General features: G+C 60.1%; 60 protein-coding genes and 1 pseudogene (2 of these 61 cut by a window edge). 39 read left to right on the forward strand and 22 right to left on the reverse strand.

All coding sequences use genetic code 11. The annotated features are described in order from the left end of the window. On the forward strand, positions 1-1,391 hold the 3' portion of the coding sequence (locus AGR1_RS08125; protein ID WP_080791006.1) for a replicative DNA helicase. The gene continues 106 nt to the left of window position 1, outside the view; only the last 1,391 of its 1,497 coding nucleotides appear in the window; its start codon lies beyond the left edge, outside the window; the stop codon is at positions 1,389-1,391. Between the two features lie 99 nt (positions 1,392-1,490). Here the strand turns inward: AGR1_RS08125 and AGR1_RS08130 are convergent, their stop codons facing one another. The 3 genes from AGR1_RS08130 to AGR1_RS08140 form a co-directional block, all read right to left on the reverse strand. After that, on the reverse strand, positions 1,491-1,793 hold the full coding sequence (locus AGR1_RS08130; RefSeq protein ID WP_080791007.1) for an AzlD family protein: 303 nt from the start codon (positions 1,791-1,793) through the stop codon (positions 1,491-1,493). Then, positions 1,790-2,494: an AzlC family ABC transporter permease gene (locus AGR1_RS08135; protein ID WP_149146652.1), complete on the reverse strand. Its 705-nt coding sequence runs from the start codon at positions 2,492-2,494 to the stop codon at positions 1,790-1,792. Before AGR1_RS08135 ends, AGR1_RS08130 begins: the two co-directional genes overlap by 4 nt. A 139-nt stretch (positions 2,495-2,633) precedes the next feature. Further along, positions 2,634-3,491: an AraC family transcriptional regulator gene (locus AGR1_RS08140; protein ID WP_162927385.1), complete on the reverse strand. Its 858-nt coding sequence runs from the start codon at positions 3,489-3,491 to the stop codon at positions 2,634-2,636. A gap of 85 nt (positions 3,492-3,576) precedes the next feature. Between AGR1_RS08140 and alr the strand changes: the two genes are divergently transcribed. The 15 genes and pseudogenes from alr (at position 3,577) to rarD (ending at position 15,582) form a co-directional block, all read left to right on the forward strand. After that, entirely contained in the window at positions 3,577-4,752 is a 1,176-nt protein-coding gene (alr, locus tag AGR1_RS08145) for an alanine racemase (RefSeq protein WP_149146653.1), read from the forward strand. A gap of 65 nt (positions 4,753-4,817) precedes the next feature. Further along, on the forward strand, positions 4,818-5,129 hold the full coding sequence (locus tag AGR1_RS08150; protein ID WP_149146654.1) for a type II toxin-antitoxin system ParD family antitoxin: 312 nt from the start codon (positions 4,818-4,820) through the stop codon (positions 5,127-5,129). Next, a complete protein-coding gene (locus tag AGR1_RS08155; RefSeq protein WP_149146655.1) occupies positions 5,086-5,376 on the forward strand; it encodes a type II toxin-antitoxin system RelE/ParE family toxin in 291 nt (96 codons plus the stop codon). The genes AGR1_RS08150 and AGR1_RS08155 overlap by 44 nt, the downstream gene beginning before the upstream one ends. A gap of 6 nt (positions 5,377-5,382) precedes the next feature. Beyond that, a complete protein-coding gene (radA, locus tag AGR1_RS08160) occupies positions 5,383-6,789 on the forward strand; it encodes a DNA repair protein RadA (protein WP_149146656.1) in 1,407 nt (468 codons plus the stop codon). Between the two features lie 89 nt (positions 6,790-6,878). Next, entirely contained in the window at positions 6,879-7,466 is a 588-nt protein-coding gene (locus AGR1_RS08165; RefSeq protein ID WP_080791012.1) for a CvpA family protein, read from the forward strand. A gap of 138 nt (positions 7,467-7,604) precedes the next feature. Next, positions 7,605-9,113, forward strand: coding sequence for an amidophosphoribosyltransferase (gene purF / locus AGR1_RS08170; protein WP_080791013.1), 1,509 nt, complete (start codon positions 7,605-7,607; stop codon positions 9,111-9,113). 145 nt (positions 9,114-9,258) lie between these two features. After that, a complete protein-coding gene (locus tag AGR1_RS08175) occupies positions 9,259-9,999 on the forward strand; it encodes an SDR family NAD(P)-dependent oxidoreductase (protein ID WP_080793053.1) in 741 nt (246 codons plus the stop codon). A gap of 33 nt (positions 10,000-10,032) precedes the next feature. Further along, entirely contained in the window at positions 10,033-10,194 is a 162-nt protein-coding gene (locus AGR1_RS29535; RefSeq protein WP_187772082.1) for a hypothetical protein, read from the forward strand. Between the two features lie 21 nt (positions 10,195-10,215). Next, the gene (cysS, locus tag AGR1_RS08180) at positions 10,216-11,601 is read left to right on the forward strand and encodes a cysteine--tRNA ligase (RefSeq protein ID WP_149146657.1); all 1,386 of its coding nucleotides are present in this window, start codon (positions 10,216-10,218) and stop codon (positions 11,599-11,601) included. Positions 11,602-11,779: 178 nt separating this feature from the next. Next, on the forward strand, positions 11,780-12,088 hold the full coding sequence (locus tag AGR1_RS08185; RefSeq protein WP_246669633.1) for an endonuclease domain-containing protein: 309 nt from the start codon (positions 11,780-11,782) through the stop codon (positions 12,086-12,088). Beyond that, a complete protein-coding gene (locus AGR1_RS08190) occupies positions 12,085-12,561 on the forward strand; it encodes a GFA family protein (RefSeq protein WP_149146659.1) in 477 nt (158 codons plus the stop codon). The genes AGR1_RS08185 and AGR1_RS08190 overlap by 4 nt, the downstream gene beginning before the upstream one ends. Beyond that, on the forward strand, positions 12,558-13,022 hold the full coding sequence (locus AGR1_RS08195; RefSeq protein ID WP_149146660.1) for a GFA family protein: 465 nt from the start codon (positions 12,558-12,560) through the stop codon (positions 13,020-13,022). Before AGR1_RS08190 ends, AGR1_RS08195 begins: the two co-directional genes overlap by 4 nt. Beyond that, positions 13,019-13,503: pseudogene (locus AGR1_RS08200) on the forward strand (GFA family protein). The gene AGR1_RS08195 and the pseudogene AGR1_RS08200 overlap by 4 nt, the downstream one beginning before the upstream one ends. Then, on the forward strand, positions 13,500-14,456 hold the full coding sequence (pip, locus tag AGR1_RS08205; RefSeq protein WP_149146661.1) for a prolyl aminopeptidase: 957 nt from the start codon (positions 13,500-13,502) through the stop codon (positions 14,454-14,456). The pseudogene AGR1_RS08200 and the gene pip overlap by 4 nt, the downstream one beginning before the upstream one ends. Before the next feature lie 217 nt (positions 14,457-14,673). Beyond that, a complete protein-coding gene (gene rarD / locus AGR1_RS08210; protein ID WP_149146662.1) occupies positions 14,674-15,582 on the forward strand; it encodes an EamA family transporter RarD in 909 nt (302 codons plus the stop codon). Between the two features lie 49 nt (positions 15,583-15,631). Here the strand turns inward: rarD and AGR1_RS08215 are convergent, their stop codons facing one another. Beyond that, a complete protein-coding gene (locus AGR1_RS08215) occupies positions 15,632-17,392 on the reverse strand; it encodes a penicillin-binding protein 2 (protein WP_149146663.1) in 1,761 nt (586 codons plus the stop codon). Between the two features lie 189 nt (positions 17,393-17,581). Beyond that, on the reverse strand, positions 17,582-18,202 hold the full coding sequence (locus AGR1_RS08220; RefSeq protein WP_149146664.1) for a TIGR00730 family Rossman fold protein: 621 nt from the start codon (positions 18,200-18,202) through the stop codon (positions 17,582-17,584). Positions 18,203-18,358: 156 nt separating this feature from the next. On the opposite strand from AGR1_RS08220, the gene AGR1_RS08225 reads away from it, so the two are divergent. The 6 genes from AGR1_RS08225 to AGR1_RS08245 all read left to right on the forward strand — a co-directional run bounded on the left by AGR1_RS08225 (position 18,359) and on the right by AGR1_RS08245 (position 26,101). Then, positions 18,359-20,365, forward strand: a complete 2,007-nt coding sequence (locus AGR1_RS08225) for a LysM peptidoglycan-binding domain-containing protein (protein WP_137410034.1) — start codon at positions 18,359-18,361, stop codon at positions 20,363-20,365. A 110-nt stretch (positions 20,366-20,475) separates the two neighbouring features. Further along, positions 20,476-22,362: an ABC transporter ATP-binding protein/permease gene (locus AGR1_RS08230; protein WP_149146665.1), complete on the forward strand. Its 1,887-nt coding sequence runs from the start codon at positions 20,476-20,478 to the stop codon at positions 22,360-22,362. A 163-nt stretch (positions 22,363-22,525) separates the two neighbouring features. Further along, entirely contained in the window at positions 22,526-23,224 is a 699-nt protein-coding gene (locus AGR1_RS08235; RefSeq protein ID WP_149146666.1) for a phosphatidylserine decarboxylase, read from the forward strand. Between the two features lie 22 nt (positions 23,225-23,246). After that, positions 23,247-24,116 (forward strand): CDP-diacylglycerol--serine O-phosphatidyltransferase, encoded by an 870-nt coding sequence (gene pssA / locus AGR1_RS08240; RefSeq protein WP_077982591.1) that lies wholly within the window; start codon positions 23,247-23,249, stop codon positions 24,114-24,116. Between the two features lie 172 nt (positions 24,117-24,288). Further along, positions 24,289-24,420 carry a hypothetical protein gene (locus AGR1_RS30095; RefSeq protein WP_281406427.1) on the forward strand — a complete coding sequence of 44 codons (132 nt, stop codon included), beginning with the start codon at positions 24,289-24,291 and terminating at the stop codon, positions 24,418-24,420. A 388-nt stretch (positions 24,421-24,808) separates the two neighbouring features. After that, the gene (locus AGR1_RS08245; RefSeq protein ID WP_149146667.1) at positions 24,809-26,101 is read left to right on the forward strand and encodes a PleD family two-component system response regulator; all 1,293 of its coding nucleotides are present in this window, start codon (positions 24,809-24,811) and stop codon (positions 26,099-26,101) included. Between the two features lie 227 nt (positions 26,102-26,328). Here the strand turns inward: AGR1_RS08245 and AGR1_RS08250 are convergent, their stop codons facing one another. Together AGR1_RS08250 and AGR1_RS08255 are read right to left on the reverse strand one after the other, a co-directional pair. Further along, positions 26,329-27,090, reverse strand: a complete 762-nt coding sequence (locus AGR1_RS08250; protein ID WP_149146668.1) for an SOS response-associated peptidase — start codon at positions 27,088-27,090, stop codon at positions 26,329-26,331. A 10-nt stretch (positions 27,091-27,100) separates the two neighbouring features. Then, a complete protein-coding gene (locus tag AGR1_RS08255) occupies positions 27,101-27,424 on the reverse strand; it encodes a YnfA family protein (protein WP_149146669.1) in 324 nt (107 codons plus the stop codon). 133 nt (positions 27,425-27,557) lie between these two features. Here AGR1_RS08255 and AGR1_RS08260 point away from each other — a divergent pair, with 133 nt between their 5' ends. From AGR1_RS08260 to AGR1_RS08300, 9 genes are all read left to right on the forward strand, one after another. After that, on the forward strand, positions 27,558-27,974 hold the full coding sequence (locus AGR1_RS08260) for an NUDIX hydrolase (RefSeq protein ID WP_080791026.1): 417 nt from the start codon (positions 27,558-27,560) through the stop codon (positions 27,972-27,974). A gap of 98 nt (positions 27,975-28,072) precedes the next feature. Then, complete coding sequence (locus tag AGR1_RS08265) at positions 28,073-28,507, forward strand: TIGR02301 family protein (protein ID WP_149146670.1); 435 nt, start codon at positions 28,073-28,075, stop codon at positions 28,505-28,507. 105 nt (positions 28,508-28,612) lie between these two features. Further along, positions 28,613-28,870 carry a hypothetical protein gene (locus AGR1_RS08270; protein WP_003501987.1) on the forward strand — a complete coding sequence of 86 codons (258 nt, stop codon included), beginning with the start codon at positions 28,613-28,615 and terminating at the stop codon, positions 28,868-28,870. 14 nt (positions 28,871-28,884) lie between these two features. Beyond that, positions 28,885-29,652: a hypothetical protein gene (locus AGR1_RS08275; RefSeq protein WP_080791028.1), complete on the forward strand. Its 768-nt coding sequence runs from the start codon at positions 28,885-28,887 to the stop codon at positions 29,650-29,652. A 122-nt stretch (positions 29,653-29,774) separates the two neighbouring features. Next, complete coding sequence (locus AGR1_RS08280) at positions 29,775-30,623, forward strand: folate-binding protein YgfZ (protein WP_149147303.1); 849 nt, start codon at positions 29,775-29,777, stop codon at positions 30,621-30,623. Between the two features lie 2 nt (positions 30,624-30,625). Beyond that, positions 30,626-31,249, forward strand: a complete 624-nt coding sequence (locus tag AGR1_RS08285) for an HD family hydrolase (RefSeq protein WP_187772084.1) — start codon at positions 30,626-30,628, stop codon at positions 31,247-31,249. Further along, entirely contained in the window at positions 31,246-31,764 is a 519-nt protein-coding gene (locus AGR1_RS08290) for a tyrosine phosphatase family protein (protein ID WP_080791029.1), read from the forward strand. Before AGR1_RS08285 ends, AGR1_RS08290 begins: the two co-directional genes overlap by 4 nt. A 78-nt stretch (positions 31,765-31,842) precedes the next feature. Then, positions 31,843-32,664: a mechanosensitive ion channel family protein gene (locus tag AGR1_RS08295; protein WP_149146671.1), complete on the forward strand. Its 822-nt coding sequence runs from the start codon at positions 31,843-31,845 to the stop codon at positions 32,662-32,664. 168 nt (positions 32,665-32,832) lie between these two features. Continuing rightward, the gene (locus AGR1_RS08300) at positions 32,833-33,519 is read left to right on the forward strand and encodes a metal-binding protein ZinT (RefSeq protein WP_149146672.1); all 687 of its coding nucleotides are present in this window, start codon (positions 32,833-32,835) and stop codon (positions 33,517-33,519) included. Between the two features lie 52 nt (positions 33,520-33,571). Here AGR1_RS08300 and AGR1_RS08305 read toward each other — a convergent pair whose 3' ends face one another. The 3 genes from AGR1_RS08305 to AGR1_RS08315 form a co-directional block, all read right to left on the reverse strand. Continuing rightward, positions 33,572-34,390 carry an ABC transporter permease gene (locus AGR1_RS08305; RefSeq protein WP_080791032.1) on the reverse strand — a complete coding sequence of 273 codons (819 nt, stop codon included), beginning with the start codon at positions 34,388-34,390 and terminating at the stop codon, positions 33,572-33,574. Beyond that, entirely contained in the window at positions 34,387-35,175 is a 789-nt protein-coding gene (locus tag AGR1_RS08310) for an ABC transporter ATP-binding protein (RefSeq protein ID WP_162927388.1), read from the reverse strand. Before AGR1_RS08310 ends, AGR1_RS08305 begins: the two co-directional genes overlap by 4 nt. 207 nt (positions 35,176-35,382) lie before the next feature. Next, entirely contained in the window at positions 35,383-36,426 is a 1,044-nt protein-coding gene (locus AGR1_RS08315) for an ABC transporter substrate-binding protein (protein WP_149146673.1), read from the reverse strand. Positions 36,427-36,716: 290 nt separating this feature from the next. On the opposite strand from AGR1_RS08315, the gene AGR1_RS08320 reads away from it, so the two are divergent. The 5 genes from AGR1_RS08320 to AGR1_RS08340 all read left to right on the forward strand — a co-directional run bounded on the left by AGR1_RS08320 (position 36,717) and on the right by AGR1_RS08340 (position 43,238). Continuing rightward, entirely contained in the window at positions 36,717-38,276 is a 1,560-nt protein-coding gene (locus tag AGR1_RS08320; protein ID WP_149146674.1) for a VOC family protein, read from the forward strand. A 111-nt stretch (positions 38,277-38,387) separates the two neighbouring features. Then, entirely contained in the window at positions 38,388-41,159 is a 2,772-nt protein-coding gene (locus tag AGR1_RS08325) for a DUF2339 domain-containing protein (RefSeq protein WP_187772085.1), read from the forward strand. Then, complete coding sequence (locus tag AGR1_RS08330) at positions 41,156-41,800, forward strand: HD domain-containing protein (RefSeq protein WP_149146675.1); 645 nt, start codon at positions 41,156-41,158, stop codon at positions 41,798-41,800. Before AGR1_RS08325 ends, AGR1_RS08330 begins: the two co-directional genes overlap by 4 nt. Positions 41,801-41,812: 12 nt before the next feature. Further along, positions 41,813-42,658, forward strand: a complete 846-nt coding sequence (locus tag AGR1_RS08335) for an MOSC domain-containing protein (protein WP_149146676.1) — start codon at positions 41,813-41,815, stop codon at positions 42,656-42,658. 73 nt (positions 42,659-42,731) lie between these two features. Then, a complete protein-coding gene (locus AGR1_RS08340) occupies positions 42,732-43,238 on the forward strand; it encodes a hypothetical protein (protein WP_149146677.1) in 507 nt (168 codons plus the stop codon). Between the two features lie 119 nt (positions 43,239-43,357). On the opposite strand, the gene AGR1_RS08345 is transcribed toward AGR1_RS08340, so the two are convergent. Then, complete coding sequence (locus AGR1_RS08345) at positions 43,358-43,813, reverse strand: GNAT family N-acetyltransferase (protein WP_149146678.1); 456 nt, start codon at positions 43,811-43,813, stop codon at positions 43,358-43,360. Positions 43,814-43,985: 172 nt separating this feature from the next. Here AGR1_RS08345 and AGR1_RS08350 point away from each other — a divergent pair, with 172 nt between their 5' ends. Continuing rightward, positions 43,986-45,200, forward strand: a complete 1,215-nt coding sequence (locus AGR1_RS08350) for an MFS transporter (protein WP_149146679.1) — start codon at positions 43,986-43,988, stop codon at positions 45,198-45,200. A gap of 1 nt (position 45,201) precedes the next feature. On the opposite strand, the gene recO is transcribed toward AGR1_RS08350, so the two are convergent. From recO to rpoZ, 11 genes are all read right to left on the reverse strand, one after another. After that, positions 45,202-45,972: a DNA repair protein RecO gene (gene recO, locus AGR1_RS08355; protein ID WP_149146680.1), complete on the reverse strand. Its 771-nt coding sequence runs from the start codon at positions 45,970-45,972 to the stop codon at positions 45,202-45,204. A gap of 56 nt (positions 45,973-46,028) precedes the next feature. Beyond that, the gene (locus AGR1_RS08360) at positions 46,029-46,406 is read right to left on the reverse strand and encodes a response regulator (RefSeq protein WP_149146681.1); all 378 of its coding nucleotides are present in this window, start codon (positions 46,404-46,406) and stop codon (positions 46,029-46,031) included. A gap of 136 nt (positions 46,407-46,542) precedes the next feature. Beyond that, complete coding sequence (locus tag AGR1_RS08365; RefSeq protein ID WP_080791040.1) at positions 46,543-47,295, reverse strand: Crp/Fnr family transcriptional regulator; 753 nt, start codon at positions 47,293-47,295, stop codon at positions 46,543-46,545. Positions 47,296-47,453: 158 nt separating this feature from the next. Continuing rightward, complete coding sequence (gene era / locus AGR1_RS08370) at positions 47,454-48,395, reverse strand: GTPase Era (protein WP_149146682.1); 942 nt, start codon at positions 48,393-48,395, stop codon at positions 47,454-47,456. 88 nt (positions 48,396-48,483) lie between these two features. Next, positions 48,484-49,197: a ribonuclease III gene (gene rnc, locus AGR1_RS08375; RefSeq protein WP_080791041.1), complete on the reverse strand. Its 714-nt coding sequence runs from the start codon at positions 49,195-49,197 to the stop codon at positions 48,484-48,486. Further along, a complete protein-coding gene (gene lepB / locus AGR1_RS08380; RefSeq protein WP_080791042.1) occupies positions 49,194-49,940 on the reverse strand; it encodes a signal peptidase I in 747 nt (248 codons plus the stop codon). Before lepB ends, rnc begins: the two co-directional genes overlap by 4 nt. A 198-nt stretch (positions 49,941-50,138) precedes the next feature. Then, positions 50,139-50,543 (reverse strand): holo-ACP synthase, encoded by a 405-nt coding sequence (gene acpS / locus AGR1_RS08385; protein ID WP_080791043.1) that lies wholly within the window; start codon positions 50,541-50,543, stop codon positions 50,139-50,141. Further along, on the reverse strand, positions 50,540-51,118 hold the full coding sequence (locus tag AGR1_RS08390; protein ID WP_080791044.1) for a DUF2062 domain-containing protein: 579 nt from the start codon (positions 51,116-51,118) through the stop codon (positions 50,540-50,542). Before AGR1_RS08390 ends, acpS begins: the two co-directional genes overlap by 4 nt. 242 nt (positions 51,119-51,360) lie before the next feature. Next, a complete protein-coding gene (locus tag AGR1_RS08395; RefSeq protein ID WP_003496944.1) occupies positions 51,361-51,507 on the reverse strand; it encodes a hypothetical protein in 147 nt (48 codons plus the stop codon). 197 nt (positions 51,508-51,704) lie between these two features. Beyond that, positions 51,705-53,939, reverse strand: a complete 2,235-nt coding sequence (locus AGR1_RS08405; protein ID WP_080793072.1) for a bifunctional (p)ppGpp synthetase/guanosine-3',5'-bis(diphosphate) 3'-pyrophosphohydrolase — start codon at positions 53,937-53,939, stop codon at positions 51,705-51,707. 132 nt (positions 53,940-54,071) lie between these two features. Continuing rightward, the gene (gene rpoZ, locus AGR1_RS08410; RefSeq protein ID WP_035262680.1) at positions 54,072-54,464 is read right to left on the reverse strand and encodes a DNA-directed RNA polymerase subunit omega; all 393 of its coding nucleotides are present in this window, start codon (positions 54,462-54,464) and stop codon (positions 54,072-54,074) included. A gap of 392 nt (positions 54,465-54,856) precedes the next feature. Between rpoZ and AGR1_RS08415 the strand changes: the two genes are divergently transcribed. Together AGR1_RS08415 and AGR1_RS08420 are read left to right on the forward strand one after the other, a co-directional pair. Further along, positions 54,857-55,426 carry an NYN domain-containing protein gene (locus tag AGR1_RS08415; protein WP_004440903.1) on the forward strand — a complete coding sequence of 190 codons (570 nt, stop codon included), beginning with the start codon at positions 54,857-54,859 and terminating at the stop codon, positions 55,424-55,426. Between the two features lie 214 nt (positions 55,427-55,640). Continuing rightward, positions 55,641-55,843, forward strand: the start of a protein-coding gene (locus AGR1_RS08420) for a globin-coupled sensor protein (protein WP_137410016.1). 1,297 nt of this gene lie beyond the right edge of the window; the window shows 203 of its 1,500 coding nt (coding positions 1-203); its start codon is at positions 55,641-55,643; the stop codon falls past the right edge of the window.

The following is a 55,843-nucleotide window of genomic DNA, read 5'->3' on the forward strand; positions in this document are numbered from 1 at the left end:
TCGTCAATAACGACGCCTATTATCGCGTGTCGGACTTCTTGAAGCCCGTGCATCTTTACGAACCGCTGCACCGCAAGATTTTCGAGGTGGCGGGCGATATCATCCGCATGGGCAAGACCGCCAATCCGGTAACGATCAAGACCTTCCTGCCCGCCGACGACAAGATCGGCGATCTGACGGTGGCGCAGTATCTCGCGCGTCTGGCGGCAGAAGCCGTATCGATCATCAACGCCGAAGATTACGGCCGGGCGATCTATGATCTGGCGCTGCGCCGCGCGCTGATCCAGATCGGCGAGGATGTCGTCAACATCGCCTATGACGCGCCGCTCGACATGCCGCCGCAGGCGCAGATTGAAGACACCGAACGCCGCCTGTTCGAACTGGCGGAAACCGGCCGTTACGACGGCGGCTTCCAGTCGTTTAACGACGCCGTGGCGCTGGCGATCGACATGGCCGGCGCCGCTTTCGAACGCGACGGCAATCTCTCCGGTATTTCCACCGGTATTCATTCGCTCGACGCCCGCATGGGCGGGTTGCAACGGTCCGACCTTATCGTGCTTGCCGGCCGCCCGGGTATGGGCAAGACCTCGCTTGCGACCAACATCGCCTACAACATCGCCGCATCTTACGAGCAGGAAGTTCAACCCGATGGCTCGTATAAGGCGAAAAACGGCGGCGTCGTCGGCTTCTACTCGCTCGAAATGTCGTCCGAACAGCTCGCTACCCGTATCATTTCCGAGCAGACGGAAGTGTCTTCCTCGAAAATCCGCCGTGGTGACATTACCGAGGCCGATTTTGAAAAGCTCGTCGCCTGCTCCCAGATGATGCAGAAGGTGCCGCTTTACATCGACCAGACCGGCGGTATCTCGATCGCCCAGCTTTCCGCCCGCGCCCGCCGCCTGAAGCGCCAGCGCGGCCTCGATGTTCTGGTGGTCGACTACGTTCAGCTGATGACCGGCTCCGGCAAGAGCGGCGAAAACCGCGTGCAGGAAATCACCCAGATCACCACGGGTCTGAAAGCGCTCGGCAAGGAACTCAACGTTCCGATCATCGCGCTGTCACAGCTCTCCCGTGCGGTGGAAAGCCGCGAAGACAAGCGTCCGCAGCTTTCCGACCTGCGTGAATCCGGCTCCATCGAGCAGGACGCGGACGTGGTGCTGTTCGTGTTCCGCGAGGAATATTACGTCAAGAACATGGAGCCGCGCGATATATCCGATCCCAAATATGCCGAGTGGGAAGCCCTGTTCGACAAGGTGAAAGGCACGGCTGACGTCATCATCGCCAAGCAGCGTCACGGACCGACCGGCACGGTAAAGCTTGCCTTCCAGTCCGAGTTCACCCGCTTTACGGATCTGGCCGATCCGAGTTTCAGCCAGTACGAAGAGCATTGATCCGGCAATAATGGCAAAGAGGGTATGTTTACCGTCTCGGCCATGTCTCACACTGCGTAAACAAGACTGGAATCTTTTCAGGGTCTTGGCGGAATTTTCTCACAATCCGATTCCGCGCAGCAGCGCCACGGCCGCAACACCGAGCGTTGCGGCCGGCAGAAGGCTGAAGCGCAGCGCCGCAACCGCGGTGATTGCGCAGGCGATGGTTTCCGCCAGGCCACTGGCGAGCGCCGTCGGCGTCACCACGGCCATGAGGACGGCGGGCGGCACCACGCCGAGCGCTTTCTTCAGGCGCGGTGTCAGCGAAAAATGAGTGACCAGCAACAGGCCGCCAAGGCGGGTGGCGACGGTTGCCGCCATCATGGCAAGGATTGTCAGCAGCGTATTCGGATCGAGCGTCATGCCGGCTGCTCCGCCTGTTCCTCATGGCCGAAGGCGGCAACGGCCAGACCCGCCAGCGCGCCGGCGGCGATATACCACGCGCCTGGAACCAGCGTGTGGGTGAGACAGGCGGCGGATGCGCTTGCCAGCAGCACGAAGCCGGTTTCCCTGCCCTTCCAGAACCCCATGAGCAGCACGATGAAGACGGCGGGAAAGGCGAAGTCCAGACCGATGACCGACATGTCCCCCGCCACCGAACCGAGCAGCGCGCCGGCAAGCGTTGCAAGGTTCCAGACGAGATAGATCGAGAGCGCAGCGCCGGTGAAGAAGGCCGCCGTCAGCCTGTCGGCGATGACGCGGAATTCGGACAATGCCCAGGATTCATCCGTCAGCACCAGCATGGCGGCATATTTCCGCCACCCCGTGAAATCCTCCAGCTTGCCCGCGATGGAGGCACTCATCAACACATGGCGCAGATTGACGAGAAGCGCCGCAAAACCGAGCGCTGTCCAGCTTGCGGGATGCGTCCATAGATCCATGGCAACGAATTGTGAGCCGCCAGCAAAGACCAGCAGCGACATCAGCGAGGCCTCGAGCGGCGACAGGCCTTTGCCGATGGCGACAGCACCGAAGACAATGCCAATCGGCACCATGGCGACCAGCAATGGTGCCGCGGCCCGCAATCCCGCGCTGAATTCCAGGCCTTTTCCCGATATCGACATCGCATTCTCCCTTTCAAAAGAGAGGGATTACGCTTGCGACATTCTTCGGTCTTGAACGAAAGTGATGTCAGGCGTTTTTCTGCTGGAGCGTCGTTTTTTCTTTTGTCGCATTTCCGAAACAGGAATGCGGGCTTTGAACTCAGGCCGCCCGGAACTGCCCCGGCGTGACACCGGTGCGGGCCTTAAAATGCCGGCTGAAATGCGCTTGGTCAGCAAAACCGCACATTGCCGCCACCTCGGCCGGCGTCTCGCCGGCACGCAGAAGCCGACGCGCCCTGCGGATGCGTACATCCGTCAGATAGGCATGCGGGGTGATGTGAAACTCTTTCCTGAAAGCGCGGATAAGATGCGCGCGGCTGAGACCGGCGATGGAGGCCAGTTCCTCAAGGCCGATATCGGTTTCGTAATTGTCGGAAAGATAGTCGCGCGCGGAATAAACCGCCGTTTTTTCTCGCGTTTCGACAGGCAGGATAATGGCGCTGCCGTGCCTGCTGAACAGGGCGGCGAGAACCGAGAACATGCCCTCATCCGCCTCCAGCGCGCCGGATTTCGTCTCCAGCCGCCGGTGGGCCATCTGAAAGACGGCCGCCATCTGCGGATCGTGCGGCAGGAATTTGGGAAAGCACGGCGTGCCGTGAAACGCCCTGCCCGTAACGTCCTCGATGATCTCGCGAAGCAGTTCCGTATCGGGATAGATCATCCGGTAACGATATCCGCCGCCGCCCGGCGCACCATCGTGAATCTCATCCGGGTTGATGAGATAAAGATGCCCCGGCCCCGTCTGTTCGGTGGCGCCCTGAATGGTGGAAATCTGCGAACCGCTTTCGATAGCGCCTATGGAAAAAGTGTCATGTGCATGCGGTGAATACTCATGGGTGAGAAACGTCGCGCTGAGGCACTCCATGCCGCCAAAACGCCGGTCACGCCAGAAACGCGTGGTTTCCGTCGTGGCAACGGGCATAAAATCAAGGGCCTGTTCCTGCGAAACATTGTGCATGAGCGAAGTTTAGAACATTCCGTCCTTACCGTCTTGAACAAAAGTGCTAGGGTCTGGCCGGTTCCAAATCAACCGGACGCATGGCATGACTGACGACTTCGAAGACAGCTTTCCCGAAAACGAAACCGACGCTTTCGAGCACGCGCCGCTGCGGCTGACCGTCGATCTCGGCGCCCTCGCCGACAATTGGCGCGACATGAAAAAGCGGTCCGGAAGCGCCCGGACGGCGGCTGTCGTCAAGGCCGATGCCTATGGTCTCGGTATCGAGGATTGCGGAGCGACGCTCTACCATGCCGGCGCGCGGGACTTCTTCGTGGCCACGGTGGCCGAGGGTGCGACATTGCGGTCCTATGCCCCGGAAGCGCGCATCTTCGTGCTCTCCGGCATCTGGCAGGGGCAGGAACGGCAGGTCTTCGACAATGATCTGGTGCCGGTGCTGGCATCCGAAGAACAGCTGTCCTTCTGGATGGCAACTGTTGCCGAACGGGGCGACCACCCCTGCGCACTGCATGTGGATACCGGTTTCAATCGCCTCGGCCTGCCCCTCGACGACGCGCTGTTCCTTGCCGACGACGTCACACGTCCGGCGAGTTTCGACCCGGTTCTGGTACTGTCGCATCTCGCCTGCGCCGACACGCCCTCCTCACCGATGAACAGGGCGCAGCTCGAATCATTCCGGAAGGTTAGCGCCGCTTTCGAAGGTATCGAATCAAGCCTGTCGGCTTCTGCGGGGATTTTCCTCGGCTCGGATTATCATTTCGACCTCACCCGCCCCGGCATCGCCCTTTATGGCGGCGAGGCGGTCAACGGTGTGGCCAACCCGATGCGGCCTGTGGCGAAGGCCGAGGCGCGGGTCATCCAGATACGCGAGGCGAGTGAAGGCCAGACCGTCAGCTATGGCGGCAGTTTCCTGCTGAAGCGCGCCAGCCGGCTTGCCATTGCTTCCGTCGGTTATGCGGATGGATATCAGCGTTCGCTTTCAGGTTCGGGCATTCCGCTGCGTGAAATGGGGCACGGCGGCGCCTACGGTGTCGTTAACGGCCATAAGGTGCCCGTGGCCGGCCGCGTGACCATGGATCTCACCATTTTCGACGTCACGGATGTACCGGCCAACGCCATCCGCGCCGGCGACTACATCGAGCTTTTCGGCCCCAACGTGCCCGTCGACGAGACCGCACGCGCGGCGGGAACGATCGGCTATGAGATGCTGACAGGGCTTGGTCTGCGATATGAGCGGCAATATCTGATGGCAGATGATTAACGGCCGCCTTTAGCGCTTGGAAAGGCCACGCGACCTGTGCTAAAAGAGAACAAAAGGAGATCGAAATGCCCGAAATCCATTTGAGCGAGCAGGACGAGAAGTTCATCGAGGAGCAGGTGGCGGCTGGCATCTTTAAGGACGCGGATTCGGTCGTCTCAGCTGGTTTGCGTTTGCTGGGCAGCAGGGAAGGCAAGCTTGTAGAGCTTCAACGACTGATTCAGGAAGGGCTGGACGATGTGGAAGCCGGCCGGGTGATGGAGTTCTCCAGTGCGGATGATTTTACCGCGCACATAATGAAGCTGGCGGGGGAACAGGATGAAGCGAAGGCGCCTGGTGGTCACCGCACGGGTACTGGACGATCTTCTCGCCGATCATAATTATATCGCGCAATTCAATCCCGTTGCTGCCAGGCGCTTTCTGGACGACATCAACGTCAAAATGATCTCGCTGGCGCGATACGGGATAACAGGTGTGCCTCGCAGCTTCGCGCCGAACTTGCGGGCTTTCCCCTATCGTGATCGATGCATCTATTTCATCGTCGATGACAAAAAGATGTATGTGCTGCGTGTGCTGCATGGCCATCAGGACATTTCCGCCGAAGATTTCAAACAAGAAGAAAACTGACATAAGATGGCCAAAGCCAAGACCCAATTCGTGTGCCAGAACTGCGGCACGGTTCATACCCGCTGGGCGGGAAAATGCGAAGGCTGCGGCGAGTGGAATACCATCGTCGAAGAGGATCCGATGGGCGGCATCGGCTCCGGGCCGGGCAAGGCGCCGAAGAAGGGCAGACCCGTCACGCTCACCTCGCTTTCCGGCGAGATCGAGGAGGCGCCGCGCATTCCGACCGGCATCAGCGAACTCGACCGGGCGACTGGCGGCGGTTTCGTGCGCGGTTCGGCCGTTCTGATCGGCGGCGACCCGGGTATCGGCAAATCGACGCTGCTGATGCAGGCGGCGGCTGCCCTGTCGCGGCGAGGCCATCGAATCGTCTATGTCTCGGGCGAAGAAGCGGTGGCGCAGGTGCGTCTGCGGGCGCAACGTCTCGGCGCTGCGGATACCGACGTGCTCTTGGCGGCGGAAACCAATGTCGAGGATATTCTGGCGACGATCTCCGAGGGCAAGCGGCCCGATCTCGTCATCATCGATTCCATTCAGACCCTGTGGAGCGACACGGCCGATTCCGCCCCCGGCACGGTGACGCAGGTGCGCACTGGCGTGCAGGCGATGATCCGTTTCGCCAAGCAGACAGGCGCGACCATGGTGCTGGTGGGCCATGTGACAAAGGAAGGCCAGATCGCCGGTCCGCGCGTGGTGGAGCACATGGTCGATGCCGTGCTCTATTTTGAAGGGGATCGAGGTCACCATTACCGCATTCTACGTACGGTCAAGAACCGCTTCGGGCCGACCGATGAAATCGGCGTTTTCGAAATGTCGGATCGTGGCCTCAGGGAAGTGTCCAATCCGTCGGAGCTGTTTCTGGGCGAGCGCAACGAAAAATCGCCGGGTGCAGCGGTTTTCGCCGGCATCGAAGGCACACGTCCCATACTTGTCGAGGTGCAGGCGCTGGTCGCTGCCACGTCGCTCGGCACGCCGCGCCGCGCGGTCGTCGGCTGGGACAGTTCGCGACTCGCCATGATTCTCGCCGTGCTGGAGGCCCATTGCGGCGTGAAGCTTGGCCAGCATGATGTTTATCTGAACGTCGCCGGCGGCTACCGTATTTCCGAACCGGCCGCCGATATGGCGATTGCGTCTGCGCTTGTTTCCTCGCTTGCCGGTCTTGCCCTGCCCGCCGATTGCGTCTATTTCGGCGAAATCAGCCTGTCGGGTGCGGTGCGCCCGGTTTCGCATACGGGCCAACGGTTGAAAGAAGCTGAAAAACTCGGCTTTTCCGCCGCACTTCTGCCGTCTGGTTCGGCTGAATTGCCGAAAGCGGGCAAGGGTCGGTGGGCGGAAATTGAAAGCCTTCCGGACCTCGTGGCCCGCATCGCCGGCTCCGGCAACCGGTTCAAACAGGTTGAGGACGACGAATATTGATCCTTTCGCCAAGGGAAACAGTGGTGTAAGAGGATCGCAAAATTGGCAAGGCAGCGTCTGACAAGGCGTCGCACCTCCGGAGTTGGTATATGCCCATTACAATTTTCGACGGCATCGTCATCGCCGTTGTTCTTTTCTCTGCCCTTCTTGCAATGGTGCGCGGTTTCTCACGCGAGATTTTGTCGATTGCGAGCTGGGGCGGCTCTGTCGCCGCCGCCTATTATCTTTATCCGGTCCTGCTGCCCTATGCGCGCAACTATACCGATGACGACAAGATCGCGATCGCCGGTTCCGCCGGTGTGGTCTTCCTCGTCTCGCTGATCGTGATTTCCTTCATCACCTCGCGTATTGCCGATTTCATCATCGACAGCCGCATCGGCGCACTGGACCGTACGCTCGGCTTCCTGTTCGGCGCAGCGCGCGGCATTTTGCTTCTGGTCGTCGCAGTCGCTTTCTGGAACTGGCTGGTGGATGTGAAGACGCAGCCGGAATGGGTGACGCAGGCTAAGTCCAAACCTTTCCTCGATGGGCTGGTGGGCAAGCTGGAGGCGGTTCTGCCTGACGATATCGAGCCGCAGATCCGCGCCCGTATTCTTGGAAAACCACAGGAACCGGCAGCCGCGCAGGCGCCTGCCGAAGATGTGCCGGCAACAAATCAACCGGCAACGAATAATTGACACAGTGTCGCGCCTTGCAATGCATGCAAGGCGCGCTATTTGTGCTAAATATCAAGCACGACACAGATGGGCCGACCGGGAGAGATACTCACCGGAGAGGTCTTTCTTTTTTCTCGGTAGAGAGCAAGGGCAAGCCGGATGATTGAGCCGCTTTCGCATTCCACATTCCATGGGACCACTTTCAAGGAAGAGATCGACGGCGATACGCTGCATGAAGAATGCGGCGTGTTCGGCATTCTCGGCCATGCCGACGCCTCGGCGCTGACCGCGCTCGGCCTGCATGCGCTTCAGCATCGCGGCCAGGAAGCAGCCGGCATCGTCTCCTTCGACGGCAAGCGTTTCCATCAGGAACGCCATATGGGCCTCGTTGGCGATCATTATACCGATCCCGCAACCCTTGCCCGCCTGCCCGGCTCCATCGCCATTGGCCACACCCGTTATTCCACCACTGGCGAAGTGGCGATGCGCAACGTGCAGCCGCTGTTTGCCGAGCTGGAAGAAGGCGGCATTTCCATTGCCCATAACGGCAACTTCACCAATGGGCTGACGCTTCGCCGCCAGATCATCGCGACAGGCGCCATCTGTCAGTCGACATCGGATACCGAAGTCGTGCTGCACCTCATCGCCCGCTCCCGCCACTCCTCCACGGCCGATCGTTTCATCGATGCTATCCGCCAGATGGAAGGCGGTTATTCGATGCTGGCGATGACCCGCACCAAGCTGATTGCCGCACGCGACCCGATCGGCATTCGCCCGCTGGTCATGGGCGAGCTGGATGGCAAGCCGATCTTCTGCTCGGAAACCTGTGCTCTCGATATCATCGGCGCGAAATTCGTCCGCGACGTTGAAAACGGCGAAGTCATCATCTGCGAAATCCAACCTGACGGTTCGATCACCATCGATGCGCGCAAGCCGTCGAAGCCGCAGCCGGAGCGTCTCTGCCTGTTCGAATATGTCTATTTCGCCCGCCCCGATTCCGTCGTTGGCGGCCGCAACGTCTACACGACGCGCAAGAACATGGGCATGAACCTGGCCAAGGAAGCCCCCCTCGAAGCCGACGTCGTTGTCCCGGTTCCCGACGGCGGCACGCCGGCAGCGCTTGGTTTTGCGCAGGAAAGCGGCATTCCCTTCGAATACGGCATCATCCGCAACCATTATGTCGGCCGCACCTTCATCGAGCCGACCCAGCAGATCCGCGCTTTCGGCGTCAAGCTCAAGCATTCCGCCAACCGGGCGATGATCGAAGGCAAACGCGTGGTGCTGGTGGATGATTCCATCGTGCGCGGCACGACCTCGGTCAAGATCGTGCAGATGATCCGCGAGGCCGGCGCCAAGGAAGTTCATATCCGCGTCGCCAGCCCGATGATCTTCCACCCGGATTTCTATGGTATCGACACGCCTGACGCCGACAAGCTGCTGGCCAACCAGTATGCCGATGTCGAGGCGATGGCGAAGTATATCGGCGCCGATTCCCTGGCTTTCCTGTCGATCGACGGACTTTACCGCGCCGTTGGCGGTGAGAACCGCAACCATGCGCGGCCGCAGTTCACCGACCATTATTTCACCGGCGATTATCCGACCCGCCTTCTCGACAAGAATGGCGAGGCCATGGGCAGCAAGATTTCCATGCTGGCCAGCAACGGCTGATAAGCGAGACAGAACAAGCGGCCACCGGTCTCCGGCGGCCGCTTTTTTCTTGCTTTTATTCCGCACGCCAGCTGCGACAATTTAATTGCTTGCAGCGGGCGGCTGCGGCTTCGTAGAAGAAGGCGCAATCATTTCGGGGGAGACCATGACTATCGATCTCAAGGGGCGCATCGCTCTCGTTACCGGCGCATCGCGCGGCATCGGCTATTTCACCGCGCTGGAGCTGGCCAAGGCGGGCGCGCATGTCATCGCCTGCGCCCGCACGGTCGGCGGTCTTGAGGAGCTGGACGACGCCATCAAGGCCGTCGGCGGCACGGCGACGCTGGTTCCCTTCGATCTCTCCGACATGAAGGCCATCGATGCGCTGGGCGCCAATATCTACGAGCGCTGGGGCAAGCTCGATATTCTCGTCGCCAATGCCGGTGTTCTCGGCGTTATCTCACCGGTCGGTCATATCGAAGCGAAAGTCTTCGAGCGGGTCATGAACATCAATGTCACCGCCACCTGGCGGCTGATCCGCTCGGTCGAACCGCTGCTTCTGAAATCGGATGCGGGCCGCGCACTGATCCTGTCTTCGGGTGCCGCCCATAGCTGTCGCCCCTTCTGGGGCGTCTACTCCGCCTCCAAGGCCGCCGTGGAAGCACTGGCCCGCACCTGGGCTGCGGAAACGCAGAAGAGCGCGCTTCGTGTCAACAGCATCAATCCGGGCGCCACGCGCACGGCGATGCGCGCCCAGGCCATGCCGGGCGAAGACCCGGCCACCCTGCCGCATCCGTCAGAGGTTGCTGCCGCCATCCTTCCCCTCGCCTCGCCGGCATTGACCGAGACCGGCAAGCTCTTCGTCGTGCGCGATGGAAAATTCGTGGACTACCGCCAGCCGGAATGAGGATTTTCCGCTCTGTGGACCGGCAGGGTCTCCATGGTTGCCCTTGACCGGGAGACCCTGCCGCGCCATAACGCAAGTCATGAAAACGACGATCTGCACCTGCTGCTGAAATTATTTTTGCTGGTTCGCCACCGGCCGGATCGTTTTCGTCTCCCGCAAGGCCCAACAGACAAACGGTCCGGTCAGGACAATTGACTACCTTTAGGGAATTGCCGCATGTCCTTGCGCCTGAAACTTCACAATACCCTGACACGCGAAAAGGCGGAATTTGCGCCGATCGATCCTGACAATGTGCGCATGTATGTCTGCGGCCCGACGGTCTATGATTTTGCCCATATCGGCAATGCGCGCCCGGTCATCGTGTTCGATGTTCTCTACCGATTGCTGCGTCACGTCTATGGCGAGACCCACGTGACCTATGCCCGCAACATCACCGATCTCGATGACAAGATCAATGCGCGGGCGCTGCGCGACTATCCGCATCTGCCGCTCAACGACGCCATCCATGCGGTGACGAAAAAGACCGCTGACCAGTTCCACGAGGATGTGGCCATGCTGGGCTGCCTTCCGCCGGCTGTCGAACCCCGCGCCACCGACTATATCGCGGAAATGATCGACCTCATCGAAAAGCTGATCGCCCGCGGCCACGCCTATACGGCAGGCGGCGAGGTGCTGTTCGACACCCGCTCGATGGCCGATTACGGCCAGCTTTCGAAGCGGCCTCTGGACGAACAGCAGGCGGGCGCACGCGTGGCTGTGGAGGCCCACAAGAAGACACCCGGCGATTTCGTCCTGTGGAAGCTTTCGTCCAATAATGAGCCGGGCTGGGAGAGCCCATGGGGCCGTGGCCGTCCCGGCTGGCACATCGAATGCTCGGCCATGGCAGGTCGTTACCTCGGCGAGGTGTTCGACATTCACGGTGGCGGGCTCGATCTCATCTTCCCGCATCACGAAAACGAGATCGCGCAATCGCGCTGCGCCCATGGCACGCATGTCATGGCCAATGTGTGGATGCATAACGGATTCGTGCAGGTGGAAGGCCGCAAGATGTCGAAGTCCGAGGGCAACTTCGTGACCATCTACGAATTGCTGCACACGGAGAAGTTCGGCGGTCGCCAATGGCCGGGCGAGGTTCTGCGCCTTGCCATGCTGATGACGCATTATCGCGAGCCGATCGATTTTTCGGTGAAGCGTCTGGAAGAGGCCGAACGCCTGCTTGCCAAGTGGCCGGCGGCCGATGCCTCCGATGCGGCACCGGATGAAACCGTGCTTGAGGCGCTTGCCGACGATCTCAACACAGTTGCCGCCGTGCAGGCGCTGCATGCGCTGGCCCACGCCGCCAATGCGGACCCATCCCGGCTGCCGGCCTTTGCGGCAAGTGCTGCCCTCCTCGGCGTCTTGCCAAAGAAGACGGAAATGGACGAGGCCATCGTTTCGGCCGTGGATGCGCTGGTGGAATTGCGCCTTGAAATGCTGAAGGCGAAGAACTTTGCGGAGGCGGATCGTTTGCGTGATGAGCTTTCCGAGAAGGGTATTCAGTTGAAGGATGGGAAGGACAAGGAGACCGGGGAGCGGACGACGACGTGGGAGTTGAAGCGGTAATTTGCTGCTGCGGCTTGCGGTTTACCCCCCTCTGCCCTGCCGGACATCTCCCCCTCAAGGGGGGAGATCAGCCAGAAGCACTATCTCAACTTCACTCTTAAGCGTTGAGATGGGCAAGGCCGAGCCACAGATCGATCTCCCCCCCTTGGGGGGAGATGCCCGGCAGATGCGAAAGGCCATGACCGACGCAGAACTGAAGTTCTGGAACGCCGTCCGCGCTCACCGCCTTGACGGCATGTCTTTCAGACGCCAGCTGCCGGTCGCCGGATATATCGTTGATTTCGCTTGCCCCTCGCATAAGATCATTGTCGAACTGGACGGGTTTCAGCACGCGGACGACGCTGCGGCAGCCTATGACCGAGAGAGAACACGCACGTTTGAGGAACTTGGCTGGACAGTCCTTCGTTTCTGGAACGAGGATATCCTCAGAGACATCGACAATGTCTGTCTCCACATTATCCGAACGGTGAAGGAGGACCGACCATGAAGACATATACCGGCGGATGCCAGTGCGGCGCGATCCGTTTTCGCGCCTCCGGTGAACTGAAAGACAGTTCCATCTGCCATTGCCGCATGTGCCAGAAGGCCTTCGGCGCCTATTACGCGCCGCTGGTTTCGGTGCGCAACGTGGAATTCGAATGGACGCGCGGCGAGCCGAAACGGTTTCAATCCTCCAGCGTCGTCAAGCGCGGTTTCTGCCCTGAATGCGGAACGCCGCTGACCTATGAAGCGCCGGACGGCGTGGCTGTGGCGGCCGGGGCTTTTGACGATCCCGCCGCGCTGCCGCCAACCATTCAGTGGGGCGTGGAGCGCAAAATCGATTTCGTCGATAGCCTTCACACGCTGCCCGCCGTTCCGACGGAAGACGACCTGACCTCGGTGGACTATCTCACCAATCTCGTCTCCTATCAGCACCCCGACCATGATACGGCACAATGGCCGCCGGAGAACAGACAATGAGCGAAAGTGGTTTTTCCGGCGGTTGCCAGTGTGGCGCGGTGCGTTTCCATGCGGGCAAGCTTGGCCGGGCCTCCATCTGCCATTGCCGCATGTGCCAGAAACATTTCGGCAACTTCTTCGGCGCGCTGGTCACAGCCGATCAGGCGCATCTGACCTGGACGCGCGGCCAGCCAGCCCTCTTTCGCTCGTCGCAGAAAATCCATCGCGGTTTCTGCAACAAATGCGGTACGCCGCTGACCTATCATTATCCCGGCGGCGTGGAGATCGCCATCGGCGCTTTCGATGAGCCCGAGCGGATCGAGCCGCAGGTGCAGGTCAATGTCCACAAGCGCATGCCGTGGATCGAGCAGCTCTTCGGCAAGCCGGCCGTGGAACAGGGCGTGGACGAGGCGGAGATCACCTCCTATCAGCACCCGGATCACGACACGCAGGTCTGGCCGCCGGAAGACGAGCGCGCATGAGCGGAGCCGAGGGTTTCAGCGGTGGATGCCAGTGCGGCGCGGTGCGTTATCGGATAGAGGGCGGTCTTCGTTATCCGCATCTGTGCCATTGCCGCATGTGCCAGAAGGCATCGGGCAATTATTTCATGCCGCTTGCCGCAAGTGCGCTTACGCAGTTTGAAATCACCCGCGGCGAAGCAGCGTGGTTCCGGTCCTCCGATCACGCGCGTCGCGGCTTCTGCGGCCGGTGCGGCACGCCGCTGTTCTACGACATGCCGGGCGCCGATTTCATCAATATCACCCTCGGTTCGCTGGACGAACCCCAGCGGATCAAACCCGAGGCGCAATCCAATCTCGCCGCCAAAATGCACTGGTTAGGCGAACTCGACGGCTTGCCGGTCGAGCCGGAACCTGCAACGGATAGCCCTTCCCTCGGGTGAACAATTGCCAGCACCCGGACCATGATACGGCCGAATGGCCAGCGAAGGATGATGACCCATGACCGAAGAATTGCGCGGCTTTTACCCCGAGATCGAACCGTTCGAGACCGGCATGCTCGATGTCGGCGACGGCCACACGATCTACTGGGAACGGGTTGGCACGCGCGGTGGAAAACCGGCGGTTTTCCTGCATGGCGGTCCCGGCGGCGGGGTGAATCCCACGCATCGCCGCGTCTTCGATCCCGCCCTTTACGACGTCATCCTGTTCGACCAGCGCGGCTGCGGCCGCTCAACGCCGCATGCGGAACTGGAAGCCAACACCACATGGCATCTCGTTGCCGATATCGAAAGGCTGCGCGTGCTTTGCGGCTTCGAGAAATGGCTGGTTTTCGGCGGCTCCTGGGGCTCGACGCTGGCGCTCGCCTATGCCGAGACCCATCCCGACCGCGTCAGTGAGCTGGTTCTGCGCGGCATTTACACCGTCACCAGGCCGGAACTCGACTGGTATTACCAGTTCGGCGTTTCCGAAATGTATCCGGATCAGTGGGAAAAATTCATCGCACCCATCCCACAAGCCGAACGCGGCGAGATGATGCAGGCCTATAACCGCTATCTCACCGGCGCTGACGAGGCAAAGAAGCTTGAATGCGCCAAGGCGTGGAGCCAGTGGGAAGGGGCCACCATCTCACTCGTCAGCGATCCCGACCGGGTCGAGGATTTCGGCGAGGATAAATACGCCATCGCTTTCGCCCGCATCGAAAACCACTTCTTCGTCAATGGCGGCTGGCTGGAGGAAGGCCAATTGCTGCGCGACGCCGGCAAACTGAAAGATATCCCCGGCGTCATCGTGCATGGGCGTTATGACATGCCCTGCCCGCTGAAATATGCCTGGCAGCTGGCCAAGGCCTGGCCGAAGGCGGATTTCCACATCATCGAGGCGGCGGGACATGCAATGAGCGAACCGGGCATTCTTGACCAACTGATCCGCGCCAACGACCGTTTCGCCGGGAAATAACCCAGTTCTTTCAAAGCCTTACAACGGCCGGATAAGAGAATGATTCACGCAGGGCTTCCTGCGCGGATCATTTCCTCCCGTCGCGGGGCAGCCCTTTTCAAGGGCAGTGCGCCTTTTATCCATGCAGTTTTTCTCATGAATCCTTCACGGAAATGAATTGGCCGCCGCTGTGGCAATCCGTTATAAAACGGCATCCGAACAATTGGCTGTACTCCCCATGGCACTCGACAAATCGCTCCCGGCCCAGGAGGGCGGCGACAGCGCGCGCGGTTTTGCTTTCGCGCTTTCCGCTTATCTGCTATGGGGGTTTCTTCCCTTCTACATGAAAGCGGTTGCGCATATTTCGCCGATCGAGGTCATCGTCCATCGCGTCGTCTGGTCGGTGCCGATTGCGGCGGTCGTGCTGATTGCGCTCGGGCGCACGGCGGAAATCAGAACAGCGCTTAGAACCCCGAAGATGCTGGCTATGGCGAGCCTGACGGCCATCCTCATCAGCATCAACTGGGGCGTCTATATCTGGGCGATCGGCGCAGGCCGCGCGCTTGATGCCGCGCTTGGCTATTTCATCAATCCGCTGTTCAGCATTTTTCTCGGCGCGGTGCTTCTCAAGGAAAAGCTTTATCCGGCGCAGATCGCCGCCATCGGCCTCGTGGCGCTGGCGGTGGCGATCCTCACCTGGCATGCGGGCAGCCTGCCCTGGGTGTCCATCGCGCTCACGGTGTCCTGGGGTTTTTACGCCTTTTTCCGCAAGACTTTGCCGATTGGCGCAACGCAGGGTTTCCTGCTGGAAGTCATGCTTTTATCCATCCCCGCCGTGCTGGTGATGATCTGGCTTGCCTTCAGCGGACAGGCGCATTTCATGGGCGGCAACTCCGCCGATACCTGGCTTCTGGCGGCAAGCGGGCTCATCACCGCTGTTCCGCTCATCCTTTATGGCAATGGCGCGAAACTGCTGCGGCTGTCGACCATCGGCATCATGCAATATATTGCACCGACGATGATCTTCCTCATCGCCATCTTCATCTTCAAGGAGCCGTTCGACATGGTGCGCATGGCCGCCTTTGCGATGATCTGGGTGGCGCTGGCGATCTATACCGGCTCCAGCCTGCTGCGGCTCAAGCGGTAATCCGGGCGGCATCCCTCATTCCTTTGCTCATCACGGGAACGAGGAGGCGTCAATAGTCCACCAGCAATTGCGGGTTGGCGTCGTAACCGAAACGCGGTTTGACGCCGAGAAGGCCTGCCGTCTGGGTAATTATCTCGCGGGTCATCGGGGCCGCGGTGGAGGCCGCCGTGCGCCCGCCGTTCACGCCGGTCTTCGGGGCGTCGATCATCGTCAGCACGACATATTTCGGCTTGTGCATGGGAAAACCGGCCACGAAGGCGTTGAAATTGATATCCTTGGCGTAACGGCCATTGATCACCTTGTCGGCGGTTCCAGTCTTGCCGCCCACATGAAATCCTTCCACCTGCGCGCCACGGCCGGAACCCTTGATGCCGTTCCAGTTGAACAGGTAGCGCATATCGGCGCTCGTCCTGTCGTCGATGACGGTGCGCGCCAGCGATGCGGCAGCTTCTTTCGAACGCGGCAGGAAGGTCGGCGAAATCAGGTTGCCGCCATTGATCAGCGCGGCAGCGGCCACCGCCGTCTGCAACGGGGTGGTGGCGACGCCGTGGCCGAAGGAGATGGTGACGGAATTGATCTTCTTCCAGTTCCTCGGCTGGGTGGGCGTGGCAACGCCTGGCATTTCCGTGTCCATCCGGGTGAGAAGCCCGAGCTTCGTCAGGAACTGCTGATGACCTTCGACGCCGACCTTGTCGGCCACCGCCGCCGTGCCGATATTCGATGAATATTGAAACACTTCCGGAATGGAGAGCGGCCGGTTCCTGCCCCTGAAATCCTTGATGGTGAAGCCGCCCATGCGGATCGGCCGCGACGCATCCACCACCGAACCCAGCGTGATCGCCCCGGCATCCAGGCCCATGGCGAGCGTGAAGCTCTTGAATGTGGAGCCCATCTCAAAGGTGGCGTTGCTCATCCGGTTGAACCAGCCCTTTTCATACTCCCTGTCGATGCTGCCATCGGCGAGGGTGCGGGACGGTTCGTTCGGATCGTAGTCAGGCACCGAGGCCATGGCCAGCACTTCGCCCGTCTCCACATCAAGGATCACCGAACCGGCGGCTTCGGCCTGATAGGCGCTTTTCGCCTTCACGACCACGTCGCGGACGATGTTCTGGACCCTCAGATCGATGGAGAGCCGCACCGGCTCCAGCGGCGCGCCGCTGACAAGACCCACGGCGCGCAGATCGGCCAGCCCCTGCTGGTCGAGGTAACGCTCCATGCCGGCAAGCCCCTGATTGTCGACATTGACGTGGCCGATAATATGCGAAGCGGTGGGGCCGCCCGGATAAAACCTTCGCTTTTCCGGCCGGAAGCCGATGCCCGGTATGCCGAGGTTGAGAATATCCGCCTGCTGCCGGGGCGTCAGCTGGCGTCGCAGCCATTGAAAGCCGGTATCCGAGCGCAACCGGCGGTGTGTTTCACGCCAGTCGAGATTGGGAATGACGGTCGCGAGTTTCTCCACCACCTCGTCCGGATCGACGATCCGGCGCGGATCCGCATAGAGCGAGACCATGTTGAGATCGGTTGCCAGAAGCGTGCCGTTGCGATCGACAATATCCGGCCGGGAGGCGACGGCGTTGGCGCCGGTATTGATCCATGCGGTCGCCACCGGTTCGGCAAGACCATATTGGACGAGGCGCGCGGCGACCACAGCATAGATGACAGCGAAGGCGGCGATCAGGATGCCGAGCCTCATGCGCGCATCGACCCTGCGGCGGGCTGCGGAACCGAGGAGCGCCTCCCTGCCCTGCGCGGAACTTCTCTGAATAATAAAATGCGCCCGGCTTTTGAGCCGCACCACAAAAGCAATCATTTCCCGATGACACCCACTCTCATGGCGGCGAAACGAATTCCGCGACAGCCGACGCCCTATTGAGGCTGGCACAAGATAAGCCGCGGGGCCATGAAAAGAGTGGGCGGAGAGATGCCGCCGTTAAATCTGTATTAATATACATTTAAAATTGTAACGAGCCGCCCAGGCGGCCGTTAACAAAGGGCAGAGCTAGAGACGGGAAATCACCGAAGGGTCGCCTTCCGGGTTCTGCTGCGCCAGCGCCCGGTCGATGATGGCGGGCACGATGTCCTTCACCTCGTCGATAACGAGCGGGTTGAGAAGATGCGCGCGGTGAATGAAGCCCTGGTCGCGCATGTGTTGCACCAACTCCAGCATCGGGTTCCAGAAGCCGTTGATATTGGCAAAGACCATCGGTTTGGAATGGCGGCCAAGCTGCGCCCAGGTCATGATCTCGACGATCTCCTCCAGCGTGCCGACACCGCCCGGCAATGTCACGAAGGCATCGGACCGCTCGAACATCATATGTTTGCGCTCGTGCATGTCCTTGGTGATGACAAGCTCGTTCAATTGTCCGAGAGAATGGCGCGTCGCCTCCATATCGACGAGAAATTCCGGTATGATGCCGGTTACTTCGCCGCCATTGGAAAGAACGCCGCTGGCAACCGCGCCCATGATGCCCTTGGTGCCGCCGCCATAAATGAGGCGAATGCCGTTTTCGGCAAAGCATTTCCCAAGCGCGCGGCCTGCTTCCATATAAGCCGGATCACGTCCGGGCTGGGAGCCGCAATAAACGCAGATGGATCGAATCGATGTATTTTTGTCCGTCATGAAGGGAAGGAACTATGTGCGATGCGGCACGTCAAGAAAATTTGGGAAATCCCTTGCAAATATGGCCTTTTAGCCACTCGCCGCTTGTCTGGCGCAAGGTAAGGCGCTAGCAATCTCAACTTGTGTGAAAAGCTTGAAATACCCGGAGATTCCAGGATGAAAAATAATAAAGCCGGTTTGCTGGCGCTGGTCGTGCTGGGGATTGCGTCCCTGCTCATGATCTTTTTCGTCCTGCCGCGGATTTCAAACGACGGCAAACCGATCGGCGACGCCATCAACGAGGCCGGCGACGCCGTGAAGAACAGCGTTGAAATGGGAGCCGACAAGGCGGGCGACATCCTGTCCGACGCGGCCGAGGAAACCGCCAACATCGCCGACAAGGTCGGGCGGCGGGCGGCTTCCGCCACCCAGTCGATCAAGGATCTGACGACGCTTTTCGCCGACAGCAAGGTTCCCTCCGACGCCGATTTCGCAGCGGCGCGCAAGAAGGTCGAGACCTCGCTCAAGGAACTGACGAATATCGAAATTCCCGAGTCGCTGGACGAAACGACGTCGCGTCTCATCACTACGGCGCGCGCTGCCGCCGAGCGCACCACGGCGTTCCTGCGCGGCCTGCCTGACAATGCGGCGGCGGCGGCGGCCCAGGTGCGTCGTCTGGCTGGCGTCTTCGCCGGCACCGATGATGGTGCGCCGGAACCGGCAAAACCGGCCGCAGCACCCGCCGATGCTGCGCAATCATCATCCGCCACACCGACTTTCGACGTGCTGCGCGTCGAGCCGGACGGTTCGGCCGTGATTGCAGGCAAGGCACAGCCCGGTGCGAAGCTCGAAATCTTGAGCAACGGCAAAGTGGTCGCCCAGACGACGATCAACGGCGCCGGCGATTTTGCCGCCGTTTTCGACAATCCGCTGCCCCCGGGCGATCACGAGCTGGTGCTGCGTTCGACCGATGCCAACGGCAAGGCGACGCAATCCGAAGAAGTCGCCACGGTTTCCGTGCCTGACGGCAAGACGGGCGAGCTTCTGGCCATGGTTTCCAAACCCGGCAAGGCAAGCCGCGTGCTGGCCATGCCGGAGGCGGCCCCTTCGGCGCTTCAGCCGCAAGCCGCGCCCTCGCAACAGCCTGCGGCAACATCCGAAACCCGCGCCAACACCGCCTCCGCACCGCCCGCCGGCACTGCGGCTCCGTCCGCCGCGGCCCCGCTGACGTCGAGCGTTCAGGTCACTGCCGTCGAGTTCGAGGGATCCAAGATTTTCGTCGCCGGTTCCGCGCCCGCCGGTTCGACGGTGCGTGCGCTGGTGGATGACAGGGAAATCGGCAAGACCACAACGGAAGCCTCCGGTCATTTCGTCGTCGAAGGCGATATCGAGCTTAGCGTCGGCAGCCATATCATCACCGTCGAGGAACTGAACGCCGACGGCACCGCGAAACTGCGCGTGCGCGTTCCCTTCGAGCGGCCGCAGACCGACCAGGCAACCGTCGCCATGCAGTCGCCGTCCGCTCCCTCGTCAGCCACGACGACTGCGGCACCGGCTGAAAACCAGAGCACGGCAAGTGATCGCGCCACTTTTGAAAAGCTGCGCGACGATGTCGCCAAGGCCTTCGGCATTCTTTCCAATCTCTACAAGGATCAGGCCACGCCGGCGCTCGATCAGGCCATTGCCGGCCGCTCCGCCGTCGTCATCGGCCTCAAGTCGCTTTCGGAATTCCGCACCGCCGCCGCGACAGATCCGGCCTTCACCGCTTTTGCCGGCGACATCACCGCCAAGGCGCGCCAGCTGCTGACATCGGTCGAAGCATGGCCTAACGATGTGGCGGCAATCGGCAAGGGTATCGCCTCGCTGGCAAGCCGCCTTGCCGAGCTCCACATCACGGCGCCCGCCGCTCCCGCTCCACAGGCGCCCGCCGGTCCGCAGACCTTCGAGCAGGCACCGCTGGCAGAGAGCCAGAACAGCGTCATCATCCGACGCGGTGATACGCTGTGGCAGATTTCCCGTCGTGTTTATGGTCAGGGCGTGCGTTATACGACGATCTACCTCGCCAACGAAGACCAGATCAAAAACCCCGACCTGATCGAGCCCGGCCAGATTTTCGGCGTGCCGAAAGAGGCGTTGCCGAATGCCGAGGAACTCCACCGCAAGCGACTGAAGGGCGGCTCCTGAGCATTTCTAGCGTTGCGGTGAACGCGCAACAACCCTATCTGTGACACGCGCGGCGGCTTGACCAAAGCCGCCGCCCTGCTGTCGGCTTCCGGCAGTCACCGGAGCGAATGATGGCCACGAAGAAAAAAACCATTTCTGCGGATTCCAGCAATCCCATCCAGACGCTGATCAATCTCTGGCCCTATATGTGGCCGGAGGGGCGTTGGGATCTGAAGATGCGGGTGGTCTGGGCCACCGTGTACCTGGTCGTCGCCAAGCTGGTGCTGATCTCAGTTCCCTATTTCTTCAAATGGGCGACCGATGCGCTGAACGGCCGGCTGGATATGGCCGGGCTTGTTCCAGTCTTCCTGCTCGGCGCCGTCGCGCTGGTGATCGCCTATAATCTGACGCGGCTGATACAGGTGGGACTCAACCAGCTACGCGATTCGCTCTTCGCAAGCGTCGGCCAACATGCCGTGCGTCAGCTCGCCTACAGGACCTTCGTGCACATGCACCGGCTTTCATTGCGGTTCCATCTGGAGCGCAAGACCGGCGGGTTGTCGCGTGTCATCGAGCGTGGCACCAAGGGCATTGAAACCATTGTCCGCTTCACCATTCTCAACACCGCGCCGACCCTCATCGAATTCCTGCTGACGGCGATCATCTTCTGGGCCTCCTACGGTTTTTCCTATGTGCTCGTCACGGTCATCACGGTCTGGGCCTATATCTGGTTCACCGTGCGGGCCAGCAACTGGCGTATCGGCATCCGCCGCGCCATGAATGACAGCGACACCGACGCCAACACCAAGGCGATCGATTCGCTCCTAAATTTCGAGACCGTCAAATATTTCGGCAATGAAGAGATGGAGGCGCGGCGTTTCGATGTCGCCATGGAGCGTTACGAAAAATCGGCGATCTCCATCTGGACATCGCTCGGCTGGCTGAACTTCGGCCAGGGCGTGATCTTCGGTATCGGCTCCACCGTGATGATGGTGATGTCGGCGCTTGCCGTGCAGCGCGGCGAACAGACCATCGGCGATTTCGTTTTCGTCAATGCGCTGCTGCTGCAGCTTTCGGTGCCGCTGAATTTCATCGGCTTCGTTTATCGCGAAATCCGCCAGGGCCTGACCGACATCGAACAGATGTTCGATCTTCTGGAAGTAGAGGCCGAAGTTACCGACAGGCCGGATGCAAAACCGCTCGCAGCCGGACCGGGCGCTATCTCCTTCCGCGACGTGCATTTCGCCTATGATGCCGACAGACCGATCCTGAAGGGGGTTTCCTTCGACGTGCCGGCGGGCAAGACGGTGGCCATTGTCGGCCCTTCGGGCGCGGGGAAATCGACGATATCGCGGCTGCTTTACCGTTTCTACGATATTCAGGAAGGCTCCGTGACCGTTGACGGGCAGGATATTCGCGATGTGACGCAGAAGAGCCTGCGCTCGGTGATCGGCATGGTGCCGCAGGATACCGTGCTTTTCAACGACACGCTCGCCTATAACATCCGTTATGGCCGCCCCTCCGCCACCGACGAGGAACTGAAGGCTGCAGCGGATGCGGCGCAGATCAGCGCCTTCATCGGCAAGCTGCCGGAGGGTTACGCCACCATGGTGGGTGAACGCGGCCTGAAGCTTTCCGGCGGGGAAAAACAGCGTGTGGCGATTGCCCGCACGATCCTCAAAGGGCCGCCGATCCTCATTCTCGACGAGGCGACCTCGGCGCTCGATACCCATACGGAACAGGAAATCCAGAGTGCGCTCGACATCGTCTCGAAGAACCGCACCACGCTGGTCATCGCCCACCGCCTTTCCACCGTCATCGGCGCGGACGAGATCATCGTGCTGAAGGACGGGCAGATCGCCGAACGCGGCACGCACAGCTCGTTGATGGGGCAGAACGGCCTCTACGCCTCGATGTGGAGCCGCCAGCGCGAGGCGATCCGGGCTGAAGAAATGTTGCGCCAGGTCCGCGAAACCGATGATCTGGGCGTCATCGATCGCGGCGAACCCGCGCATTGAGAGGTATAGCTGGGGTAACAGGGCCGACAGACGAACCCCGCCATTGCCGCGCGGGGCGTTTGGCTGTAACCAGCTAGGCAAAATTTGTCGCATTGCCGTGTGGATCGTGTCGTATCACGACCACATATAGACGCGACAGACGGAAACCGGAGCAAGGAATCTCATGAATCTGTTCGACACCATTCGCAACACCATCGTACCGATCCATAAGGAAGGTTATGTCTTCGTGGCGGCCTTCTTCGTCGCATCGCTGGTGCTCGGCTGGATCGCCGAACCGCTGTTCTGGGTCGGTCTCGTGCTGACGGCCTGGTGCGCCTATTTCTTCCGTGATCCCGAGCGCGTGACGCCGCAGGATGACGACCTCATCATCAGCCCGGCCGATGGCAAGGTTTCCGCCGTGCAGAGCGTCGTTCCGCCGCTGGAGCTGGAACTCGGCAAGGAACCGCTGGTGCGCATCTCCGTGTTCATGAACGTGTTCAACTGCCATGTGAACCGTTCGCCGGTGCGCGGCCGCATCGTCAATGTCGCCTACCGTCCCGGCCTCTTCCTCAATGCCGAAGTGGACAAGGCTTCCGAAGATAATGAGCGCAACGGCCTCGTCATCGAGACGTCGCATGGCAAGGTCGGCGTGGTGCAGATCGCCGGCATGGTGGCGCGGCGCATCGTCTGCTGGGTTAAGCCGAATGAACCAGTCGACGCCGGCGAACGTTTCGGTCTTATCCGTTTCGGCTCGCGCCTCGATATATTCCTTCCCGCAGGTTTCGAGCCGCGTGTATCGGTCGGCCAGACGGCGATTGCCGGTGAGACCGTGCTTGCCGAAATTGGCTCCGCCAAGGGTCCGGTCGTCAGCCGCCGCGGCTGACGGAAACAGGAAGGGCATGCGCATGGAAACGCCGATCGCCGAACCGCAACAGAACGGCAAACCCGAAAGCCGCAGCGACAGCGGCCGTGGACCGCGGCTGAGGGAAATTCCCTTCCGCCTCGTCGTTCCCAATCTCATCACCGTTCTGGCCATCTGTGCGGGCCTGAGCGGCGTGCGTCTCGCCATCGAGGGCCGCTTCGAGCTGGCCGTCGGCATGGTGCTGCTTGCCGCCTTCCTCGACGGCATAGACGGGCGCATCGCCCGCATGATGAAAGCGACCTCCAAATTCGGCGAGCAGATGGATTCGCTGGCCGATATCGTCAATTTCGGTGTCGCCCCTGCGCTGGTGGTCTATGCCTACCTTCTCGACCAGGCGCGCTCCATCGGCTGGATCGCCGCGCTCATCTATGTCATCGCCGCCGGCCTGCGTCTGGCGCGCTTCAACGTGATGATCGAGCGGCCGGTGAAAGCACCCTGGCAGAATGAGTTCTTCGTGGGCGTTCCCGCCCCGATGGGCGCCATGCTGGTGCTGCTGCCGGTTTATCTCGGCTTCCTCGGCGTCGAGCCGGACAAGCCCTTCGCCTATGTGGCCGCCGCCTATACCGTGCTGATCGGTTATCTCCTCATCAGCCGCCTGCCGGTCTGGTCGGGAAAATCCGGCACCAGCCGCATCCGTCGCGATCTGGTGCTGCCGATGATCCTCGTCGTCGTGCTCTATGTGGCAATGCTGATGAGCTTCACCTGGGAAGTGCTGGTTCTGACGGTTGCCGCCTATCTCGTCTTCATTCCCATCAGCGCCCGCCTCTGGCACCGCCGCTACGGCACGCTGACCATCGAGGAAGACGCACATGACGACGCCAATGGCGGCAACGGCCTCGACCGCGGTATTTAAAACCGCAGGTTTATTTTTTCTCATACAGGCCGGCGCAGGATGTGACGCAAAATGTCGCAGTCTGGAAAGCCGGCTTCGTTTTTCTTCGCCTCGAATCCGTCAAGATTGGCCGCGAAAGAAGTGGCTCACACGCATCGCAACGGCGATTGACGTGAATTGTGGAGAGAGAGAAATGACGAACGAGACGAAGGCGCAGCCGCCGGCGAAGCCCGACCTCAACAGCCACTACCGCCCGCTCGGGCTGAAGGCCGTTGCGGCCGCAGCCCTGATGCTGAAGCGCAAGCCCGCTGCCAAAACCGCCTGAAAATATTAGCTTTTTCGATTTTTCGGGTTTTGCGAACCTTCCAGAAAACGGAACATTTCCGATCAAAAATCGACAATCACGCGGCGCCTTTTCCGGGCGCCGTTTTTTGTTCTAGACACCGCTGCGATACTGCAGAGCGTCAATCAATCACAAAATCGGCAGCCTTCTGTAACGAAGCTGCAACGAAAGTGTAGTAAAAGGCTTCCCTTCCATAAGAAGGCTATACGAACACCGACGTATAGATTAGTGAATACAAAAGAACTTTTCTATTCCGCACTTTTTCCACAACAATGCATAAGCCGGCTCTCGAATCCGCAGACACGCGGATGGCGGATATTCGGCGTTGAGGGAAGATTGTGAAGACAGGCCAGGGGGGCTTGGGACGGCCATGCAGGATAAAATCCTTCTGATTGAAGATTCCGTTGCTCTTTCCATGCTGCTGAAGACGCGGCTTTCGGAGGAAACGGAAGCCGAAGTCGTCCATTGCGACAGCATGGCCGCGGCCGATACCCTCATGCAGGCCCATGATTTCACGCTGGCGCTGACGGGCCTCAACCTGCCCGATGCGCCGAAGGGCGAGATTCTCGCACTTTTATCCGAGCGCAAGGTGCCGGCGATCGTTTTCACCGCCACGGTGGATGACGAGGCGCGCAAGCGCTACGCCGAAAAGAAGATCATCGACTATATCGTCAAGGACGGCCATCGAACCGTCGATGCGGTCGTCAGAACGGTCCAGCGGATTTTGAGCAACAAGCTCTTCTCCGTTCTCGTCGTTGATGATGTGCGCACAGCCCGTTCCGGCCTGGTGGAAATTCTGGAGCGGCAGAATTTCAGGGTCAGTGAGGCCCATTCGGGCAAGCAGGCGCTGGAGATACTGTCGCAAGACCCGACGATCCAGCTTGTCATCACCGATTATCATATGCCCGACATGGACGGCTACGAGCTCACACGCCGTATCCGCGACAGCCGGTCCTCCGAAGATTTGCGGGTCATCGGCATCTCCTCTTCAACGGATCGTCTCCTTTCTGCAAGTTTTCTCAAGGCCGGCGCGTCGGATTTCGTCTACCGCCCCTTCGTGCCGGAAGAATTGCAATGCCGCATCGACAACAATATCGAGACGTTGAAACAGCTCAAACGCCTGCGCGAGCTGGCAGAGCGAGATCACCTCACCGGCCTGCCCAATCGTCGCTCCTTCTTCGAGCGCACGCGGGCGCTGATGGATGTCATCAACGGCAATGACGAGAGCGGCGCCGTCGCCATTCTCGACATCGACCATTTCAAGAAGATCAACGACACGCTGGGGCACGATGCCGGCGACAGGGCGCTGAAAAAGCTGGCCGAACTGCTGCATGGCATGTGCGACGAACAACGCCATATTCCCGCGCGCCTCGGCGGCGAGGAATTTGCCGTGTTCCTGCGCGGACTGGATGCACGGGCGGCCTATCAGTTCTGCGAAGAGCTGCGCGGACAGGTGGAAAAGAACGGCCGGCAGCTCAGCGGCAGCAGCCTGGCGCTGACGATTTCGCTCGGCGTCGTGGAGATCGAAAAGGGCGAACCCTTCGACAACCAGTTGAATGCGGCGGATCAGTTGCTCTATCTCGCCAAGGCGAATGGCCGCAACCGCGTCTATTCCGACATCATGATCCAGGAAGGCCTGCAAAAGATCGGGCTGAACGGCTGAGCTTTTCTGCACAAGATAGTCTCTTGTGGGACCGAGCGCGTGCCGCTTAGTTCTTCTCCCCGCCGGGGAGAAGGTCGCGGCAGCGGGATGAGGGGAGTAAGCTCTCCGAAATCCGGCAACCTTGCCCCCTCATCCGACCCTTCGGGCCACCTTCTCCCCGGCGGGGAGAAGAAATATGCGGCAACGTCCAGCGGCAAATAACTAGCCTCTCACGCCACGCAAAGACGTCAAAACAACGACATCTGCCCCTCGTCCTTCGGCGGTTTGATCTTTGCCAGCGGCGCGCTTTCCGGCACCGGCTCGATGAGATCGGCGCCGACATTGGCGACCTTGTTGACCTTGTCCGAAACGGGAATCATCTCGAAAAAATCATCCTGAACGGGCCGCATCAGATCGGCGACCTCGCGCGGCTCCTGGGTCTTGCAGTCCAGCCAGCGACTGAAATCCTCGGGCGCAATGACCACCGGCATACGGTCGTGAATACGGCCAATCGCGGCATTGGCGGCCGTGGTGAGGATTGCGCCGGTATCGACCTCCGAACCATCCGCGGAAGACCAGGTTTCCATGAGGCCGGCAAAGGCGACGATGCCGCCGTTTTTCGGGCGGATGAAATAAGGCTGCGGTTTGCCGCCCTCCTCCTTGGGCGGGCGTCGCCATTCGTAAAAGCCGGTGGCAGGCACCAGCACGCGGCGATGGCGCATCGCGGCGCGGAAGGAGGCCTTGCCGATCGCCGTTTCCGAACGGGCGTTGATAAGCAGCGGAAAATCCTTGGGGTCCTTTACCCATCCGGGCAGGAACCCCCAGCGTACCAGGACGGCGCGGCGGTTCGGCAGGTTGCTGCCACGCTCCTGCCGCTCGCCCTCCATGACAATCAATATGGGCTGGGTTGGGGCTATGTTGAAACGGGCCGGAAAATCCTCGAGGCCGATCAGATCGAGATAATCGGCGATCTCTTCCGGCGTCGCCTTCAGCACGAAACGTCCGCACATGGACTTCTCCTCAACCCCTTGGCCCAAACAGAATGATGGCGGTGCCGGCAAGGCAGACGATGCCGCCGGCGATATCCCACCTGTCGGGCGCGTGCCCTTCCACGCCCCAGAGCCAGAAGAGCGAAGCGGCAATATAAATCCCGCCATAGGCGGCATAGGCTCTGCCCGCCGCCTCTGTCGGCACCAGTGTCAGAAGCCACGCGAAAGCGGCCAGCGCCACCATGCCGGGCAGCAATATCCAACCGGTCTTGCCGAGTTTCAGCCAGGCCCAGAAGGAAAAACAGCCAGCGATTTCGGCGAGGGCTGCCAGGACATAAATAAGATAGACCTTCATTCCACCGTCTTTAGCATGCACAACCGCGCCCGTTCCGGACTATAAACATCGGCGAGGAAACCGGAATCGATTTTTCCAAACCATGATACCAGTATAGACAGGCCGGCAACGGCCGAAACAAGCGAAACCATTCATGACCCTTCGTATCAAGCCCCGCCCCGCCTCCTCCGCCATTGTCAGGAACGGCGACCGGCTGCTTCTCGTGCGCCGCATCAACCCGCCCTCCAAGGACATGTTCGCCTTTCCGGGCGGTCGCGGCGAAGACGGCGAAACACCGGGCGAGACGGCCCTGCGCGAATTGCAGGAGGAAACCGGCATCGTGGCGCGCAGGCCGCAGCTTTTCGCGACATACGATCTTCCCTCCCGTGACGCCGAAGGAGTGCTGACGAGCCACTATTTCCTGTCGGTTTTCATCGTGGAAACCGATGCCGATCCCCTCGTGACTGTCGGCGACGATGCGGCGGATGCAGGTTGGTACACATTGGCGGAAATTCGCCTGCTGCCGGCGCCCGAAAGCGTCGTCGAATGCGCCGAACGCCTGCTTGCATGATTGCCAGCCAGCCAGAATCGCTATTATCTAGGACCGATCCGCCCGCCGGATGGTCACGAGCCAACAGTTCACGCGTATGTGTGGGGCAGAATAGAATTTTGATACGGCCAACCATTTTCCTGTCCCTTTTTGTGACCATGCTGACCCTCGGGCAGGGAGGCACCGCACATGCGCAGCCTTCAAAGACCGTTTCCCAGCCACCGGCGGTGGAAGCGGCGCCGCCCAAGCCCGCCCCTTATGACGACAAGCTCGCGCGGCTCTCGGAAATACTGGGCGCGGTGCAATATCTGAGAACCCTGTGCCCCTCTTCCGGACCGGAGGACTGGCGCAAATCGATGAGCGATCTTCTGGCTGCGGATACGGCCAGCGAACCCGAACGACGCCAGCGCATGACGGCTGCATTCAACCGTGGATACCGCTCCTTTGCGGCCATCCACACCAGTTGCACACGCGCCGCCATCATGGCAGAAGAGAACTACCGTAACGAAGGGGCAACACTCGCGCAGGAAATCGCGTCCAGGTTCGGAAATTAAAGGTTTATTAACCTCTTTTCGCCGCAGCCCGTGCCGTTTTGATAAAAGGCTGCTAGTGTTGTTAACAGGGTGGTAAGGACTTGCCCGCCCTGTCGAGGATGAAAAATGCAGACAAGCCGTAACGAAATCGACGATATGATCGTGCATGAAAAGATGCAGGTCGCTCTGGAACACCAGAACGAGGCATGGGCTGACGGCATGGCCGACGGCATCGAGCCGGAGATCATCGCCGATGCCGCCATCGCTCTGGCCATGCGCGAAACCATCCGTATCCATGGCGAGGCCGGCGCTGAAGCAATGCTGGAATCGCTGCGCCAGCGCATGCTTCAGGGCGAATTTTCGCCGCAGCGGGTAATACAGTAAAGCCGGGGTCTATCATGTCTTGCCTGAGCAAGGGGCTTTTGCGCTCTTCCGCCCTGCTGTCCATCCTGCTTGCCCTGACCGCCGGTCCGATTGGCATGCCAGGCCGCGCTTTTGCCCTTTCCGAGCTGAAACCGGCACAGAACACCGAAAGCGAGCCGAAGGCTGAGAATGGCGGTGAGCCGCAGCAGGCCCAGCCCGCAGAGCCGGACGAAATCGAAGGCGATTCGGAAGGTATTCCGCTGCCCGACCCTCTGGTGGACCGTTCCGCCGGCAAGGCCAACCAGCAATCCTCCACGTCCGACAACACGCCTGAAATGTCTGTCGTGATCGAGCACGACATTTCCAAGGCGCCGGAACCCGTGCGCAAGCTGCGCCAGCAGATCATCGATGCCGCGGCCTCCGGCGATATCGAAAAGCTGCGACCCTTCATCGCCGCCGGCCAGAAAGAATTCCGCATCGACGGCAATGACGGCGAAGACCCGATTGCGGCGCTGAAAACTTATTCCGGCGATCCTGACGGGCTGGAAGTGCTGGCGATCATCATCGACCTGTTGTCGACCGGTTATGCCCATGTGGACGCCGGCACGCCGGACGAAGCCTATGTTTTCCCCTATTTTTCCGGAAAACCGCTGAATACGCTGACTGCGCCGGAAAAGGTGGAGCTTCTGCGAATCATCACGGCGGGCGATCTGGCGGACATGCAGGAATTTGGCAATTACAGCTTCTACCGCGTCGGCATTTCGCCTGACGGCAAGTGGAAGTTCTTCACCGCCGGCGATTGATCGCGTCGCAGCGCTTGCCGTTCTTTTGCAAAAATCCTAACTGTGCGGAATGAGCATTCCGGCAAATGCATCTGCATCTTGCCTGCTACCCGCATAGTCTCGACGAACCGAACGGTGACGCCATGCCTTCCGCCTTTCTTGCCGACCACCGTCTGATCCGAGTTTCCGGCACCGGCGCCGAGGAATTTTTGAACAACCTCATCACCGCAGATGTTGAAAACCTGCCGCAAGGCGAAGCACGGGCCGCAGCCCTTCTGACGCCGCAGGGCAAGATCCTGTTCGATTTTCTGATCTGGCGCGATGGCGGCGATTATCTGATCGAAACGGGCGCGGCCGAACAGGACGCGCTGTTGCGCCGCCTGACCATGTACAAGCTGCGTGCTCCGGTCGACCTCAAAGCCGAGACGGTGGAAGGCGTGAGCGTTTTCTGGAACGAGACTGCGCCGGCGGCAGGCATCCGGGATGGTCGTTTGGGCAAGGCTGGCATCGATCTTTACCGTATACCGGGCGCATCTGCATCCGGCGATATCGCAGCCTATGATGCGCTCCGTATCGAGCATGGCATTGCCGAATCCGGCCGGGATTATGCGCTGCAGGATGCTTTTCCCCATGACGTGCTGATGGATGTGAATGACGGCGTTTCCTTCAGGAAGGGCTGCTTCGTCGGTCAGGAGGTCGTCTCGCGCATGAAACATCGCGGCACGGCAAGACGCCGCGTCGTCACCGTTTCGGCCGAAGACGCACTTGCCGGCAGTGGGACGGAGATGACCGCCGATGGAAAACCGGTCGGCACGCTGGGAACCGTTTGCGGCAACAGGGCGCTTGCCATCGTTCGGATCGACCGTATTGCCGATGCGCTCGCATCCGGCACGCCGCTTCTGGCGGGGACTGTCCCCGTAACCGTTGCTCTGCCCGCCTGGAGCGGCCTTTCCTTCCCGGCGGCCGATCCGGCAGCGCGGGCGGAGGACTGAGAGTGGCGCCTGCAAAAAGCCCGCGCGCCTGGCAGCGCATGCTGTCCGGCCGACGGCTCGATCTGCTCGATCCTTCGCCGCTCGATGTGGAAATCGCCGATATCGCCCATGGCCTTGCCCGTGTCGCCCGCTGGAACGGCCAGACGCGCGGCGACCATGCCTTTTCCGTGGCCCAGCATTGCCTCATCGTCGAGACCATCTTTTGCCGCATGTGCACCGGTGCCACGCCTGACGAGATGCAGATGGCGCTTCTGCATGACGCGCCGGAATATGTCATTGGCGACATGATCTCGCCGTTCAAATCCGTCGTTGGCGGCGGTTACAAGACCGTGGAAAAACGGCTGGAAGCCGCCGTGCATCTGCGTTTCGGCCTGCCGCCGCATGCATCGCGCGAATTGAAGGACCGCATCAAGAAGGCCGATACGGTCGCCGCCTTTTTCGAAGCGACGGAACTTGCCGGTTTTTCCACCACCGAGGCGCAAAAGTTCTTCGGCCTGCCGCGCGGTATCACCCGCGACATGTTCGACATGACGCCCCTGCCCTCGACTGAAGCGCAAAAGCTTTTCATTGAGCGTTTTGAGGCGATTGAAGAGCTGCGTATGGTCAAGACGGGGAGTGCGACATGACGGCCATTGTCGTATCGCCGCTGTCGCGGATCGCGGAGATGGCCGTCAAACACAAGGCCCGCGAAATGGTGACGCTGATCGCCAAAGAGCAGTCCTTTCACCGCCCTGCCGTCATTGCCGCAGACCGGCACCTGACGCTCGCCATGAACGACATTGCATTCAAGGGCACCGCCGATCTCATCGCGCCGGACGATGCGCATGTGCTGAAGCTAATCGATTTCGCCCGGCAATGGGACCAGTCCGCGCCGCTGCTCATCCATTGCTGGATGGGTGTTTCGCGCTCACCCGCCGCCGCCGTCATCGCAGCCCTCAGCCTTTATCCGGACCAGGACGAGAACGAACTCGCCGGGCGATTGCGGGCGGTTTCCCCTTACGCCACGCCCAACACCCGTATCATCGCCATTGGCGACCGGCTTCTGAGGCGCGACGGGCGACTTGTCAGGGCGATAAAGGCGATCGGCAGGGGTGCCGATACCGACGGCAACGTGCCTTTCGTGCTGCCGCTTGGCGGCTGAAACGCGATTTTTGGCGGAACCCCCAGGCCACCGCTTCGTTACCAAGGCTGAACAGCAATAAAGATTACGGGACAATTCATGGAACAGCAGGCAGCGGATATCTTCGTCGCATCGCAGGCAGCCGTTCGGCAGGCCAGCGCCCTGGCAGTGCAATATTCCTTTTCGGTCATTGGCGCGCTTCTTCTTCTGATCATCGGCTGGCTGGCCGCAACATTCCTGCAACGATGGGCTTTTCAGGGTCTGTCGCGCGTTCGCGGCTTCGATGCGACGCTAGCCGGTTTTTTTGCCGGGGCGGTCCGCTATGTCGTGTTAATTCTGGTTCTGGTCATGGTGCTCGGCCAGTTCGGCGTACAAACAGCGTCCATTCTTGCAGTTCTCGGCGCCGCCGGCCTTGCCATCGGCCTTGCGTTGCAGGGCACGTTGCAGAACATCGCCGCGGGCATCATGCTCGTGGTGCTGCGTCCCTTCCGCGTCGGCGAATATATCGAGACGACCACTGTCAAGGGAACCATCATCGAGATCGGGCTGTTCGCTACCGAGCTCAAGACGAGCGACGGGCTTTATCGCCTTGCACCCAACTCGACCCTGTGGAATGTGCCGATTACCAATTACAGCCGCTTTCCGTCGCGCCGTCATGAAGTGAGCCTGACGGTCAAGAACGACGAGGACCTCGCCGCCGCACAGGATATGCTGATGCGGGTGGCGCGATCCGAAAGCCCCGTGCTGCTGGATCCAGCCCCCGTGACCTTTGTCGATTCAGTCAGTGCGGACAGCGCCACGGTGAAATTACACTACTGGGTGCGCAGCGACAGTTACTTTACAACGACCCGCGACGTGACGAAGGCCATGAAACTCGCCTTTGACGAGCGCAAGGCGGACATGAGCGCGCAACCCGCCTAAGGCGTTGCGTCTCGCCCTCTTTTCAAGCGCGACAGCTGCAAAGCCATCGCGCTTTTTCGTTGCACCTTGCCGGGACGCCCACTTGCATCCCTCGAACGCGGCCTCTATAGATCAAAATGTAATGTTATTACGTAACTTGTCGTTATGAACATAAGAGGGCCGAAACGAATGCAGAAGACACTCACCCGCGTCACCGGCGCAGTCGCACTTGGTTCCTTGCTGCTGGCGGCGACCGCGGCGATGGCCGCCGGCGGCGACAAATCCCCTGCCCACAGCCACGACCATGGGCACAATCACGGCCACCAGATGACCGAGGCGGAAAAGCAGATCTACAAGGGTTACTTCGAGGATGCCCAGGTGAAATCACGCGCGCTTTCCGACTGGGAAGGCGACTGGCAGTCGGTCTATCCCTATCTGCTGAACGGTTCGCTCGATTCCGTCATGGCCGAAAAGGCGGCGCATGGCGACAAGACCGCCGCCGAATACCGCGCCTATTACGAGATCGGCTACAAGACCGATGTGAACCGCATCGTCATCAAGAGCGACAGCGTGGCGTTTTACAAGGACAGCAAGCCCGCTGAAGGCACATATGTCAGCGACGGCCATGAAATCCTGACCTACAAGAAGGGCAATCGCGGTGTCCGCTACATCTTCAAGAAAACCGGCGGCGATGAGGCCGCACCGCAATTCATCCAGTTCAGCGACCATTCCATCGCCCCGGTCAAAGCCGGCCACTACCATCTCTACTGGGGTAACGACCGCAAGGCGCTGCTGGACGAAGTGACCAATTGGCCGACCTATTACCCGTTCATGATGGACGGCGCGGATATCGTGGAAGAAATGGCGGCGCATTAACTTCGCACGACATTCCGGCACGGGCATATTCTTCATGCCCGTGCTGCATTCCTTATTGCCCCATGGTGGAGCGATGCGCCCAGCCAGTCATGCGCCTCTCCAGCCAGGCCATGACCGCATACATGGCAATACCTTCCACCGCGAGCATCAGCAGACCGGCAAAGACCAGCGGCACATTGAACTGGCTCTGCGCCGAACTCATCATATTGCCGAGACCATAATTGGAGGCGACGGTCTCCGACACGACCGAGCCCACGAAGGCGAGCGTGATGGCGATTTTGAGCGAGCCGAAGAAATAGGGCATGGAGCGCGGAATACCGACCTTCAGCATGATGTCCATCTTCTTGGCACCGAGCGCCCGCAGCACGTCTTCGGTTTCCGGCTCAATGGTGGCAAGGCCGGTGGCGACATTGACGACGATGGGAAAGAAGGAAATCAGGAAGGCGGTTAGAACGGCGGGAACCGTGCCGATGCCGAACCAGATGACGAGGATGGGCACCAGCGCCACCTTCGGAATGGCGTTGAAGCCGATCATCAGCGGATAAAGCCCGGCATAGATGGTTTTCGACCAGCCGATGAACAGGCCGATGGCGAGGCCGGCGGCAACGGCAATGGCGAAGCCCAGCGTCGTGGTGTAAAGCGTCTGCAGCGAGTTTTTCCAGATCGGCGACCAATATTGCACGATGGCCTGCCCGACCCTGACCGGCGACGGCAGGATGGTGGGCGGCATTTTCAGCGCGTAGACAAGCAGTTCCCACAACACGAAAAGCGCCAGCGTATAAAGCCATGGGGCGGCTTTCACCCAGTTGACGCGGGCAATCAGCGGTTTGCGCGCCTCAGTCGTGACGGTGGTTTCCATGATCGCGCTCATGCCGCCACCCTCGCCTGCGCGATTTCGCCATGCAATTCCTGCACCATGTCGTTGAAACCCTTGTCATACATGATATCAAGCTGTCGCGGGCGGGCAAACGGCACGCGGTGTTCGGCGAGCACCCTGCCCGGCCTCGCGCTCATCACGAAAATCTTGTCGGCCAGAAATGTCGCCTCGCGCAGATCATGGGTTACGAGAATGATGGTGACGCGCTGGGCGGCGTGCAGGTCGCGGATGACGCACCACAACTCCTCGCGGGTAAAGGCATCGAGCGCGCCGAATGGCTCGTCCAGCATCAACAGTTCCGGCTCATGGATCAAGGCCCGGCAAAGATTGGCGCGCTGCTGCATGCCGCCGGAAAGCTGCCACGGATATTTGGAGCCAAAGCCCTTCAGCCCGACGATTTCCAGCAGGCGCTCGGCTTTCGCGACATAGTCTGCCTTATGGGCGCGAAGGCGACGGCGATGTTTTTCGACGATCTCCAGAGGCAGCAGGATGTTCTCAAGCGTCGTGCGCCAGGGCAGCATCGTCGGGTTCTGAAACGCCATGCCGACGATGGAAACCGGCTCCGTGACCTGCCGCCCGGCAACGATGACATTACCCTTTTGCGGAATATGCAGCCCCGTCACCAGCTTCATCAGCGTGGACTTGCCGCAGCCGGACGGGCCGACCACAGCCGCGAATTCACCCTTGTCGACCGTCAGGTTTAGGCCGGCGACGGCCAGCGTTCCGGCGGCACCGCCGTAGCGCATGTCGACACTGTCTATTTCCACGAGATGTGACATCGCAGTTCCGTTTTCAGTTGCTGATCGGGCTTTTGAACCCCGCAGCGTTGCAGCTTGTTTCTTCTCCCCACCGGGGAGAAGGTGGCACGAAGGGTCGGATGAGGGGGCGACATTGCCGGAATTCGGAGAGCTTGCCCCCTCATCCCGCTGCCGCGGACTTCTCCCCGGCGGGGAGAAGAAGCATGCCGCACCCGCTAACTCCGCCCATCAGGGAAGCATGCGCTCTTCCTTGGCCGGCAGGTAGGTCGCGTCGAAGACCTGCTCCGCCTTGACGTTGCCCTTCAGGCCCATGGACACCTTGAGCGTTTCCAGTGAGGCGGCAAGCCGGGCCGGATCGACACCGCCCATGCCGTTTTCCACCACATAGGGCGTCTTGATGTTCATGCTGTTGGCCATGTTGAGACGCTCCAGCTCGATGGCGCTGTCCAGCGTCTCGTTGCGCTTGAGCACGGCCGCCACGCCCTCTTCCGGGTTCTTGACGGAATCGGCGAAGCCCTTGGCCAGCGCCTTCAGGAACCCCTTCACCGCTTCAGGGTTTTTCTCAGCGAAATCAGTGTTTACCAGCACCGCATTGCCATAGAGATTCAAGCCGTGCTCGGCCATCAGGATGGTCGAGATATCGTCATCGGCGATGCCCTGTTTCTTGAGATTAAGGATCACCGAAAAGGCAAAGCCGAAAACGGCATCGACGTCGCCCTTGGCGAGCATCGGTTCACGCACCGGGAAACCGATCGATTCGATCTTGATCTTGCTGTCATCGAGGCCCGCCACCTGCTTGAAGGCCGGCCATTGCGCAAAGGCGCCATCCGGCGCCGGCGCGCCGAGCTTCTTGCCTTCCAGCGACTTCGGATCACCGGTGACACCGAGCGACTTGCGGCCAACGACGGCGAATGTCGGGCGCTCATAGACCATATATACGGCCTTGATCTTCTGGCTCGGATCCTCATCGAGGAACTTCATCACCGAGTTGATGTCACCGAAACCCATCTGGTAGGCGCCGGTTGCAACACGCGGGATGGCTTCCACCGAGCCGTTGCCGCTATCGATGGTGACATCGAGGCCTTCAGCCTTGAAGTAACCCTTGTCAAGCGCCAGCAGGAAACCGGCGGCGGGGCCTTCGAACTTCCAGTCGAGCGTGAATTTCACCGGCGTTTCGGCCCGTGCCTCAACCGCCGGCAACGAAAAGCCGGCGGTTACACCGATGGCGGCAATGGTCAGCGTTCTGGACAACAACCTGCGCGTTAAAATCATCTGTTCCCCCTGATGGTTTTGTTGGATTGGTTGCATAAGACCCAATTCCAACTCTCAAGGCAAGATAAAATTGCATACAAAATAGCCGTTATTTTGTATGCTTATTTTATATGCATAAACACGCACACGGCAGGCAAAAAGCCGGCAATCTGCCCATCACGCATGCAACGAAGCGAAAGCAATATCGTTCACGCAGAGAACACAGCGTTCTCATTTGCCGGGGTTGCGGATCAGGGGCAGCGTGCGACAAATAGGGCCACGAACAGCAGGCAAAACAGCGGGACGGCAAGATGAATTCTGCACTGGGCATACACCACATCACCATGATTACCCGGAAGGTGCAGGCGAATGTGGATTTTTACGCCGGCTTTCTGGGTTTGAGGCTGGCCAAACGCACGGCCGGTTTCGAAGACGCCATGCAGCTGCACCTGCTTTATGGCGATGACATCGCCTCGCCCGGCTCCCTTCTGACATTTCTCGTATGGGAAGATGGCGGCCAGGGCCGTGTCGGGTACGGCCAGACGCTGGAGATTTCCGTCGCCATTGATCCCGCCGCCATCGGCTTCTGGCTGACGCGGGCGCTGAGATTCGGCATCCGGGCGGAAGGCCCCTCCGATGAGTTCGGCGCTCCGGTCATCCGGCTGAAAGATCCTGACGGCCTGATCGTCAAGCTGGTCGGCATCCACGCCTTTGCCGATGCCACGCCGCATGTGACGGACGATATTTCCGCCGCGGACGCCATTCGCCGTATCTATGGCGCGACGGTGCTAAGCGAAGTGCCGGAAGAAACCGTGGCGTTTCTGGAGAAACATTTCGGTTACCGGCAGGAAAGCCAGGCAGGCGCAATCCGCCGGCTCGTTTCCGACAGCGGCGACATTATCGACGTGCGCGACGCCACCGGCTTCTGGTCCAGCGCGCCGGGCACCGGCACCGTCGATCACATCGCCTTCCGCGCGAAGGATATGGATGAGCTGAACACGGTTCTAACCGGGCTGAAATCGCTGAATTCCAGCACCACCAACGCCCATGACCGGAAATATTTCCATTCGCTTTATGTCCGCGAACCGGGCGGCGTGCTGATCGAAATGGCGACCGACGGGCCGGGCATGACGGTGGACGAACCGCTGGAATCGCTCGGCGAAAAACTGTTCATTCCGCCGCTCTTCATGAAGGACGAGGCGGATGTGCGTGTCGCCCTGCCGCAATTTGCAATGCCGGGCGAGGAGCGCATCGTCTATCGCGACCTGCCCTTCGTGCACCGTTTCTATACGCCCGAGGAGCCGGATGGCAGCACCGTCATCCTGCTGCACGGTTCCGGCGGCAGCGAAACGAGCCTGATGCCGCTGGCGCACCGGGCAGCGCCGCGCGCAACGCTTCTCGGCGTGCGCGGCCGCAGCACGGAGGAAGAGATCGCCCGCTGGTTCCGCCGCAATCCCGATTTCAGCTTCGACCAGAAGGATATCGCCTCGGAAGCGGAAGCCTTCGCCGCCTTCGTGGAGGGGGCGATACGGTCCTATGGTCTCGACCGTTCGAAACTGAAGTTTATCGGCCACTCCAATGGCGCAAATTTCTACGCGGCCTTTGCCGCGCTTTATCCCGAACTTGCCGGAGACGCCCTGCTCTATCGCCCGATGCCGGTTCTCGAAACATGGCCGCAGACCGATCTTTCAGGCCGCAATGTCCTGCTTGTGGCGGGAGAGCGCGACAAATATCTCGACAAGACGCACGAATTGCAGGGCCGGCTGGCGGCGAGCGGAGCAAGAGCCGAAATGGAAACGGTTGAGGACGGGCACGAACTCGGTCTTGCCGATATCGAAGCGGCGCGGCGCTGGCTGGCGGATGTTTCCTGACACGGCGGGCGGGCGTGTGCCCCCCACTCGCCACCCAACCATTCATCAACCGGGCCTTGCATAAATTCACCAAAAGGGCTTTAAAAACAGCTTCATAATTGGAGAGTCCGTTTGGAAATCCCGCTGTTTATCCTCGCCCTCGTTGCGGCCTTCATCTACACGCTGGTCGCGAGCATCCGCAACTCAAGCCGGATCAAGTCGCTCGAACGGGAGGTTCACAGCCTCAAGCGGCTGATGGCTGCGGGCGTGACGTCGGCTGCGGCGGTGCAAACGGAGGGCGCGGAATCCACGGTAAAACCGGATTTCGAGGCGGAAGAGCCAAGCAAAACCCCTGCGGAAGACACAGCATTCCATGCTGACTATGCATCCGAGCCCCAGGAAGCCGCCGCCATGGCGCAAGCGGAAGACGTTGCCCGAGAGGAAGCACCTTCCGCTCCTGTCAGCGAGGCGGCATCCGCTCCGGCGACGAAGGAAAGCTTCGAAAGCCTGCTCGGCGCGCGCTGGGCGGTCTGGGCCGGCGGGCTGGCGCTGGCGCTTGGCGGTATTTTCCTCGTCAAATATTCGATCGAATCGGGGCTCTTGAGCCCGGCGGTCAGGCTGTCGCTCGCCGCCATTTTCGGCCTCGTTCTCGGCGTTGCCGGCGAAGCGATCCGCCGCAAGGCGGTGCCGGGCGTCGCCACCACCTATTCCAACGCCATGATACCGGGCGTGCTGACGGCAGCCGGCGCGTTGACGCTGTTCGGCGTGGTTTATGCGGCCTATGGCATTTACGTCTATATCGGCCCCGGCACGGCTTTTGGTCTGCTTGGCCTCGTCGCCTTCGCCACCATCGGACTGTCGCTGCTGCACGGGCAGGCGCTGGCCGGGCTCGGCCTGCTCGGTTCGATGCTGACGCCGGAACTGATTTCCACCGAGACGCCAAATATCTGGGCGCTTTTCGTGTTCCTGACCGTTGCCTGGCTGGCTACCGCCGCGGCAGCGCGCCGGCAGGGCTGGACGGTGGTACCGTCACTTGCCAATGCCGGCCTCGGCCTCTGGGCGCTCGGTTATATCGGTTTTTCCGATACGATCAGTGCCGAACCGCCGACGCTTGCCCTGCTCATCATGCTGGCTGGCACCATCTTCCTCTGGCCTGGAAAGCAGCTCGACATCCCGCCCGCAGAAGCGGCCGAAACCGCGGCTCCCGAACGGCGCGCGGTTCGCATCATGCGGCTTCTGCTGCGCCCGTCGCTCGCCATCAATCTCACGGTATCCATGGCGGTCATTCTGCCGGCCATCGGCTTCCTCTTTGCCGAGGGCAGCATCGACACCCATCCGGCACTGGTCGTTTCGGCACTCATCGCTGCACTCGCAGCCCTTGGCGCTGCCCGCCACTATGCGGTCTGGCCCGCCATCATTGCCGCGCTTGGTGCGCAGACTGCGGTATCGCTCATGTCGCGGCAGGGTATCGACTTCATCGGGCTCATCAATGATACCGGCGTAACGCTTCCGCCTGTCGGAACTGGCTACACCGCGGAAATCGCCATGGCGCTCGGCCTCGGAGCAATCCTTGTGCTGTGCGCCTTCTCCTTCCTGAAACGCAAGGGCGCAGCAGATACGAATTTTGCGCAGCTCTGGGCGGGGATCGCAGCACTTTTCCCGGTCTGGCTCGCCACCGTAAGCTTCGTCGAATACGGCAATCTCGGTCGTGACTGGCTGCACGCCGCCTATGGCCTCGGCCTCGGCTTCGTGCTGATTGCAGGTGCCGAATGGCTGCACCGGCAGAACAACGAAGCCTATCGCAAGCCGCTCAACATTCTCGTGCTCGGCTCCTTCGCCGCTTTCGCGCTCTGCCTGCACACGCTGACGCAGGGGCTTGCGACGACCGTGCTGCTCTCCGTCATCGGTTTTGTCTATGTGCTGGCGACACGTCAACGCAACTGGGAGGTTCTGCCTTGGGTGATGGCCGTGGCGAGCGTTGCCGTTCTCGGCCGCATCGCCTGGGAACCCACCATCGTCGGGCCGCAGAACCTCGGCACCACGCCGGTCTTCAATGCACTTCTTCCGGGTTACGGCATTCCCGCACTGCTGGCCGTCGCCTCGGCCTGGCTGCTGCGCGACTGGCCGGGTGTCCGGGCGAAGAACTTCCTGCAGGCGATTGCCAGTGTCATGGGGCTTCTCGCCGTCGCCATCCTCATCCGCCATGCGATGAATGGGGGCACGCTTGACAACAGCGTACCGACGCTCGGCGAACAGTCGATATACACGCTGCTGACCATTGGCTTCTCGGGCGTGTTGATGACGCTCGATCTGAAGAGTCCCAGCCCGGTCTTCCGTTACGGCTCGATGATTGCCGGCGTGATTGCGGTCATCAACGTGCTGACGATGCACTTCTTCACGCTCAACCCCTATTTTACCGGCGAGAATACCGGCCGCATCCCGGTCCTCAACCTGCTGCTGATCGGTTACCTGCTGCCCGCACTCGCTTATGGCGGCCTTGCCTATTATGCGCGGGGAAAACGTCCGCCGCCCTATGTCAGCATGCTGGCCGTGGCCGGTGCCGCACTCGGCTTTGCCTGGGCCACGCTTTCGGTGCGCCGTTTCTGGCAGGGAGAAAATATCGCCGACTGGAAGGGTTTCATGCAGGGTGAGACCTACAGCTATTCGGTTGTCTGGCTGCTGATCGGCGTGTTGCTGCTCGTGCTCGGCTCGCGCTTCAACGCCCGCAGCCTGCGTCTGGCATCGGCCGCTTTCGTGCTGATCTCGGTTGCCAAGGCCTTCCTGATCGACATGAGCAACCTCGAAGGCGTGCTGAGAGCGCTGTCCTTCATCGGTCTCGGCGCAGTGCTGATCGGCATCGGCCTGTTCTACCAGAAAATCCTCACCCGGAAACCGCAGGCATGATCGCGGCCGAGGCTTTCGCGCCCTATGCGGCGCTTGCGCAGGAGCTGATACCGCACGCCGCCGATGCGGGTGACGGCTCGCACGACCTTGCCCATATTCACCGCGTCTTCCGCAACGCCATGCGTATCCATGCGGGTGAAGGCGGGGATGGTACCGTGCTGGCGGCAAGCGTGCTACTGCATGATTGCGTGGCGGTGGAGAAGAACTCGCCGTTGCGGGCGCAGGCCTCACGGCTGGCGGCGGAAAAGGCGGCGAGCATTTTGATGGGGCTTGGCTGGAAACAGGCGGATATCGACGCCGCCGCCCACGCCATCACCACCCACAGCTTTTCCGCCAATATCGAGCCGCAGACACTGGAGGCGAAAATCCTTCAGGATGCCGACCGGCTGGATGCCATCGGCATGGTGGGCGCGGCGCGCTGCTTTTACATTGCCGGGCGGATGGGCTCGGCGCTCTACGATCCGGTTGACCCGCTGGCGAAAGAACGGCCGCTTGACGACCGCGCCTTTGCCATCGACCATTTCGAAACCAAGCTGTTCAAGCTGGCCGACGGTTTTCGCACCGAAACAGGCCGGCAGATGGCCAAGGCCCGCCATGAGCGGCTGAAACAGGTGCTGGACCTGTTTCTCGACGAAATCTGAGGAGACCCCAAGATGCGTGTGACCGAACTCAACATCTATCCGCTGAAAAGCGGGCGCGGCATTCCCCTCTCGGAAAGCGCGGTTTCGGCCGAAGGGCTGCCGGGTGACCGCCGCGCCATGCTTGTCGATCCCAACGGTCATTTCATCACCCAGCGCGAATTGCCTGCTATTGCAACGGTTCTGGCTCGCCATGAGGACGAGGGCATGCTGCTTTCAAGGGGCGAAGACGGCGAGATCTTCGCAAGTCCATCAGGCCAGCGCATGGATGTGGCAGTGTGGAAATCGATCGTCAGCGCCAATATCGCCGATGACGAGACCAACGATGGGCTTTCGGCCTGGCTCGGGCGCGAGGTGAAGCTGGTGTTCTTCGACGACACTTCGAAACGCATTGCAAACCTTGAATGGACCGGCAATGAAACCCCCGTCACCTTTGCCGACGGCTACCAGATTCTCGTCACCACCACCGCCTCGCTTGCCGCGCTGAACGACAATATGCGCGCCAATGGTGAGGACGCGGTCGGCATGGAACGCTTCCGGCCCAATATCGTGCTTGATACGGACGAGCCATGGGCCGAGGACCGCTGGGCGGCCATCGAGATCGGCGGCATTCGCTTCGACCTCGTCAAGCCCTGCGCCCGCTGCATCATAACCACGCAGGACCAGACGACCGGCTCGCGCGATGTGCCCTCCCCCATGAAGGCGATGGGCCGCATCCGCATGTCCAGCGACCGGCGGGTGCCCGGCCCGCTCTTCGGCTGGAACGTGACGCCGCGTGGTGAAGGCAGGCTGTCCGTCGGTGATGCGGCAAGGGTGGTTGAGGAGAGGCCGGAAGGTTGGGCGATTAAATATCGGGGCTGATCGGCACCCTAATTACAGGTTGATTTTTCGACCCAAAAAATCAATCATCGGTTATATTCTGCGAGGATATTCCATGGCCGATTTCTTCAATATCATTTCGAACAATCATATATCCGTCGTCGCCGCGATAGGGATACTAATGTGTTCGGCGGGATTGCTTTTGTGCTTTTTTGCCTCCGGCAAAACGCACGGATTGGTGCTTGCGTTGGTCGGAGCGGTTTTCACGGCCTTGCCTTTCATAGAAAAAATGACGCTCAACAAGGATGGGTGGGAAATCATTACCAACGGCCAGAAAGCAAATGCCGCATTGGCGACCACTGTGGCCCAACAGACAAAAGCCATTGAGGAACTGAAACTCGGCCTTGCGGCGCTTGATACCGTGGTGAAAACCTTTGCCGTTACACCGAGCCTCGGCTCCGACAATCCGGTGATACCCAAGGTCAACTGGCTGCAGATTCAGAAAAACCTAAGCACCTCGATCGACAATTCCGGCTCGCTTCTCGGCGATATTCAGCAACGGCAGAAAGCCGTTGAAAGTCTTCTCAACCTAAACGAGGCCTTGATAGATCGGCGATCCTAGAGCGTTTCCAGTAAAAGCGGAAACGCTTTTACGTCCGGAAAACTCTTAAAATCAAATAGATAGATCGGTTTAGCGATTCGAAGAAAAGCCAAAACGATCTAAGCAAGGTCAGAAAGCCGTCAGGTCTTCGATGAGCGTGCGGTCTTTTCATAACGCATTTCGCCCTTCGCGGTGAGAGCGACGGGCTGCCACCCTGCTTTGCGGTAGAACCCGTTGGCACGAACAGTCTCCTCCGCATCGGTTTCGAGCCAGATGGTTTCATGCGAGCGGAATAACGCCTGCTCCGCCTCCCGCAATAATAATCCACCAAGCCCTCGGCCTTCGAACGCCGGCCTGACGAACAGTGCGAAAACGGATCCCGTTTCGCTATCAATCATGGAGAATGCGACGGCCGCACCGTCACATTCCGCCACCCAGCCGCAGACTTCAAGTTCAAGGGCTTCACCTACGCTTTGTTCGGTGATTCCCAGTTCTTTCAACCGCTCTCTGGATATGTGATTTTGTCGGACGCTGGTTCGGATGTCGAAAATAATGTCGACATCCCCTGCACGGGCGCGGCGTACGATCATGGTCATTTCGGAAATCCTTCTGCGATGGACATGCATCAGCCACAAGAATAACTAGCGTCAAGAAAAGTCGCTAGTGAGGCCGGCTGACACAAGATAATATTCATCCCATCAAAGCGGAATCCGCAGCAGGCCATGCGCCCTTTTCCTTGAGGTCCGCGCTGCGATTGGGGAGTTTTTCATGTCGCAAGCCACACGCCAGACCATGCCCTGGGTGATTATCGCCGCCGGGTCGCTGATTGCGGTCATGACCTTCGGTCCCCGCTCGGCAATGGGTTTCTTCCAGCTGCCGATGCTTGCCGATACTGGCTGGGATCGCTCTACCTTCGGTCTTGCCATGGCTTTGCAGAACCTCTTCTGGGGGCTTGGCCAGCCCTTCTTCGGCGCTATCGCCGATAAATTCGGCACGGGCCGCGTGCTTGTGCTCTCCGGCGTGCTTTATGCTGCCGGCCTCATCTGCATGTCCTTCGGCACCTCGCCCTTCTGGCTGCATTTCGGCGGCGGCGTTCTCGTCGGGCTTGGCATTGCCGCCGGCTCCTTCAGCGTCATCCTTTCGGCCTTTGCGCGCCATGTCACGCCGCAGCAACGTTCGCTCGCCTTCGGCATCGGCACGGCGGCGGGTTCGGCCGGCATGTTCCTGTTTGCGCCGATCAGCCAGGGGCTGATTTCAACCTATGGCTGGTCGGACAGCCTCGTCTGGCTCGCCGCGATGATGATGCTCGTGCCGTTGCTCGCCTTGTTCATGCGCGGCAATTCCTCCTCCGGCAGCCAGTCGCAGGCGCAGTTCCAGCAGACGGCGGGCGAAGCGCTGAAGGAGGCGCTCGGCCATAAAAGCTACCTGCTTTTGACCACCGGTTTCTTCGTCTGCGGTTTTCAGGTGGCCTTTATCACCGCGCATTTTCCGGCCTATCTCGGCGATATCGGCATTGAACCACGTTACGCCGTCATCGCCATGGCGCTGATCGGCTTCTTCAACATCATCGGCTCGCTTGCCGCCGGCGTCATCGCCCAGCGTTATTCGAAACCCTATCTGCTGGCCTATATCTATATTGCCCGCTCGGTCGTGGTCACGGCCTTCCTGCTGCTGCCGCAATCGCCGCTTTCGGTCATCCTCTTCGCCTCGGTCATGGGCATTCTGTGGCTTTCCACCGTACCGCCCACCAATGCGCTGGTGGCGATCATGTTCGGCACACGTCATCTCGGCATGCTGGGCGGTGTGGTTTTTCTTACCCACCAGATCGGCTCGTTCCTCGGCGTCTGGCTGGGCGGCTTCCTCTATGACAGGTTCGGTTCCTATGATCTCGTCTGGTGGCTGGGCGTCGGCATGGGGATTTTTGCGGCCATCGTGCATTGGCCCATTCAGGAGCGGCCGGCTCCGCGGCCTGCAATGGCCTGATCTAAGCCTGTACGGCCCTGTTGGGCGCAGGCGCCGCCACCCGGCCTTCCAGCGCCTTCAGCGCCGCCTGCACGAAACCGTCGCGGGCGGCGTTCTCGTTGAGGCCACGCGGATCGTAGACATGCCGGTTGAGGAAGTGAGCGGTGAGGCGGAAAGCCGCCGCAAGGCTGTCAGGATCGGCGGCCTTCGACTGGCCTTCGCTCAAGAAAGCCGGAAGCGACAGCATCCGCTCCGCATAGGGCGCGCCTGCCGTGCGGCAAACCGCCCTGCCCGTTTTCGGCGATACATAGATGAGGTCGGTGCGCAGCCCCGTCGCCGCACATTCGGTAAGGTCCAGCCCGAAACCGAGCTCGTTCAGCACCGCCAGTTCGAAGCGCACGAACAATTCCCCGGCATCGACAGGGTCATGCAGATTATCGAGAATGATATCCAGCGCCTGATAGAGATGCGGGTGCGGATCGCGCTCCGGCAGAAGCCTGAGCAACGCGCCCATGGCCTGCACGCCATAAACGGCGGTCGCCGTTTCCATCAGCTGTGCTGCGCGCAATTGCAGCGGCTCGATGCGGAACTCGCCCAGATGATCGTGAAGGCGCGCCCGCCAGATGACATCCACCCGGTTTCCGGCCTGCAACACCGGCTGCATACTACGGGAACGGCCGGAACGCACCAGCCCCAGATGGCGGCCACGCGAAGGGGTCATCACCTCGGCGATGACACTCGTCTCGCCATGGCGTTTGACGCCGAGAATGATTGCTTCTTCCTGCCACTGCATGAAACGTGTCCGGATTTCGATTCAGGTCCGAGCATACCCGATCTGGCGGCAAAACGTTATTCTTTTACGGCGTCGCCGACCGCGCCGACGAGATTGAGAACGAAATCGACAATTTCGTTTTCCCCGAAAGGCTTGCCGAGCAACGGCGCGTGCATGAGATCTTCCGGAAAACCCGTCGTGTCGCCATAACCGCTGACGAAACCGAAGGGAATACCGGCAGCGCGCAGCCCGCGCGCGAAATCGTAGCTCTTGCCATCGGTGAGGCTGACATCCAGAAGAACGCAATCGGCGCCGCCTTCTTCAACGGCCTGCCTCGCCTGCGCAAGCGTGGTGGCGATGACGACGGATTCCACCTCCATGGACTGGAGAACCGCTTCGACATCAAGCGCCACCAGATATTCATCCTCAACGACGATAACCCGTTGCGGCACCATATGTTTTCTTCTTCCTAAAAAGAGGACCGCAAGGCTCGAAACCGCAGTCTCCGACATGATCTTCCCGTGAGATATCACGACAGGAGTCGCAAATTACGGCTCCACCGTCATTTAAAAAAGACATGTCAAAGGAAGATCAGATAAAGGGTCTTTGCCGCTTTTCATCGCTTTCCCAACCTGCCACGTTGGTCAAGCCGGCATCGTCCAGCACCAGACAGCCCTTGTCCGTCCAGCGGATGAGGCCGCGATCGACGAGCTTTCTCAAGGTCTTGTTGGTGTGAACGATGGACAGGCCGAGCGTATCGGCAACATGCTGCTGGGTGACCGGGATGGGTGTTTCGCCGGGGATGAGATTAACCGCCTTCGCCTTGCGATAAAGAAACGCGATGAGATAAGCGGCGCGTTCCAACGCGGTGCGGCGGCCGATGCTGAGGAGGTGGTTGTCAAGCATGCGTTCCTCGCTCGCCGCGATCCAGGTGAGGTCATAGGCGAGCGTCGGGTGATCGGTGAAAAGGTTGTTGAGGCGGGACCGCTCGAAGACGCAGAGCGTCACCGGCGAGAGCGCCTCCACCGAATGCTGCATTTCCCCCATCACCGTGCCCTGAAGACCGACGAGATCGCCGGGCATGACATAGTTGAGGATTTGCCGCCTGCCGTCTTCCAGTGTCTTGTAACGGAACGCCCACCCCTGCAAAACGGTATAAAGATGAGCGCTGTGCGAGCCTTCCATCAGGATCAGGGAGCCGCTTTCCACCGCCAGTTCCCCCGTTTTGAAACGCGATACGAAATCCAGTTCGGAAGAGGAGAAATCCCGGAAATGCGGTAGGTCGCGCAGAGGACATTGCTGGCACGGGGTGGTGGAAATCCCGTTCGGTTTTTTTGGCGACATGAATATCCGTCATCGAGAAAGGTTGCGCCCAATTGTTTTGGAACAACCCGCCCGAACGTATTCGGTTCCCGATGGTGGGTGAAGATTTTGTGAAGCTTACCTTGCACTCCTCCCTTATTCCTGTGCCTGTCACAGGAATGAAGGAGGATGCCTGGCAACTAGCCTCGCGGGAACTCCAGACCCATTTCACGGAAGCGCTCGGGGTCATCGCCCCAGTTCTCGCGCACCTTCACGAACAGGAAGAGATGCACCGGCTGTTCGAGGATCTCTGACAATTCCTTGCGTGATGCGGTGGAGATGGCCTTGATCGCATCACCGTTCTTGCCGAGCGCGATCTTCTTCTGGCTGTCGCGTTCGACATAGATCACCTGCTCGATGCGCACGGAGCCGTCCTTGCGCTCCTCCCACTTTTCCGTCTCGACATGCGAGGCGTAGGGCAGTTCCTGATGCAGGCGCAGGAACAGTTTTTCGCGGGTAATTTCGGCGGCGAGCTGGCGCATCGGCAGATCGGAAATCTGGTCTTCCGGATAATACCACGGACCTTCCGGCAGTGCCTCCACCAGATAATCCATCAGGTCTTCGCAGCCCGAACCATTGGTGGCGGAAATCATGAAGGTACGGTCAAACGCAACTGTTTCATTGGCGGCGGCAGCGAGCTTCAGGAGGTCCTCCCGCTTCACCTGATCGATCTTGTTGAGGCACAGGATCTTCTTCTGAGGAACATCCTTCAGTCCTTCGAGGATAGCTTCGGCATCGCCCTTCAGACCGCGTTCGCTGTCGATCAGCAGCAGGATAAGATCGGCATCCTTGGCTCCGCCCCAGGCAGAGGTGACCATGGCGCGATCAAGCCGGCGGCGCGGCTTGAAGATGCCAGGTGTGTCCATGAAAACGATCTGCGCATTCTTGTGAATGGCGATGCCGCGCATCACGGCGCGCGTCGTCTGCACCTTGTGGCTGACGATCGAAACCTTGGCGCCCACCAGCCGGTTCACCAGCGTCGACTTGCCGGCGTTTGTGGGGCCTATGAGGGCCACAAAGCCGGAACGGGTCGGAAGGGCATTGTCGTCGCCTTCAACGGCGGGGTTTTCGTGGTCGGTCATGATATCCATTCAAGGTCAGAGGTATTCAACATGCGGCCAAGGGGGCCGCCATGCGCTCGATTGCAGCGCCCGTTCAAGGCACTCAGTCTCAGGTGGAGGATTTCTGCCAGACGCCTTCGCGTTCCAGCAGTCTCGTTGCCGCCACCTGCTCGGCCGCGCGCTTGGAGCGCTCGACACCGGTTTCCGGCTTCACGCCGGGAATCTCCACCGTCACCGTAAAGCGTGGATCGTGATCCGGTCCGGAGCGATCGTCAATACGGTAGGAGGGCGTGGTCGCAAATCTGGCATGCGCCCATTCCTGCAACTCGGTCTTGGCGTCGCGCCGCCCGGCATCCACGCTTGTCGCGCGGCCCTGCCAGTATTTCAGAATGAATTTGCGCGACGCTTCCAGCCCGCCATCCAGATAGATGGTGGCGATCAGGCTTTCGACGACATCGGCGCGCACGTTGAGCATCGCCTTGCCAGTCAGCTTCTTCACATCCGATCCGGTGCGGATGAAATTATGCAGGCCCATCTCGTCACCGATCGCGGCGCAGGATTCGGCGCTGACGAGCTGGTTCAGACGAACCGAAAGCTCGCCTTCTGTAGCGTTGCGGAAGGTGGAGAACAGCAGTTCGGCGACGCAGAGACCGAGGACGCGGTCGCCTAGAAATTCCAGCCGCTCGTAATTGCCGGCCGCAGCTGAGCGGGCGCTGGCATGGGTCAAGGCCCGGTCGAGCCGGGCCTTTTCCTTGAACTCATATCCGATCAACGCTTCCAGACGGGAAATCTCGTCCGCCGAAAGCGGCTTGGTCTTGCTCATTCCACAACCTTGAAGAGGCGGTCCCAACGCATGTTGGCGGGCCAATCCCAAATGCGGCTGAACGGCGTGTCATTGCCCAGCGAGAAGAAGATGACGCTGGCCCGGCCGATCAGGTTTTCTTCCGGTACGAAACCGACGTCGAAACGGCTGTCGAGCGAATTGTCGCGATTGTCGCCCATCATGAAATAATGGCCTTCCGGCACCACGAATTCGCGGGTGTTGTCGCCGCGCGAGTCGGGTGACTGGTCGAGCGTGTCGTAGGTAACGCCATTATCGAGCGTTTCGCGGAAGACAGGCACATTGGCGCCCGGATCGGCGCGGTAATCGGAGGTGAAGGTGCCATCGGGCTGCTTCGGAACCGGCTGGCCGTTGATGAATAGCACGCCGTTCGTCACCTGGATGCGATCACCGGGTAAGCCGACGAGGCGCTTGATGTAATCGACTTCAGGATTGGGCGGCAGGCGGAAGACCACGACGTCGCCGCGCTTCGGCTTGCTGAATTCGAGAATGCGGCCGGAAAAGAGGTTCGGAGAAAAGGGCAGCGAATATTTCGAATAGCCGTAGGAGAACTTGTTGACGAACAGATAGTCGCCCACCAGGAGCGTCGGCATCATCGAGCCGGACGGGATCGTGAAGGGCTGAAACAGCACGGTGCGGATGACCATGGCCAGCAGCAGCGCCTGTATGATGACCTTGACGTTCTCCCAGAGGGCGTTCTGCTTCTTTTCAGCTTTTTCCGACACTTAAAGACCTGCCTGATTGTTTCCCGGCTTCACAAAGGCTTCCGGGCCGTTGTTTGTCGCGCGTGCCGCGGTGAAACGGGTTCACACAGCCGGCAATGCTTTCATATTTCTGCGACTTCTCTAGAACCTTTCCAGTCCGAAGGGAAGCGCTTCTGTGACACGTCCGCAAATAGGACGCCAATGCGGCTTCACCGGGTCTTAGCCGTTCACGGGGAGCGCCTCGATAATCACAAATGCCTGAGCATAAGGAAAATCGTCCGTGATCGTCAGGTGAATATTGGCGCGGTGGCCGGCGGGCAGCAGCGCCGCCAGCCGTTCCCCTGCCCCATTGGTCAACAGCATGGTCGGCTTGCCGCCCGGCAGGTTGACGACGCCCATATCCTTCCAGAAAACGCCGTTCGCAAGGCCGGTCCCCAGCGCCTTGGAACAGGCCTCCTTGGCAGCGAAACGCTTGGCATAGGAAGCGGCGCGGTTCTTGCGGCCATCGGATTTGGCGCGCTCGATATCGGTGAAACAGCGATGGGTGAAGCGCTCGCCGAAACGTTCGATCGATTTTTCAACGCGGCGGATATCGATCAGGTCGCTACCCAATCCAATGATCATTTCAACATCTCCAGAGAAGCATTCTTGTTGGCGGCGCGATGCGCGAGATTTTCCATCCTGCGGCGCTGGAAACCGCTGATGAGACCATAAACGGCGATATAGGCGACGACCGCGCTGACAAGGGCGGGGAAAAACGCGCCTATTGTCATGGGTTCCAGCACCGGCGTCCATATCTGACGGAATTCGAGATGGCTGAACAGCGCCACGAAATCCACATCCGCTGCGCTTTCGATCTTTTGACGACCGAGGATGAAGTGCCCCAGTTCCCAGGTGGATGCCCAGATGAACGGAAATGTCAGTGGATTGGCAAAGGTGGTGCCGAGCGCGGCAGCGACGAGATTGACACGCATCAGAAAACCGAGCGCCATGGCAATGATGATATGGACACCGAGAAAGGGTGTCCAGGCCACGGCCACACCGATGGCGACACCGGCGGCGACGGAATGCGGAGACGCCGAAAGCCGCAGCAGACGCAGCTTCATATAGCGCAGCGAACGGGAAAAACCCGTGCGCGGCCAGAAGAGGTCGCGAATCTTTTCTGAAAAACCAACGGGTTCACGGCGGCGAAACGGCATGGGGTGCAGTTTATTTCATCGCCCGGGCCGAGCCAAGAGGGACAAGACCATATTCAGAAGCGCGCCACAAGCGGCAGGGGCATGCGGCGCCGACTGTCCATGCGGGAATGGCCACACAGCCCGGGATGCCCGCGCTTCTCGCGCGCACCTTCTTGTTTCTAAAGGTCAGCCTTTATGTCAACCAATATGGCTGCCCGCGCTGATCCAAACGCATGGCGAAGGGCTGCCATGCGCTGAGCGCATTACCGGCGGAACAGGCCGCGGTCGATTTCGCGCTGGCGGAATTCGAGGTCGACATTCGATACCGAACCGCTGAGATATTCGAATTCGCGTTCCTGGGTGGTCTTGCCACGAACGGCGCGGGCGATCTTGCGAAGCGGAGTAAACATGATTTTCGGTCCTTTCGGTTTGGAACTGGCGTTTCTCATCGGTGTTCATCCACCGGCACGCCGCATTTCCTTCTCTTCAATTTCTGAGATGAAAATAGTCGCAAACCGCCTCCGCCACCAGAGACAGGAAAAGGCCGCTGCCATGCGCTCAACGCATAACAACGACCTTGCAGTGCTTACAAAAGATCAAAAATGCCTCAATCGAAGGCACGCGTTACGGTCGAGACGCAATCGAGATCCTTGAGCTGCGACAGAAGCTGGTTCAGCTGCCTGAGATCCCAGACTTCGACATCCAGCGCCAGCTCGGAGAAATCCGTGCCGATGCGCACCATGTTGAGGCCGCGAATATTGACGTCCAGCGTGGCGATCGATTGCGCCACGGAGGCGAGCGTGCCCGGCTCGTTCAGTGCATTGATCATCACCCGCGCCATGAAGCGGGACTTGTTCGCCTCATCGAGGTCCCAGCGCACATCGATCCAGCGCTCCGGCTCATCGTCGAAACGCTGCAGCGCCGGCGCCTGAATGGGATAGATGGTGATGCCCTTGCCCTTTTCCATGATGCCGACGATGCGGTCACCCGGAACGGCGCCGGCCGCACCGAAATGCACGTCGACATTGCCGGAGAGACCACGGATGGGCAGCGGGTCCGGCCCATCCAGCATCTCGGCCGCGCCATCGTCCTCAAGCACCGAGCGCGACTTGCCGGGAATCTTGAAGACCATGCCGGAGGCGCTGCGCATGTTGAACCAGCCATCGTCGCCGGTCATCTTCACCGTCACGCGCTCATCCTGATAATCCGGATAGACCGCGCGCAGCACATCGAGCGAGGAAACCTCACCGCGGCCGACGGCGGCGATGGCGTCTTCGACATCCTTCTGCGCCAGGCGATGCAGCACGGGCTTCAGCGCTTCACGGGAGAAGGCTTTGCCGGCGCGTTCGAAGGTGCGCTCCAGAATGCGATAACCAAGGCCGGAATATTGCTTGCGGATGGCCATGCGGGTGGCACGGCGGATGGCCGAGCGGGCCTTGCCCGTCACCACCACCTCTTCCCATGCGGCGGGCGGCACCTGCACGCCGGAGCGGATGATCTCCACCTCGTCACCATTGTTCAAGCGGGTGACAAGCGGCATGATCCGACCGTTGATCTTGGCGCCGACAGTGGTGTCGCCGATATTGGTGTGCACCGCATAGGCGAAATCGATGGGGGTGGCGCCACGCGGCAGGGCGATCAGCTTGCCCTTCGGCGTAAAGCAGAACACCTGATCCTGGAACAGCTCGAGCTTCGTATGCTCGAGGAATTCTTCCGGGCTGTCGCCTTCGGCCAGCGATTCGATGGTGTGGCGCAGCCAGGAATAAGCGTTCGATTCCGGCGAGAGCAGATCGCCCTCCCCGTTTTCGCCATCCTTGTAAAGCGCGTGAGCCGCGATGCCGAATTCGGCGATCTCATGCATGCGCTTGGTGCGGATCTGCAGCTCGATACGCTGGCGCGAAGGACCGACGATGGTGGTGTGGATGGAGCGATAATCGTTCTGCTTCGGCGTGGAGATGTAGTCCTTGAAGCGGCCCGGCACCACGCGCCAGCGCGTATGCACGATACCCAGCGCCCGGTAGCAGGAGGGAATGTCATCCACGAGAATGCGGAAACCGTAAACATCGGACAGCTGCTCGAAGGAGAGTGACTTCGACTGCATCTTGCGGAACACCGAATAGGGCTTCTTCTGACGCCCCTTCACGCCTGCCCCGACCAGCCCGTTCGCCACGAGAAGCTCGCGCAACTCGTCCTCGATCTTCTTGATCAGCCCTTCATTGCGCGTTTCCAGCTCCTGAAGCCGGTTGGTCACCGTCTCATAGGCTTCAGGGTTAAGGTAACGGAAGGACAGGTCCTCCAGCTCGTCGCGCATATCCTGCATGCCCATGCGGCCGGCGAGCGGCGCATAGATTTCCATGGTTTCTTCGGAAATGCGGCTGCGCTTGTCGGCCGGCATATATTCCATGGTGCGCATATTGTGCAGACGGTCGGCGAGCTTCACCAGAAGAACGCGCACGTCGTCGGAAATCGCGAGCAGCAGCTTGCGAAGGTTTTCGGCCTGTTTCGCCTTGCGGGTAACGAGATCGAGCTTCTTTAGCTTGGTCAGTCCCTCCACCAGCCGACCGATATCCTCGCCGAAAAGCTCGTCGATTTCTGCGCGGGTGGCGGTGGTGTCCTCGATCGTATCGTGCAGCAGCGCCACCGCGATGGTCGATTCGTCGAGATGCATTTCAGTGAGGATCGCGGCAACTTCCAGCGGATGCGAAATATAGGGGTCGCCATTGGCCCGCTTCTGCTGGCCATGTTTCTGCATCGCGTAAACATAGGCCTTGTTCAGCAGGGCCTCATTCGCATCCGGTTTATATTTTTGAACCCGCTCAACGAGTTCGTATTGCCGCATCATGCGATATTCCACAAAAAGAAAGCGCGCCAACCTGAGGGTCGGCGCACAATGCTGCATCAATAGGGATCAGATTATGACGGCAACTATTGACAGACAGTAACCGCCGCCTGCCAATGGCATCATAAAACCGGATCAATAATCGTCGTTTTTTTCCGGCGGCACAAGGCCTTCGATACCGGCCAGCAGTTCTTCTTCCGACATCTGGTCGAAAGTAACGGTTTCCGGCTGGTCGTCTTCTTCGCCATCGGCAATGGCGGAAGCGGCGAGCGTGACCGGATCGGGCTCGGGCTCGTCCACTTCCACGTGCTTCTGCAGCGAGTGAATCAGGTCTTCCTTCAGATCGTCGGGAGACAGCGTCTCGTCAGCGATTTCGCGCAGCGCCACAACCGGGTTCTTGTCGTTGTCGCGGTCAACCGTGATGGAAGACCCTTGAGAAATCTGGCGCGCACGGTGGCTGGCGAGAAGCACCAGCTCGAAACGGTTGTCTACTTTATCAATGCAATCTTCAACTGTGACGCGGGCCATTGCCTGTCCTTTGCGGGTCGTAATGTCGTGGATCAGAGCGCCGTGCGATGTTCGGGGTGCACAAGGGTTGCTCTAACCTATTGAATCTGCGCTTCGTGCCTTGCGAAAAACATTCAAGATTTCTCGCGACGACGCTTTCCAGCCTCCGATACAGCCATTGGCCGCGGAATTCAAGTTTTTCCTGTCTTTGGCGTCTTTTGGCACCATATCGCCCATGTTTGGCGTCTGATGAGCAAAATGTCTAGAAGAATTGTCTTGGAATAAGGGGGAAGGTAGCTTACTTAAAACGCAACGGCGACACGCAAAGCGCGTTGATACGACATGTTTTTTTGCGTCATCGACCGGATATAAAAGCCAGATAATGGCCTTTCCAAGAAAAGGAATGGGATGGAATGTTCGATCCACGGGAGAAAATTGCGCTCTTCATAGACGGAGCCAATCTTTATGCAGCATCGAAAAGCCTGGGATTCGATATCGACTACCGCAAGCTCCTGAAGGCGTTTCAAAAGCGCGGATACCTGCTGCGCGCCTATTATTACACGGCGCTCATCGAGGATCAGGAATATTCCTCGATCCGCCCGCTGATCGACTGGCTGGATTATAACGGCTACAAGGTCGTGACAAAGCCGGCGAAGGAATTCACCGACGCACTCGGCCGCCGCAAGATCAAGGGCAACATGGACATCGAACTGGCAGTCGATGCCATGGAACAGTCCGAGACGGTCGATCACCTGGTGCTCTTCTCCGGCGACGGCGATTTCACCACGCTGGTGGATGCGCTGCAGCGCAAGGGCCGCAAGGTTTCGGTGGTTTCCACCATGGCCACGCAGCCTGCGATGATCGCCGACGACTTGCGCCGACAGGCCGATCACTTCATCGATCTGATGACGCTGAAGGCCGAGATCGGGCGCGACCCGAACGAGCGCCCCGCCCGGCACGCAGAGGGTCCGGAGACGGTTTAATCCGGCTCAAACCGCATGCTTTTCAGAACGCGTCCGTTGGAAAAAACGGACGCGTTTTTGTTTGAAGTCTGATCGGCAAGGTAAAAATTGCAATTAGAATTAACAAACATCAAATCCGGCCAGTTAAAATTATATCTTGATTAATTTTAGACGTGTCTAAATCACGCAACGACACCAGCGACGTGATTTGGGTGTCAAAGCAGGATGACTAGACATGCGTGGCCAAGAAAAAACCGACCGACAGCTTGATGAAAGACTGAATTTTCTGGGGCTCGGTCACGAGCAACGGCAAAATCTTTCAGACATGAAGGGCGTCATCACCGGCTCCCTCGATGCGTCTCTGGATCGCTTTTACGCCAAGGCCCGCTCGGTGCCGGAGACGGCGAAGTTCTTCACCAGCGACGCGCATGTGCAGCA

The organism is Agrobacterium sp. B1(2019) (assembly GCF_008274755.1).
Classification (GTDB): Bacteria; Pseudomonadota; Alphaproteobacteria; order Rhizobiales; family Rhizobiaceae; genus Agrobacterium; species Agrobacterium salinitolerans.

What these genes read in the sequence shown, in the direction of transcription:
- AGR1_RS08130 (WP_080791007.1), bottom strand. Translation starts at nt 1,793, where the DNA reads ATGACGCTCGATCCGAATACGCTGCTGACAATCCTTGCCATGATGGCG.
- AGR1_RS08135 (WP_149146652.1), bottom strand. Translation starts at nt 2,494, where the DNA reads ATGTCGATATCGGGAAAAGGCCTGGAATTCAGCGCGGGATTGCGGGCC.
- AGR1_RS08140 (WP_162927385.1), bottom strand. Translation starts at nt 3,491, where the DNA reads ATGCACAATGTTTCGCAGGAACAGGCCCTTGATTTTATGCCCGTTGCC.
- alr (WP_149146653.1), top strand. Translation starts at nt 3,577, where the DNA reads ATGACTGACGACTTCGAAGACAGCTTTCCCGAAAACGAAACCGACGCT.
- AGR1_RS08150 (WP_149146654.1), top strand. Translation starts at nt 4,818, where the DNA reads ATGCCCGAAATCCATTTGAGCGAGCAGGACGAGAAGTTCATCGAGGAG.
- radA (WP_149146656.1), top strand. Translation starts at nt 5,383, where the DNA reads ATGGCCAAAGCCAAGACCCAATTCGTGTGCCAGAACTGCGGCACGGTT.
- AGR1_RS08165 (WP_080791012.1), top strand. Translation starts at nt 6,879, where the DNA reads ATGCCCATTACAATTTTCGACGGCATCGTCATCGCCGTTGTTCTTTTC.
- purF (WP_080791013.1), top strand. Translation starts at nt 7,605, where the DNA reads ATGATTGAGCCGCTTTCGCATTCCACATTCCATGGGACCACTTTCAAG.
- AGR1_RS08175 (WP_080793053.1), top strand. Translation starts at nt 9,259, where the DNA reads ATGACTATCGATCTCAAGGGGCGCATCGCTCTCGTTACCGGCGCATCG.
- AGR1_RS29535 (WP_187772082.1), top strand. Translation starts at nt 10,033, where the DNA reads ATGGTTGCCCTTGACCGGGAGACCCTGCCGCGCCATAACGCAAGTCAT.
- cysS (WP_149146657.1), top strand. Translation starts at nt 10,216, where the DNA reads ATGTCCTTGCGCCTGAAACTTCACAATACCCTGACACGCGAAAAGGCG.
- AGR1_RS08185 (WP_246669633.1), top strand. Translation starts at nt 11,780, where the DNA reads ATGACCGACGCAGAACTGAAGTTCTGGAACGCCGTCCGCGCTCACCGC.
- AGR1_RS08190 (WP_149146659.1), top strand. Translation starts at nt 12,085, where the DNA reads ATGAAGACATATACCGGCGGATGCCAGTGCGGCGCGATCCGTTTTCGC.
- AGR1_RS08195 (WP_149146660.1), top strand. Translation starts at nt 12,558, where the DNA reads ATGAGCGAAAGTGGTTTTTCCGGCGGTTGCCAGTGTGGCGCGGTGCGT.
- pip (WP_149146661.1), top strand. Translation starts at nt 13,500, where the DNA reads ATGACCGAAGAATTGCGCGGCTTTTACCCCGAGATCGAACCGTTCGAG.
- rarD (WP_149146662.1), top strand. Translation starts at nt 14,674, where the DNA reads ATGGCACTCGACAAATCGCTCCCGGCCCAGGAGGGCGGCGACAGCGCG.
- AGR1_RS08215 (WP_149146663.1), bottom strand. Translation starts at nt 17,392, where the DNA reads ATGATTGCTTTTGTGGTGCGGCTCAAAAGCCGGGCGCATTTTATTATT.
- AGR1_RS08220 (WP_149146664.1), bottom strand. Translation starts at nt 18,202, where the DNA reads ATGACGGACAAAAATACATCGATTCGATCCATCTGCGTTTATTGCGGC.
- AGR1_RS08225 (WP_137410034.1), top strand. Translation starts at nt 18,359, where the DNA reads ATGAAAAATAATAAAGCCGGTTTGCTGGCGCTGGTCGTGCTGGGGATT.
- AGR1_RS08230 (WP_149146665.1), top strand. Translation starts at nt 20,476, where the DNA reads ATGGCCACGAAGAAAAAAACCATTTCTGCGGATTCCAGCAATCCCATC.
- AGR1_RS08235 (WP_149146666.1), top strand. Translation starts at nt 22,526, where the DNA reads ATGAATCTGTTCGACACCATTCGCAACACCATCGTACCGATCCATAAG.
- pssA (WP_077982591.1), top strand. Translation starts at nt 23,247, where the DNA reads ATGGAAACGCCGATCGCCGAACCGCAACAGAACGGCAAACCCGAAAGC.
- AGR1_RS30095 (WP_281406427.1), top strand. Translation starts at nt 24,289, where the DNA reads ATGACGAACGAGACGAAGGCGCAGCCGCCGGCGAAGCCCGACCTCAAC.
- AGR1_RS08245 (WP_149146667.1), top strand. Translation starts at nt 24,809, where the DNA reads ATGCAGGATAAAATCCTTCTGATTGAAGATTCCGTTGCTCTTTCCATG.
- AGR1_RS08250 (WP_149146668.1), bottom strand. Translation starts at nt 27,090, where the DNA reads ATGTGCGGACGTTTCGTGCTGAAGGCGACGCCGGAAGAGATCGCCGAT.
- AGR1_RS08255 (WP_149146669.1), bottom strand. Translation starts at nt 27,424, where the DNA reads ATGAAGGTCTATCTTATTTATGTCCTGGCAGCCCTCGCCGAAATCGCT.
- AGR1_RS08260 (WP_080791026.1), top strand. Translation starts at nt 27,558, where the DNA reads ATGACCCTTCGTATCAAGCCCCGCCCCGCCTCCTCCGCCATTGTCAGG.
- AGR1_RS08270 (WP_003501987.1), top strand. Translation starts at nt 28,613, where the DNA reads ATGCAGACAAGCCGTAACGAAATCGACGATATGATCGTGCATGAAAAG.
- AGR1_RS08275 (WP_080791028.1), top strand. Translation starts at nt 28,885, where the DNA reads ATGTCTTGCCTGAGCAAGGGGCTTTTGCGCTCTTCCGCCCTGCTGTCC.
- AGR1_RS08280 (WP_149147303.1), top strand. Translation starts at nt 29,775, where the DNA reads ATGCCTTCCGCCTTTCTTGCCGACCACCGTCTGATCCGAGTTTCCGGC.
- AGR1_RS08290 (WP_080791029.1), top strand. Translation starts at nt 31,246, where the DNA reads ATGACGGCCATTGTCGTATCGCCGCTGTCGCGGATCGCGGAGATGGCC.
- AGR1_RS08295 (WP_149146671.1), top strand. Translation starts at nt 31,843, where the DNA reads ATGGAACAGCAGGCAGCGGATATCTTCGTCGCATCGCAGGCAGCCGTT.
- AGR1_RS08300 (WP_149146672.1), top strand. Translation starts at nt 32,833, where the DNA reads ATGCAGAAGACACTCACCCGCGTCACCGGCGCAGTCGCACTTGGTTCC.
- AGR1_RS08305 (WP_080791032.1), bottom strand. Translation starts at nt 34,390, where the DNA reads ATGAGCGCGATCATGGAAACCACCGTCACGACTGAGGCGCGCAAACCG.
- AGR1_RS08310 (WP_162927388.1), bottom strand. Translation starts at nt 35,175, where the DNA reads ATGTCACATCTCGTGGAAATAGACAGTGTCGACATGCGCTACGGCGGT.
- AGR1_RS08315 (WP_149146673.1), bottom strand. Translation starts at nt 36,426, where the DNA reads ATGATTTTAACGCGCAGGTTGTTGTCCAGAACGCTGACCATTGCCGCC.
- AGR1_RS08320 (WP_149146674.1), top strand. Translation starts at nt 36,717, where the DNA reads ATGAATTCTGCACTGGGCATACACCACATCACCATGATTACCCGGAAG.
- AGR1_RS08330 (WP_149146675.1), top strand. Translation starts at nt 41,156, where the DNA reads ATGATCGCGGCCGAGGCTTTCGCGCCCTATGCGGCGCTTGCGCAGGAG.
- AGR1_RS08335 (WP_149146676.1), top strand. Translation starts at nt 41,813, where the DNA reads ATGCGTGTGACCGAACTCAACATCTATCCGCTGAAAAGCGGGCGCGGC.
- AGR1_RS08340 (WP_149146677.1), top strand. Translation starts at nt 42,732, where the DNA reads ATGGCCGATTTCTTCAATATCATTTCGAACAATCATATATCCGTCGTC.
- AGR1_RS08345 (WP_149146678.1), bottom strand. Translation starts at nt 43,813, where the DNA reads ATGACCATGATCGTACGCCGCGCCCGTGCAGGGGATGTCGACATTATT.
- AGR1_RS08350 (WP_149146679.1), top strand. Translation starts at nt 43,986, where the DNA reads ATGTCGCAAGCCACACGCCAGACCATGCCCTGGGTGATTATCGCCGCC.
- recO (WP_149146680.1), bottom strand. Translation starts at nt 45,972, where the DNA reads ATGCAGTGGCAGGAAGAAGCAATCATTCTCGGCGTCAAACGCCATGGC.
- AGR1_RS08360 (WP_149146681.1), bottom strand. Translation starts at nt 46,406, where the DNA reads ATGGTGCCGCAACGGGTTATCGTCGTTGAGGATGAATATCTGGTGGCG.
- AGR1_RS08365 (WP_080791040.1), bottom strand. Translation starts at nt 47,295, where the DNA reads ATGTCGCCAAAAAAACCGAACGGGATTTCCACCACCCCGTGCCAGCAA.
- era (WP_149146682.1), bottom strand. Translation starts at nt 48,395, where the DNA reads ATGACCGACCACGAAAACCCCGCCGTTGAAGGCGACGACAATGCCCTT.
- rnc (WP_080791041.1), bottom strand. Translation starts at nt 49,197, where the DNA reads ATGAGCAAGACCAAGCCGCTTTCGGCGGACGAGATTTCCCGTCTGGAA.
- acpS (WP_080791043.1), bottom strand. Translation starts at nt 50,543, where the DNA reads ATGATCATTGGATTGGGTAGCGACCTGATCGATATCCGCCGCGTTGAA.
- AGR1_RS08390 (WP_080791044.1), bottom strand. Translation starts at nt 51,118, where the DNA reads ATGCCGTTTCGCCGCCGTGAACCCGTTGGTTTTTCAGAAAAGATTCGC.
- AGR1_RS08395 (WP_003496944.1), bottom strand. Translation starts at nt 51,507, where the DNA reads ATGTTTACTCCGCTTCGCAAGATCGCCCGCGCCGTTCGTGGCAAGACC.
- AGR1_RS08405 (WP_080793072.1), bottom strand. Translation starts at nt 53,939, where the DNA reads ATGATGCGGCAATACGAACTCGTTGAGCGGGTTCAAAAATATAAACCG.
- rpoZ (WP_035262680.1), bottom strand. Translation starts at nt 54,464, where the DNA reads ATGGCCCGCGTCACAGTTGAAGATTGCATTGATAAAGTAGACAACCGT.
- AGR1_RS08415 (WP_004440903.1), top strand. Translation starts at nt 54,857, where the DNA reads ATGTTCGATCCACGGGAGAAAATTGCGCTCTTCATAGACGGAGCCAAT.